The 56,598-nt window shown below is 70.6% G+C and carries 48 protein-coding genes, 3 tRNA genes and 2 pseudogenes; 34 read left to right on the top strand and 19 right to left on the bottom strand.

What is annotated here, in order from left to right; translation table 11 throughout:
• Positions 1-140 precede the first annotated feature (140 nt).
• From ACLQ3F_RS19335 to ACLQ3F_RS19320, 4 genes are all read left to right on the top strand, one after another.
• Positions 141-848, top strand: coding sequence for a hypothetical protein (locus ACLQ3F_RS19335; RefSeq protein ID WP_425850543.1), 708 nt, complete (start codon positions 141-143; stop codon positions 846-848).
• 144 nt (positions 849-992) lie between these two features.
• Positions 993-1,763 carry an IclR family transcriptional regulator gene (locus ACLQ3F_RS19330; protein ID WP_357200990.1) on the top strand — a complete coding sequence of 257 codons (771 nt, stop codon included), beginning with the start codon at positions 993-995 and terminating at the stop codon, positions 1,761-1,763.
• Between the two features lie 438 nt (positions 1,764-2,201).
• Positions 2,202-3,632: an extracellular solute-binding protein gene (locus tag ACLQ3F_RS19325; protein WP_425850539.1), complete on the top strand. Its 1,431-nt coding sequence runs from the start codon at positions 2,202-2,204 to the stop codon at positions 3,630-3,632.
• 125 nt (positions 3,633-3,757) lie between these two features.
• Positions 3,758-5,665, top strand: a complete 1,908-nt coding sequence (locus ACLQ3F_RS19320; protein WP_357200983.1) for an ABC transporter permease subunit — start codon at positions 3,758-3,760, stop codon at positions 5,663-5,665.
• A 210-nt stretch (positions 5,666-5,875) separates the two neighbouring features.
• Here ACLQ3F_RS19320 and ACLQ3F_RS19315 read toward each other — a convergent pair whose 3' ends face one another.
• A complete protein-coding gene (locus tag ACLQ3F_RS19315; RefSeq protein WP_355004761.1) occupies positions 5,876-6,487 on the bottom strand; it encodes a dihydrofolate reductase family protein in 612 nt (203 codons plus the stop codon).
• Positions 6,488-6,666: 179 nt separating this feature from the next.
• Between ACLQ3F_RS19315 and ACLQ3F_RS19310 the strand changes: the two genes are divergently transcribed.
• Positions 6,667-7,227 (top strand): LysR substrate-binding domain-containing protein, encoded by a 561-nt coding sequence (locus ACLQ3F_RS19310; protein WP_425850537.1) that lies wholly within the window; start codon positions 6,667-6,669, stop codon positions 7,225-7,227.
• Positions 7,228-7,290: 63 nt separating this feature from the next.
• Here ACLQ3F_RS19310 and ACLQ3F_RS19305 read toward each other — a convergent pair whose 3' ends face one another.
• Complete coding sequence (locus ACLQ3F_RS19305) at positions 7,291-7,935, bottom strand: TetR/AcrR family transcriptional regulator (RefSeq protein WP_357203811.1); 645 nt, start codon at positions 7,933-7,935, stop codon at positions 7,291-7,293.
• Positions 7,936-7,991: 56 nt separating this feature from the next.
• Between ACLQ3F_RS19305 and ACLQ3F_RS19300 the strand changes: the two genes are divergently transcribed.
• From ACLQ3F_RS19300 to ACLQ3F_RS19290, 3 genes are read left to right on the top strand one after another with little or no spacing between them, the layout of a single operon-like run.
• On the top strand, positions 7,992-8,285 hold the full coding sequence (locus ACLQ3F_RS19300; RefSeq protein ID WP_112624669.1) for a hypothetical protein: 294 nt from the start codon (positions 7,992-7,994) through the stop codon (positions 8,283-8,285).
• A complete protein-coding gene (locus ACLQ3F_RS19295; protein ID WP_425850535.1) occupies positions 8,285-9,187 on the top strand; it encodes a class I SAM-dependent methyltransferase in 903 nt (300 codons plus the stop codon). Before ACLQ3F_RS19300 ends, ACLQ3F_RS19295 begins: the two co-directional genes overlap by 1 nt.
• Positions 9,184-9,567 carry a hypothetical protein gene (locus tag ACLQ3F_RS19290; protein WP_425850532.1) on the top strand — a complete coding sequence of 128 codons (384 nt, stop codon included), beginning with the start codon at positions 9,184-9,186 and terminating at the stop codon, positions 9,565-9,567. The genes ACLQ3F_RS19295 and ACLQ3F_RS19290 overlap by 4 nt, the downstream gene beginning before the upstream one ends.
• Before the next feature lie 42 nt (positions 9,568-9,609).
• On the opposite strand, the gene ACLQ3F_RS19285 is transcribed toward ACLQ3F_RS19290, so the two are convergent.
• On the bottom strand, positions 9,610-10,506 hold the full coding sequence (locus ACLQ3F_RS19285; RefSeq protein WP_425850529.1) for a GNAT family N-acetyltransferase: 897 nt from the start codon (positions 10,504-10,506) through the stop codon (positions 9,610-9,612).
• A 27-nt stretch (positions 10,507-10,533) separates the two neighbouring features.
• Complete coding sequence (locus ACLQ3F_RS19280; protein ID WP_357203819.1) at positions 10,534-11,694, bottom strand: low temperature requirement protein A; 1,161 nt, start codon at positions 11,692-11,694, stop codon at positions 10,534-10,536.
• Between the two features lie 180 nt (positions 11,695-11,874).
• Here ACLQ3F_RS19280 and ACLQ3F_RS19275 point away from each other — a divergent pair, with 180 nt between their 5' ends.
• On the top strand, positions 11,875-12,339 hold the full coding sequence (locus ACLQ3F_RS19275; protein WP_357203820.1) for a hypothetical protein: 465 nt from the start codon (positions 11,875-11,877) through the stop codon (positions 12,337-12,339).
• Positions 12,340-12,397: 58 nt separating this feature from the next.
• Here the strand turns inward: ACLQ3F_RS19275 and ACLQ3F_RS19270 are convergent, their stop codons facing one another.
• Positions 12,398-14,707 (bottom strand): glycoside hydrolase family 65 protein, encoded by a 2,310-nt coding sequence (locus ACLQ3F_RS19270; RefSeq protein ID WP_425850740.1) that lies wholly within the window; start codon positions 14,705-14,707, stop codon positions 12,398-12,400.
• A 263-nt stretch (positions 14,708-14,970) separates the two neighbouring features.
• On the opposite strand from ACLQ3F_RS19270, the gene ACLQ3F_RS19265 reads away from it, so the two are divergent.
• A complete protein-coding gene (locus ACLQ3F_RS19265) occupies positions 14,971-15,600 on the top strand; it encodes a phosphatase PAP2 family protein (RefSeq protein WP_355004752.1) in 630 nt (209 codons plus the stop codon).
• A gap of 16 nt (positions 15,601-15,616) precedes the next feature.
• Here ACLQ3F_RS19265 and ACLQ3F_RS19260 read toward each other — a convergent pair whose 3' ends face one another.
• Complete coding sequence (locus ACLQ3F_RS19260; protein ID WP_425850738.1) at positions 15,617-16,294, bottom strand: prepilin peptidase; 678 nt, start codon at positions 16,292-16,294, stop codon at positions 15,617-15,619.
• 796 nt (positions 16,295-17,090) lie between these two features.
• Here ACLQ3F_RS19260 and ACLQ3F_RS19255 point away from each other — a divergent pair.
• From ACLQ3F_RS19255 to ACLQ3F_RS19200, 12 genes and pseudogenes are all read left to right on the top strand, one after another.
• Positions 17,091-17,657 carry a hypothetical protein gene (locus tag ACLQ3F_RS19255; RefSeq protein WP_357203822.1) on the top strand — a complete coding sequence of 189 codons (567 nt, stop codon included), beginning with the start codon at positions 17,091-17,093 and terminating at the stop codon, positions 17,655-17,657.
• A complete protein-coding gene (locus ACLQ3F_RS19250) occupies positions 17,651-18,586 on the top strand; it encodes a hypothetical protein (RefSeq protein ID WP_425850526.1) in 936 nt (311 codons plus the stop codon). Before ACLQ3F_RS19255 ends, ACLQ3F_RS19250 begins: the two co-directional genes overlap by 7 nt.
• The gene (locus tag ACLQ3F_RS19245; protein ID WP_357203826.1) at positions 18,583-19,242 is read left to right on the top strand and encodes an SAF domain-containing protein; all 660 of its coding nucleotides are present in this window, start codon (positions 18,583-18,585) and stop codon (positions 19,240-19,242) included. The genes ACLQ3F_RS19250 and ACLQ3F_RS19245 overlap by 4 nt, the downstream gene beginning before the upstream one ends.
• A 2-nt stretch (positions 19,243-19,244) precedes the next feature.
• Positions 19,245-20,045, top strand: a complete 801-nt coding sequence (locus ACLQ3F_RS19240) for a ParA family protein (RefSeq protein ID WP_355004748.1) — start codon at positions 19,245-19,247, stop codon at positions 20,043-20,045.
• Entirely contained in the window at positions 20,035-21,576 is a 1,542-nt protein-coding gene (locus tag ACLQ3F_RS19235; RefSeq protein ID WP_425850523.1) for a CpaF family protein, read from the top strand. The genes ACLQ3F_RS19240 and ACLQ3F_RS19235 overlap by 11 nt, the downstream gene beginning before the upstream one ends.
• Positions 21,537-22,483: pseudogene (locus ACLQ3F_RS19230) on the top strand (type II secretion system F family protein). The gene ACLQ3F_RS19235 and the pseudogene ACLQ3F_RS19230 overlap by 40 nt, the downstream one beginning before the upstream one ends.
• Before the next feature lie 55 nt (positions 22,484-22,538).
• On the top strand, positions 22,539-23,411 hold the full coding sequence (locus ACLQ3F_RS19225) for a type II secretion system F family protein (RefSeq protein ID WP_425850520.1): 873 nt from the start codon (positions 22,539-22,541) through the stop codon (positions 23,409-23,411).
• A gap of 24 nt (positions 23,412-23,435) precedes the next feature.
• Positions 23,436-23,639, top strand: a complete 204-nt coding sequence (locus tag ACLQ3F_RS19220; RefSeq protein WP_124859831.1) for a hypothetical protein — start codon at positions 23,436-23,438, stop codon at positions 23,637-23,639.
• 5 nt (positions 23,640-23,644) lie between these two features.
• Positions 23,645-24,088, top strand: a complete 444-nt coding sequence (locus tag ACLQ3F_RS19215; protein ID WP_357203835.1) for a TadE family protein — start codon at positions 23,645-23,647, stop codon at positions 24,086-24,088.
• Complete coding sequence (locus ACLQ3F_RS19210) at positions 24,085-24,552, top strand: TadE/TadG family type IV pilus assembly protein (protein ID WP_357232987.1); 468 nt, start codon at positions 24,085-24,087, stop codon at positions 24,550-24,552. The genes ACLQ3F_RS19215 and ACLQ3F_RS19210 overlap by 4 nt, the downstream gene beginning before the upstream one ends.
• Positions 24,549-24,998 carry a pilus assembly protein TadG-related protein gene (locus ACLQ3F_RS19205; protein WP_425850516.1) on the top strand — a complete coding sequence of 150 codons (450 nt, stop codon included), beginning with the start codon at positions 24,549-24,551 and terminating at the stop codon, positions 24,996-24,998. Before ACLQ3F_RS19210 ends, ACLQ3F_RS19205 begins: the two co-directional genes overlap by 4 nt.
• 14 nt (positions 24,999-25,012) lie before the next feature.
• Positions 25,013-26,059: pseudogene (locus ACLQ3F_RS19200) on the top strand (LysM peptidoglycan-binding domain-containing protein); the annotation flags it as partial.
• 1,131 nt (positions 26,060-27,190) lie between these two features.
• Here ACLQ3F_RS19200 and ACLQ3F_RS19195 read toward each other — a convergent pair.
• On the bottom strand, positions 27,191-28,045 hold the full coding sequence (locus tag ACLQ3F_RS19195; RefSeq protein WP_328651462.1) for a Rieske 2Fe-2S domain-containing protein: 855 nt from the start codon (positions 28,043-28,045) through the stop codon (positions 27,191-27,193).
• A 185-nt stretch (positions 28,046-28,230) separates the two neighbouring features.
• Here ACLQ3F_RS19195 and ACLQ3F_RS19190 point away from each other — a divergent pair, with 185 nt between their 5' ends.
• Positions 28,231-29,031 carry a crotonase/enoyl-CoA hydratase family protein gene (locus ACLQ3F_RS19190; RefSeq protein WP_425850513.1) on the top strand — a complete coding sequence of 267 codons (801 nt, stop codon included), beginning with the start codon at positions 28,231-28,233 and terminating at the stop codon, positions 29,029-29,031.
• Position 29,032: 1 nt separating this feature from the next.
• On the opposite strand, the gene ACLQ3F_RS19185 is transcribed toward ACLQ3F_RS19190, so the two are convergent.
• The 8 genes from ACLQ3F_RS19185 to ACLQ3F_RS19150 all read right to left on the bottom strand — a co-directional run bounded on the left by ACLQ3F_RS19185 (position 29,033) and on the right by ACLQ3F_RS19150 (position 44,033).
• The gene (locus ACLQ3F_RS19185; RefSeq protein ID WP_425850510.1) at positions 29,033-32,719 is read right to left on the bottom strand and encodes a discoidin domain-containing protein; all 3,687 of its coding nucleotides are present in this window, start codon (positions 32,717-32,719) and stop codon (positions 29,033-29,035) included.
• Positions 32,720-32,902: 183 nt separating this feature from the next.
• Positions 32,903-35,800, bottom strand: a complete 2,898-nt coding sequence (locus ACLQ3F_RS19180) for a discoidin domain-containing protein (RefSeq protein ID WP_425850508.1) — start codon at positions 35,798-35,800, stop codon at positions 32,903-32,905.
• Positions 35,801-36,046: 246 nt separating this feature from the next.
• Positions 36,047-37,666, bottom strand: a complete 1,620-nt coding sequence (locus tag ACLQ3F_RS19175; RefSeq protein WP_425850507.1) for a glycoside hydrolase family 13 protein — start codon at positions 37,664-37,666, stop codon at positions 36,047-36,049.
• Between the two features lie 138 nt (positions 37,667-37,804).
• Entirely contained in the window at positions 37,805-38,692 is an 888-nt protein-coding gene (locus tag ACLQ3F_RS19170) for a carbohydrate ABC transporter permease (protein ID WP_355004735.1), read from the bottom strand.
• Between the two features lie 11 nt (positions 38,693-38,703).
• Positions 38,704-39,660 carry a carbohydrate ABC transporter permease gene (locus ACLQ3F_RS19165; protein WP_355004734.1) on the bottom strand — a complete coding sequence of 319 codons (957 nt, stop codon included), beginning with the start codon at positions 39,658-39,660 and terminating at the stop codon, positions 38,704-38,706.
• Positions 39,661-39,747: 87 nt separating this feature from the next.
• Positions 39,748-41,127, bottom strand: coding sequence for an ABC transporter substrate-binding protein (locus ACLQ3F_RS19160; protein ID WP_425850504.1), 1,380 nt, complete (start codon positions 41,125-41,127; stop codon positions 39,748-39,750).
• Positions 41,128-41,460: 333 nt separating this feature from the next.
• Complete coding sequence (locus ACLQ3F_RS19155; RefSeq protein WP_357203091.1) at positions 41,461-42,465, bottom strand: LacI family DNA-binding transcriptional regulator; 1,005 nt, start codon at positions 42,463-42,465, stop codon at positions 41,461-41,463.
• Between the two features lie 80 nt (positions 42,466-42,545).
• Positions 42,546-44,033 (bottom strand): dihydrolipoyl dehydrogenase family protein, encoded by a 1,488-nt coding sequence (locus ACLQ3F_RS19150; protein ID WP_425850502.1) that lies wholly within the window; start codon positions 44,031-44,033, stop codon positions 42,546-42,548.
• 81 nt (positions 44,034-44,114) lie between these two features.
• On the opposite strand from ACLQ3F_RS19150, the gene ACLQ3F_RS19145 reads away from it, so the two are divergent.
• Positions 44,115-45,191, top strand: a complete 1,077-nt coding sequence (locus ACLQ3F_RS19145; RefSeq protein WP_425850500.1) for a serine hydrolase domain-containing protein — start codon at positions 44,115-44,117, stop codon at positions 45,189-45,191.
• Here ACLQ3F_RS19145 and ACLQ3F_RS19140 read toward each other — a convergent pair whose 3' ends face one another.
• On the bottom strand, positions 45,192-46,517 hold the full coding sequence (locus tag ACLQ3F_RS19140; RefSeq protein WP_425850497.1) for a cryptochrome/photolyase family protein: 1,326 nt from the start codon (positions 46,515-46,517) through the stop codon (positions 45,192-45,194).
• Positions 46,514-47,437: a phytoene/squalene synthase family protein gene (locus ACLQ3F_RS19135; protein ID WP_357257564.1), complete on the bottom strand. Its 924-nt coding sequence runs from the start codon at positions 47,435-47,437 to the stop codon at positions 46,514-46,516. Before ACLQ3F_RS19135 ends, ACLQ3F_RS19140 begins: the two co-directional genes overlap by 4 nt.
• A 65-nt stretch (positions 47,438-47,502) precedes the next feature.
• Between ACLQ3F_RS19135 and ACLQ3F_RS19130 the strand changes: the two genes are divergently transcribed.
• The 8 genes from ACLQ3F_RS19130 to ACLQ3F_RS19095 all read left to right on the top strand — a co-directional run bounded on the left by ACLQ3F_RS19130 (position 47,503) and on the right by ACLQ3F_RS19095 (position 53,090).
• Entirely contained in the window at positions 47,503-48,645 is a 1,143-nt protein-coding gene (locus ACLQ3F_RS19130; protein ID WP_357257562.1) for a polyprenyl synthetase family protein, read from the top strand.
• Between the two features lie 28 nt (positions 48,646-48,673).
• Positions 48,674-50,155 (top strand): phytoene desaturase family protein, encoded by a 1,482-nt coding sequence (gene crtI, locus ACLQ3F_RS19125; protein ID WP_357203073.1) that lies wholly within the window; start codon positions 48,674-48,676, stop codon positions 50,153-50,155.
• Positions 50,152-50,772 (top strand): isopentenyl-diphosphate Delta-isomerase, encoded by a 621-nt coding sequence (idi, locus tag ACLQ3F_RS19120; RefSeq protein ID WP_355004726.1) that lies wholly within the window; start codon positions 50,152-50,154, stop codon positions 50,770-50,772. The genes crtI and idi overlap by 4 nt, the downstream gene beginning before the upstream one ends.
• The gene (locus tag ACLQ3F_RS19115; protein ID WP_357203107.1) at positions 50,762-51,706 is read left to right on the top strand and encodes a MerR family transcriptional regulator; all 945 of its coding nucleotides are present in this window, start codon (positions 50,762-50,764) and stop codon (positions 51,704-51,706) included. The genes idi and ACLQ3F_RS19115 overlap by 11 nt, the downstream gene beginning before the upstream one ends.
• Positions 51,707-51,781: 75 nt before the next feature.
• On the top strand, positions 51,782-52,564 hold the full coding sequence (locus ACLQ3F_RS19110) for a polysaccharide deacetylase family protein (RefSeq protein ID WP_357203068.1): 783 nt from the start codon (positions 51,782-51,784) through the stop codon (positions 52,562-52,564).
• 154 nt (positions 52,565-52,718) lie between these two features.
• Positions 52,719-52,791 (top strand) — tRNA-Glu (locus ACLQ3F_RS19105).
• Positions 52,792-52,843: 52 nt separating this feature from the next.
• A tRNA-Asp gene (locus tag ACLQ3F_RS19100) sits at positions 52,844-52,917 on the top strand.
• Between the two features lie 99 nt (positions 52,918-53,016).
• A tRNA-Phe gene (locus tag ACLQ3F_RS19095) sits at positions 53,017-53,090 on the top strand.
• A gap of 209 nt (positions 53,091-53,299) precedes the next feature.
• Here the strand turns inward: ACLQ3F_RS19095 and ACLQ3F_RS19090 are convergent.
• Positions 53,300-54,517 (bottom strand): hypothetical protein, encoded by a 1,218-nt coding sequence (locus tag ACLQ3F_RS19090; RefSeq protein WP_425850492.1) that lies wholly within the window; start codon positions 54,515-54,517, stop codon positions 53,300-53,302.
• Positions 54,518-54,673: 156 nt separating this feature from the next.
• Between ACLQ3F_RS19090 and ACLQ3F_RS19085 the strand changes: the two genes are divergently transcribed.
• Positions 54,674-55,201: an SRPBCC family protein gene (locus ACLQ3F_RS19085; protein WP_355004723.1), complete on the top strand. Its 528-nt coding sequence runs from the start codon at positions 54,674-54,676 to the stop codon at positions 55,199-55,201.
• Between the two features lie 12 nt (positions 55,202-55,213).
• On the opposite strand, the gene ACLQ3F_RS19080 is transcribed toward ACLQ3F_RS19085, so the two are convergent.
• Positions 55,214-55,918: a DUF2786 domain-containing protein gene (locus tag ACLQ3F_RS19080; RefSeq protein WP_425850489.1), complete on the bottom strand. Its 705-nt coding sequence runs from the start codon at positions 55,916-55,918 to the stop codon at positions 55,214-55,216.
• Positions 55,919-56,047: 129 nt separating this feature from the next.
• Between ACLQ3F_RS19080 and ACLQ3F_RS19075 the strand changes: the two genes are divergently transcribed.
• Entirely contained in the window at positions 56,048-56,488 is a 441-nt protein-coding gene (locus ACLQ3F_RS19075) for a hypothetical protein (protein ID WP_425850487.1), read from the top strand.
• Positions 56,489-56,598 lie beyond the last annotated feature (110 nt).

The following is a 56,598-nucleotide window of genomic DNA, read 5'->3' as shown; positions in this document are numbered from 1 at the left end:
GTGTAACGTCAGTTTGATCGAGCGCCCCAGTGGGTCACATTCGCTGCCTGATGGCTGACGTCGCGCTGGTAGCCTGACGCCTTTCGGCGAGAGGCGGAATCTGTCCGGTGCACAGGATTCTGCTGCGTGGATTGGTCGCGGTGGCGACCGTCTCCGTGGTGGCCGCCTGCGGTTCTCCGGCGGCTCCCGCACCGGATCAATCCGCGCAGGCAAGGAAGCGGGCGACAGTCACGCAATCGCCTTCCCCAACAGTTCCGGCGACCGGCGGGCCCGGGTACTCCGCCGCGCTGTCCGCACGCCTGGTGACCCCGGAGTCGCTACCGCCCGGCTTCACCGTGGAGATCGCGACCACGATGGCACTCGATGCTGGCGACCGACGTCCAGACGTCGGCGCAGCGTGTTCGCGCAGCATGATCCCGCTGCTGTCGGCGAGGCGGCTGACCGGGACTCCGTCAGCGATAGCCGCAGCCACCCTCAGCTTCGACGCGGGTCCCGATGACCTGTGGGTGGGAACGGAAGTCCTCAGGACCTACACCGACGACGGTGCACGGCGAGCATTGGCGGACCTGCGGACGTTCATCGGCAGTTGCCCGACCGTTGTGCTGCCCGACCAGGGCGGCAGTTATCGCTTCGCGGTCGCTGCCGGGCCGCAGTTGGGCGATGACAGCCTTCACGTCATCAACGCCACGACGTCGGGTCCTGAAACCCTGGAGTGGGACGTCATCCTCGTCCGGACCGGCACCACCTTGGTGGTGGTTCAGGCGGAGGGCAACAAGCCCGGGGGCGCCGAACACCTCACCCGGGTGACCGAGGCCGCGCTTCACAGATTCCAGACGACCGGGTCCTGAACGCCCCGGAATCCGGGCGCGTTGCAGCGGATCAACGACGAGGTTGGCACCTGGCGCGGCGGGCTGACGTAGATATCCTCTTCAGGTGCTGGCTCGTGTGGAGATCGTTGATACGGGTCCGGCACTGCGAAGGGACTATCGAACATGCCCCGTGTGGTACCGGCGGTCATCCGCGCACTCGACGTCCTGGAACTGTTTCTGGACTGCCCTCAACTGTCGGCCCGCCAGGTGATGGAGCGACTCGATCTGCCCCGCACGACCGTCCACGAGTTGCTCGTGACGCTTGAGGCTCGCGCGTACCTGATCTCGATACCGGGTCAGCCCGTGCAGTATCGGCTCGGCATGCCGCTGTTCCAGTTGGGCGCAGCGTTCGCGGGCCGGCTTGATCTGGTACGCGAGGCGCAGGGCGTCGCGCGGGACGTGGCCGCCGCGTGCGATGAGGCGGTTCATGTGGCGGTGCTCGACGGCGCCGATGTCATCTACCTCGTCAAGTTCGACAGCACCCACCCGGTTCGGATGGTTTCCGGGGTCGGGCTGCGGCTGCCCGCGCACTGCACGGCAGTGGGCAAGGTGCTGCTGTCGGCCCTCGATGAGGCCGACCTGGATGCCGTCCTGCTGAAGGACCCCCTGCCGGGCATGACGCCGGACAGCATCACCGCTCCGGATCTTCTTCGTGAGCATCTGGACCGGGTCCGGGTGGAGGGCGTCGCTGTCGACATCGGTGAGTCGGACACTGCGATGCGCTGCGTCGCCGCGGGGATCCGGGACCACACCGGAGCCATCATCGCTGGGATGAGCCTGTCCGCGCCGATCATCCGTTGGACGCCTCAGGTGCAGGTGGAATGGACCGGGCTGGTTCGCGAGGGGGCGGCCGCGTTGTCGGCTCGCATGGGCTACCGCGCGCAGCCTCGATAGGCCGCCTCCCGCTTTCGGTTCGAAACAACATCGAAACATTGACATCGCTCTTCGCACTGTTCTAGCGTCGCGACCACTCGATCCGGTATATCGAACCTAGTTCGAAATCTCGAACGGCGGTGGTCCCGTGGCTCGACCGAACTGGAACGTCAGCGCTACTGCCTTGGCCCGGTCGCCGATCGCCTCGACCCCGTCGCGCCATCCGACGAGCGGCACCCGACATGTCTCGGGTGGCTCCGACGAAGCGCGCGGCAGTGGCCGTCCCACTGTGACGGGCGGGCCCGCTCGCCACCATGGCGGCCCACCGACGCACTGATCTCGACGGGCGACCCCCGGTGGTCGCCGGCAGAAACCAACTGGAACACAACCGTCGCGGTGTCCGCCAGCTGTGCCTTCGGCGTGCAGCCGTGCGCGGGGAGATGAAGGAGGCGAGTGTCCATGGAGGACAAGTCGGGGTGGTCACGGCGCGGCTTTCTGGGGATGGGGGTTGGGGTGCTCGGCGCGGCCGGTCTGGCCGCGTGCGGTGGCGACTCCGATCCGCCCAGCAGGGTGCAGCCGGAGGTTCCGCAGGAGCTCATCGACGCCGCGGCGGCGATGAAGGGCTCCTCGATGGGCATGCTGTCGCAGAAGCTGTACTCGACGGCGGCGAACGAAGCCCTCGACAGCTCGATCAAGAAGTTCGCCGACACCACCGGCACGAAGATCGAGAACAGTCTGGTCCAGGCCGACGCCGGTGACGTGGTGGCCAAGATCGACGCGGAGGTCAAGGGCGGGGTGGCCCGCGACCTGGCGTTCATGACCGACTCACGGTTCGTCGCGCAGTTCCAGGCGCTGGGCGACCTGGAGGACGTGACGGACGTCGTCAACGCGCTGACCGCCAAGTACGGCGAGCCCTGCGCCGAGGCCAAGAACTTCTGCGTCTTCGACGGCAAGTGGTTCGCCATCCCGTACCACTTCATCGGGATCGGGTCGTTCCTGCGCAAGGACTGGATGCAGGACAAGGGCATCACCCCCAAGGACATCTACAGCTGGGAGGAGCTGCGGGACCTGTGCCTGGAGATCTCCGATCCGGCCAAGCGCCGGTTCGGCTGGGGCATGACGGTGAACCGGTCCGGCGACGGCAACGGCATGATCGAGGCGCTGATCAACGCCTACGGCGGGTCGATCGCCGCCAACGACGGCCGGAAGGTCACCTTCAACTCCCCGGAGACCGTGCAGGCGGTGACCTTCCTCGGCGACATCTACACCAACCCGAAGTACAAGCCGATGTTGCCGCCGGGGATCGCGAGCTGGACCGACACCAGCAACAACGAGAACTGGCTCGCCGGCATCCTCGGCTACACCCGCAACCAGTTCAGCGTGTACGCGGACTCCAGGACCAAGAAGAACCCGGTGCACGCGAACACCCACGTGTTCTCCGACTGCATCGGGCCGGCGACCGACAATCCGCTGCTGCTCGGCCAGTCGCAGGGCTTCGTCGTCTTCAAGGGTGCCAAGAACCCGGCACTCGCCAAGCTCCTGGCGCAGTACCTGGTCAGCGCGCCCGCGCTGCTCGGTGTGGCGAAGGAGGCGCCCGGCCTGGTGATGCCCGCCTGGGAGAAGGTCTGGGACGCCGACCCGTTCTTCACCAGTGGCGACCCGGCGTTCCCCATGCTGCGCAGAATCACTGAATTGAAGCTGCCGCTGAACACGAAGAACGGCCTGACCTTCCCGCAGAAGGCCAGCGCGGGCCAGCAGGCGGTGGGGTCGGCGTACGTCCTCACCGACATGATGCAGCAGGTCGTGCAGGGCACCGCGCCGGCGCAGGCCGTGTCGGCCGCCCACGCGAAGATGGTGCAGATCTTCAACCAGCAGGGGCTGCCGCAGTGAGGTCTGTCCGTCCTGCCCGGGTCCCGGCGGCGAGAAAATCCTCGCCGTCGGGGCCCGGCTCCCTCACCGCTGTCCAGCGGCGACTGGGTCGCGACTGGCGACTGGCGGCCCTGTTCCTGGCACCGATGGCGGTGCTGGTCGGTGGGCTCGTCCTCGTGCCGATCGCCCGGTCGATAATCACCAGCACCACGGAACGGCACGGGCAGGACACCGTCTTCGTCGGCCTGGACAACTACCTTGCGCTCGTCGGCGACGACCAGTTCCACACCGGCGTGGTGAACTCGTTCGTATTCACCGCGTACGCCGAGATTTTCAAGGTTGTGCTGGGGTTGGCCGCCGCCCTGCTGCTGCACCATCGCCGACGTGGGCGGGCCGTGCTGGCCGGGCTGCTCCTGGTGCCGTGGGTGGTGCCGACGGTGGTGACGGCGTTCAGCTGGCGTGCGCTGCTCGACCCGATCTTCGGCAGCGTCAACACGCTGCTCACCGCCACCGGGATCGGGCCGCTCCTGGCCAGCGCGCACCTTGTCGACAGCTGGCCCGCGGGCTGGCTGTCCGACCCGTCGCTGGCCATGCCGTCGGTGATCCTCGTCAACGTCTGGAAGGGGGTGCCGTTCTTCACCGTGTGTTTCCTCGCGGGGTTGAAGGCCATCCCGGCGGACCTCTACGAGGCGGCGACCATCGATGGTGCCTCGGCGTGGCAGCGGTTCAGAAGCGTGACGCTGCCCGGACTGCGCCACGTGATCACCGTGACGGTGACGCTGTCGTCGATCTGGACCTTCAACAACTTCGACCTCGTCTGGTTGCTGACGCAGGGCGGCCCGGGCGACGTGACAGCCCCGTACGTGCTCATCGCCTACTCGAAGGCCATCCTGCAGCTGCAGTACGGCGCGGGCGCGGCGGTCACGCTCGTCATGCTGCCGATCATCGGCGGGCTGGTGTTCGTCCTGGTCCGGTTGTTGCGCCAGGACACCAACATCAAACTGCCCCGGCGACGCCGCACAGCGCTGCGGATCGGGGCACAGCGCTGGGCCGGGACGGCGCGGCGGGCGCTGCCGTGGGTCGTCACCGCACTGGTCACCGGTCTGCTGCTCTGGGCATCACCGCAGATCTTCTGGAAGGCGGCGGTGGTCCTCGGTGTGATCCTGCTGATCGCGGCGGGGGTCGGCCGGGTGGTCTCGACCCTCCAGTCCCGAGGTGGTCGCCGTTCGTCGACAGCGGTCTCGGGTGTGGGTTCCTGGGCCGCGCTGGCTGGCTTGCTCTTCTTCGTGCTGGGCCCGCTGTACTGGATCTTCGTCACGGCCTTCAAGTCCGAGGGTCAGGTCGTCATGCGTACCGACGACCTGTGGCCGACGCCGTGGACGCTTGAGCAGTTCGGCGCCCTGTTCGACAACCAACCGTTCGGCCGCTGGTATCTCAACACACTGCTGGTGTCCGCGGCGTCGACCGCTGTGGCACTGGTCTGCGCCGCCCTGGCGGGCTACGCGCTGGCCCGGCTGCGGTTCCGCGGAGCGCAGGGCTTCACCGTCACGGTGCTGCTCACCTACGTGATGCCGGGCGCGCTGCTGTTCATCCCGCTGTACCAGATGCTCATCGGTGCCCGGCTCACCGACTCGTTGTGGTCCCTGGTGGTGACGTACCCGACCTTCACGCTGCCGTTCGCCACCTGGCTGCTGGTGGGGTACTTCTCGTCGATCCCCATCGAGTTGGAGGAGGCCGCCCTGGTCGACGGTTGCAGCCGCATCCAGGCGTTCGGCCGGGTGGTGCTGCCGCTGGCCAAGCCAGGGCTGCTGGCGGTCGCGCTCTTCACCCTGACCAACGCCTGGAACGAGTTCCTCTTCGCCTTCGTGTTCATCACGAAGGACGAGTACAAGACGCTCCCGGTGGGGATGCAATCCATGATCGCCGGAGACGTCGTGCCGCAGGGACAACTCGCCGCGGCGTCGCTGCTGGTCAGCATCCCCGTGGTGATCATGTACGCCCTGGGGCAGCGCTTCCTGACCGAAGGGCTCACCGCGGGCGCGGTGAAGGGGTGAGCCGACGGGCCGCTGGTGCCGATCGCGCACCAGCGGCCCGACAACGGACCGTCCCCACGACGGCTCCGGCGAGCGTCGGGTCAACCAGCGACTCGGACCGCTTCCACGTCTGCCGCGATCATCGAGAAGACGGCCATGTCATGTGCCTTCTCGCCATCCCAGGTCATGTTGATGGCCCGGGCGAGGGCGTTGGTCATGGGTGCGGTGCCCTCACGCGGTCTCGGTTCCGGTCTGTGCACGGGCGTAGGTGAGGAAGAGGGCGCCACTGTCCAGAACTGTGTGGTCGGTCAGGCGCCAGGTGCGTGGTGCGAAGACGGCGTCACGGCCGAAGAGCGGGATGCCGGCACCAATGGTCAACGGGGCAAGCTTGATGATCAGCTGGTCGATCTCGGAGTAGAGGGCACCGGCCAGCGCGCCGCCGCCGATCACCCAGACGTCCTTGCCGTCGTGCCGCTTCAGCTCCCGTACCGTGGCGATCGGGTCTTGACCGATGACCTCGACGGCCGGGTCGGGGCTGCTGCCCAGCGTCCGGGAGAACACCAGGTGGCGCAGGTGCGGGTACGCGTCGGTCACACCGGCCTTCAGGCCCACCTCGTAGGAGTTGCGCCCTTCCACCACGGTGTCGAACCGGCTGCCCTGATCGGTGATGCCGAACGCCTGCCGGGCCGGACCGGGGAGGGTCTCCGGGTACTCCGCGACGAGGTGGCGCAGGTAGTCGTCCGGAATGGGCCAGAACCCGCCGGGGCCGGTCGGGTCGGCGCCGTCGGGGCCGGCGATGAAGCCGTCCAGGGTGGCGGCGATGTAATACACGAGCTTGCGCACGACGATCTCCTCGTTCAGGCTGCCGGTCGCTGTTCGGCGACGACGTCCATCAGCCTGCCCGGCAAGACACCGGGCTACAAGATCACAACTGGTAACGTGCCATAACCCTTCCAGCCGGCGTCTCGGGCGGCGGTGCCCGTCGGATCGGTGCCGCGCTGTTCGAGCGGAACAACCGGCACGTGGCACTCACACCCATCGGCAAACGGCTCTTCGACGACATCGAGCCCATGTACCGGGGACTGTACGAGGGCATGGACCGGGCCAGGCTCGCCGCACGCGGCAAGACCGGGGTGCTGCGGGTCGGGTCGATCGCCGTCAACCTCCATGACTTCCGCGAGTTGTTCGAGCCCATCGTGCTGGCCGTAGGGGCGACGCACCGGCTGGCCGGCCGGACATCGGTCTCCTACGAGGATCTGGCGGACGAGACGGTCATGGGCGGGGCCCGGCCGGACTACTGGCGGGAGATCCTGGTGCCCGTACGCACACCCAGCGGACGGTTGATCCCGATCGGCCCGTCGGTCTCCAACTTCCAGGAGATGATCCCCATCCTCGTCACGGGCGAAGCCGTCTCGCCGGTGCAGGCCCAGGCCGCGCGCTACTACGCAAGGCCGGACATCGCCTACGTGCCCATCCACGACGCTCCTCCGGCCCGGTGGGCGCTGATCTGGCGTACCGGCAGCGAGACGGAACTCATCCGCTCCTTCGCCAGCAACGCGCGGGGTCTTCACCCCGTCGAATAGCCCGCCGCGTCGGCGGGCCAAGGGGCCACAGCTTCGGCAGCACGCCATGACCGGTGCTCTCCGCTATTCGGCGCCGGCGATGATCGCGCCGCTGACCGTGTCCACATACCACCGCTGGTACTGCTCGATCGCCCATCCGCGTTGCCGGACGAGCCAGTCGAAGTTGCGAACGTCCTGGGCCAACCAGAGGATGTCGGCCACCTGATCGACGCTCAGGTCGGGGCGTACGCCTCCCGTGCCGACTAGTTCGGCGGCGAACATGGCCATGCCGCGACGGCGGTCGTCGACGTTCTTGCGCCAGATCTCGGCGGCGTCCGGATCGGCCGTGGCCGCGCCGGCCAGCGCGAGCATCACCTGGGCCTGCCGGGCGTTGACCTCGGCAAGGTGACGTGCGTAGCGGGCGAGCTTGGCCTGGGGGTCGGTGAGGGCGCGGATCTCGGCGACGAAGGGCCGGTCCGGCAGGGCCACCGGTTCGTCGTCGCCGGCCAGGGTGACGTCGACCAGCTGGGAGAGCAGTTGCCGCTTGCTGCCGAACACCGCGTACAGGGTCTGGACCGCGACGCCGGCTTCCACGGCGACAGCGGTCAGCGGTGTGGCCGCGTAGCCCGGGTCGACGAACAGCCGGCCAGCCGCTTCGAGGATCGCTCGCCGGGTCTGTCGGGCCTGCTCCTGTCGGCGGGAAGAGTCATAACGTCTCTTGACAACCACCTCTCCAGTGTAGTGCTCTATTGGATAGAGTCTCACTCTATCGAGAGGTGGCGGCCATGCCGTTCGGTGTGTTGCAGGAAATGCCCGGCGTCAGCGAGGCGGAGTACCGGCAGGTGGAACGACACCTCGGACCGGACCGACCGCCGGGTCTTCTCGCGCATGTCGCCGGGCCGACGGAGGACGGCTGGCGGATCATCAACATCTGGCAGGACGAGGCGGCATTCCGCCGGTTCCAGTCCGAACGGCTGGTCCGGGCTGCTGGCTTGGCGGCACAGGAGGACGGCTTCGACCCGACGAAGGCGGCTCACTTCCGCTCGATGAGCGTCGACGGCGCCGAGATGCCGTTCTGATGGCCGACACCGCCAGCCTGCGGGCTCGCGGCGCCGCTTTCTGGGCGGGCGCGGCAGCTGGCTGGATTCGCCACGCCGATCGGCAGGACGAGACCGGTCGGCCGTTGGGCGCGGCTGCCATGGATCGACTGGCCGCACGACCCGCCGAGCGAATCCTCGATGTGGGCTGCGGCTGCGGCGGCACCACGGCCGAGATCGCCGTCGCAGTCGGCGAGACCGGCGCGGCGATCGGTGTCGACATCGACGAGGCGATGGTGACCGCCGCTCGACGCCGATTTCCCACCGACGGGTACCCAGGCATCCAATTTCACGTGGCCGACATCGACACTCTCGATGTCGTGCCTGGTGCCCCGTTCGACGCGGCGTTCTCACGAATGACCCTGATGCTGTTGGCGGACCCGGTTGCCGGCTGCCGCACGATCCGGCGATCACTGCGCCCGGGAGGGCGCCTCGCCGCGACCGTCTTCCGCGACAGTGGTGCCAACCCGTGGCTGTCCGCGGCGATGCTCGGCGCCGCACCGCATCTCGGGCCGCTACCACCACTCCCGGTCGGTGACGAGCCCGGTCCGTTCGCGTTGGCCGACCCGGCGCGGCTCACCCGGATCCTCACCGCCGCCGGCTTCACCGCCATCACGATCACACCGTGCGATGTCGCCCTGGAACCTCCAGACGACGCCGACGCGGTGGCCGAATGGCTCATCGAGGTCGGCCCGGCCGGTGCCGCCTACCAGGCGGCTCCGCCGGCTGGTCGGGCCTCGGCCCGGGCGGGGGTCGCCCGGCTGCTCGACCGGTTCCGTGAGCCCGGCGTCGGCTACCGGCTGCCCACCGGCCTCTGGCTCGTCGCCGCGAACGCCGCCGGAACCCCTACCCACCGCGAAACCCGTGAGGACAAGATCCAATGAGTACGTTCCGACCGCTCGCACCAGCAATCTGCCTCGTGCTCGCCCTGACGGCGTGCACCGAGGCCGACGCGCCCGAGCCCACTGCGGTGCAAGACACGACAGGACCGACCAGCGCGGCCGGATCCGCTCCGGCCGACGGCTCTCCGGTGTCGGCGAAGGACGTGTGCGCCTACCTGGACGGCCAGGTGCCGACGCTCAAGGGAATCGGGTCCGAGACGGGCGCGATGGCGAACCTAACAGTGAACCTCTATTCCTGGTACGAGAAACAGGGCCCGGTGCCCAACGGCCGTGACATCGACAATCAGACCCGCAAGGAATGCCCAGCGACCCGGACCGAGGTGCTGAAACTCGCCGGCATGGAGAGCTTCGAGCGGCTGTAGCCGCCGCGAACGCGACGCCCGATCACCGGACGACCGCGGCCGTCAGTGCCCCAGCTGCTTCTCGAACCAGTGGTGGGCGTACGGCTCGGTGTTGTACGCCTCGACCTCCCGGTAACCGGTCGCCCGGTACAGGGCGATGGCCTCGGTGAGGTTGCGGTTGGTGTCCAGCCGGACCGCTGTCGCCCCGCGCTCGGCGGCGTACCGTTCCAGCTCGCCCAGCAGTCGCCGCCCGACGCCGAGCCCGCGTACCGTGTCGGCCACCCAGACGCGTTTGATCTCGGCGGGCGCGTCGGGGTGGAGTTTGACCGCGCCGCAGCCGATCGGTGCGCTGTTGAGCGTGGCGAGCAGAAGCACCCCGTTGGGCGGGACGAGCGCTTCGTCGGGGAGCGGTTTGCTCAGTGCGGGGTCGAACCCGTCGTCGAATCGTCGTGCGATGTCGCGGGCGTAGGCCCGCAGGCACGCACGGGCTCGCGGGTCGCTCGGTGGGCACGGCTCGATGACGACCATCGAGCCCATGAGCAGCCGTTCGACCTCGGCCATGGCGGTGACGAGTCGTTCGCGGCGGTGTTCGCTGAGCGGTTCGAGGATCGAGGCGGCGAGTTCGTCCGACCGCTGGTCGAGGTCGGCCCACTGGGTTCGGCCGGCGTCGGTGAGCGTGGCGACCCGTACCCGTCCGTCGCCGCCGGCCTGGTCCGCCGGTCCAACGGTGATGAGGCCGCCGTGCTCCAAAGTGCGCAGGAGTCGACTGAGATATCCGGAGTCCAGGCCGAGCCGGGCCCGTAGCGTGGCGACCTCGGCGCCGGCGGGGCCGATCTCCCAGAGCAGCCGAGCCTGCCCGAGAGGGCGCCCCTGGGCCATGTACTCGTCGTCGAGCGCGCCCACTCGTTGGGTGACCGTCCGGTTGAAGCGCCGCACGGCGGCGATGAGAGCCGAGTCCATATACCTGACTTTAGTCAGGATTCTTGGCTACGCGTCGGCTCGGTGTCGGTACGAGCCGATCCCGGCGTGGTCCAGGACGACCACCGCGAGCGCTACCCCGGTGGCGACCGCGCTGACTGCCAGCAGCGGCATCCGCAGAACAACCGCCGCGCCGGCCAGCACGAACAGGGCGGCGACCCGGGGCCAGGAGAGTCGCCGGTGGATCGCCGCCGAGAAGAGGATCCGCCCGAGGAGGAACAGCATCGGGCCGCTCAGGATGAACAGGACCGTTGTGATGTCACCAGTTCGCAGAGGGTGCGCGATGCTCAGCTCGGCGCCGACGGAGGTGACCACCAGCCCGGCGATCATCACCAGGTGCAGATATCCGGTGATGACGCCGAGACTGGCCGGATCGGCACGCTCGATGGCGGGGCCGAGGCGCTGACCGGCGGGCGTGACATAGAGCAGACCGATCAGCACGGCGGTGGCGAAGACCAACAGGAACGCGACAGTCTGCGGGAAGTGAAGATCGGTGTCGGCGTACGAGAGGCCGGCGACCAGGACGAGTTCGCCGAGCGCGATGATCATGATCTGCTGGTACCGCTCGGCGAAGTGCTCGCCAGCCAGGTGCAACTCCTGCCGCCCGGTCCGGCCCATCCCCGGCGTGGGCCAGCGAAGCCGCGGGCCGGTGAGGTCGATGGCGAGGGCGAGCAGCCAGAGCGGCACCCGCCACTGCGGCAGAAACCCACCGACCAACCACGGTACGGCGGAGACGCTGAACCAGCAGAGGATGCGCAGCGTTCGAATCTGTCGCGGATGACCGCGCAACCCGACGGCGGTGACAACGCCCCGGGCGATGTGCACCGAGACGTACGCCCCGGCGAAGAGCAGGCCCCGCCCGTCCAGCGCCTGCGGGATCGCCACCCCGGCCAGCAGGCTGCCCAGCGCGGCACTCACCAGCAACCACCGCACCGCCGGACTCTCCGGGTCGTACCAGTCGGCGAACCAGGTGGTGGGCACCCAGATCCACCAGACGCCCGTCAACAGCAGGGCGGTACGCAGCGCGCCGGCCAGGCTGAGGTCGTGCAGCAGGTGGGCGGCCAACTGACTGAGGGCGAGCACGAACGCCAGGTCGAAGAACAGCTCCAGGAACGAGGCGCTCAGCGGCGAATTACCGCCCCGCAGCAACCGCTCGGGTCTACTCGCCATCGGCGCTCCTCCCGCCGACGCACGCCCTGCGTCCGTCGTACCACCCGAGGCCGGCCACCGGAGGCGAAAGCGGTCAGCGGCGGAGCGACGACCCACCGCCCCCTCGTGTCGTTGATCCGGCTGCGCCCATGGTCACCGCTGGCCACGGTGGGGGCGCCGACTCAACGAGGAGGGACGCCGATGACCGCTCAGCGCGAGACCGTGCAGGTCGACAACGACCTGTTCCGCGCCGTGTACGACTCGCCCGCATCACTGCCCGGCCGACACCGCTGGACCACCCCCGAGTCGGACGTCCGGCGGCTGGAGAAACTGCTCGGCATGCCGGCGCGCAGCATCGGCGCCCCGCTCTGGGTCAGCGGCGACGAACCTGACTGCCCGAAGTGCCGCCGACGGGTCACCTGGTATGACATCGTCTCGTCGGCGCTCTCCGGCCTGCACGACAAAGCCATGATCGCCACGGTCATCCTGGGCGAGCGCAAGTACGTCAACACCGAGATCCCGGACGCCATCGCCGGGGTGCGCTGCTCCGACTGTCACACAGCGATCGACGGTCTGCGCAGCTTCAAGTGCCACAACTGGGCGTACGCCTTCGAGGCGCTGGAGGCCGTCCGCGAGCGGATGACCGGCGGTCCCGCCCCGACCTGAGCTGGAGCCCGCGCCGACTCGGGACGAAGCCGCGCCAGCCCGAACCGGTCGGGGCGACTCAGTCGGCTGAGCGGCGGGTGGGGCGGCGGCCGGGCGGGGAGGGCGGTTCCGGGCCGGGGTCGGGCACCGGCGGCATCGGTCGGGTGACCGGTTCGGCGCCGGTGACCCGCAGCGACTCGCCGTGGTGCAACAGCTCGACCTCGGCATCCGCGGCGGCGTCGGGCAGCTCGTAGCGGGCCTCGGCCGGAGTCAACGTGACCCGCAGCCGGTGGCCGCGCCAGCGCAGGCTGAACGCCAGCCTGTCGATCCGGCGCGGCAGCCGGGGGTCGAAGGAGAGCATCCCCCGGTCGTCGCGCAGCCCACCGAAGCCCTGCACCAGCGCCAGCCACGCGCCGGCCAGCGAGGCCAGGTGCAGACCGTCGGCGGTCTTGTCGCCCAGGTCGGCCAGGTCCTGAAGGACCGACTCGGCGAACAGGTCGTACGCCAGATCCAGGTGCCCGACCTCGGCGGCCAGTACGGCCTGCGGGGCCGCCGACAGCGACGAGTCGCGGACCGTGCGGGCCTCGTAGTAGGCCAGGTTGCGGGCCTTCTCGTCGGCGGTGAACTCAGCGGGGCAGAGCTGCATGGCCAGCACCAAATCGGCCTGCTTCACCACCTGCTTGCGGTACAGCTCCAGGTACGGAAAGTGCAGCAGCAGCGGGTAGTCGTCGTCACCGGTGTTCGCGAAGTCCCACTCGGGCTGTTCGGTGAAGCCGGCGGCCTGCTGGTGCACCCCGCGCTCGCTGTCGTACGGGATGGCCATCGCGTCGGCGGCGGCCCGCCAGCCGGCCACCTCGTCGAGGTCCACGCCGAGCCGGTCGGCCAGCTCGGGATGCCCCTCGGCGGCGTCCGCCGCGCCGCGCAGGTTGCGCTTCGCCATCAGGTTGGTGAAGACGTTGTCGTCGACCAGCGCGGCGTACTCGTCCGGGCCGGTCACCCCGTGCAGGTGGAAGCCGCCCTCGTCCGACCAGTGGCCGAAGCCGTGCCAGAGCCGGGCGGTCTCCACCAGCAGTTCCAGCCCCGCCTCGGCCAGGAACCGCTGGTCGTCGGTGGCCGCCAGGTAGCGCAGCACCGCGTCGGCGATGTCGGCGTTGACGTGCAGCGCGGCGGTGCCCGCCGGCCAGTAGCCGGAGCTTTCCCGACCGCCGATGGTGCGCCACGGGAAGGTCACGCCGCTCAACCGCAGTTCGGCGGCCCGCTCCCGCGCCTCGGGCAGGTGGGCGTGCCGCCACCTCAACGCCGAGCGGGCCACCGCCGGGGCCAGGTAGGTGAGCACCGGCAGGACGTAACTCTCGGTGTCCCAGAGGACGTGCCCGTCGTAGCCGTTGCCGGTCAACCCCTTGGCCGAGATGGTCCGGTCGGAGTCCGGGCGACCGGCCTGGATCAGGTGGAACATCGCGAACCGAACGGCCTGCTGAAGCTCCGGATCGCCGTCGAGCCGCACGTCGGCGACCTGCCAGGCCGCGTCGAGGGCGGCGCGCTGGTCGGTGAGCAGGGCGTCGAAGCCGTCAGTGCGCGCCGCGTCCGCCTCGGCGGCGACCAGGGCGGCCAACTCGTCGGCGGGCGTCGCGTCGACCGTCGCCCACTCGTAGGCGGCGAACTTCGTCAGCCGCAACCGCTCCCCCGGGTGCAGGCGACCCGCCACGGTCAGCCGTACCCGGTCCGGGGTGCAGTCGCCGCTGGTAGTCACAGTGCTCGGACCTTCCAGCAGGTGACTGACCGCGACCGCCACACGCTGGCCGCTGCGCTCGGTGCGGTGCACCAGCACCCCGTCGTGGCCGGTCGCACGGTACGTCTCGGCGGTCAGCGGGTCGCTGGGCACCGAGGCGGCCCGAGGGTCGTCCGAACGCTCCGGCACCTTCTCATTGGCCAGCAGGTCCGAGCAGACCCGCAGCTCGACGGCGGTGTCCAACGGCTCGACCTCGTACCGGACGGCAGCCACCGGGCGACGCGGCAGGGACACCAACCGGGTGCTAAGGATGCGTACGCCCCGCCCGGCCGGTGAGATCCACTCGGTCTCCCGTCGCAGCACGCCGGTACGCAGATCGAGCACCCGTTCATGGCTGCGCAGCGACCCGGTCCGGAGATCCAACGGCTCGTCGTCGACCCAGAGCCGGATCAGTGCGGCGTTCGGTGCGCTGATGACGGTGTCGCTGGCCGGCGGGAACGCGTACCCCTCCTCGGGATAGCTCAGCTCACGCCGCTCGTGGAAGCCACTGACGTAACTGCCCGGCATCCCGCACGGGGCACCCTCGTCGAGCACCCCACGCCAGCCGATCCACCCGTTGCCCAACGCGAAGATCGACTCGGTCTCGCCGAGCCGGTCCATGTCGGCCTCCGTGCGCCGGATCCGCCAGGTCTCGTCGTCCGCGGTAGCGGCGGTGGACTGCGGTTGTTCGGTGGCCGAACCGGTCTGCACGAAGCCTCCTGTGAATGTCGACGTCCTCCTGTAACAGGCAACCAGAGCCGGCTGTGCGAATCCTGGACGAAGGTCGTGCAGCCCACCCGACCTTCGACAGGAGCAGTGCCCTCTGCCGCGTTCCTAGGGTGTTCCCAGGGTGAACGGGGTATGAACGTGAAGTGAGGTGATGCATGGTCGACAACGGCAGCATTGACGTTCCGGAGATCAGCGCCGAGTGGTACAGCGACGTCGTCGACGCCGCCGCCGGTAGCCCAGAGCCGGTGCAGTGGTTCGTCGGGCACGCCACCGAGGGGGTGATCCTGCTACTCGGCGCGCTGCTGGTGATGGCCGCGCTGAGCCGCCGTTCCGGCGGCCCGCACGACCGGGCACTCGCCCTGATCGCGCCCGTGCCGGCCGTCCTGGCGTACGTGGGCAGTGAGTTCCTCAAGACCGTGGTGGACGAGGATCGCCCCTGCCGGTCGATCGGTCGGGAGATCATCGCGGGCGTCTGCCCACCGCCGGGCGACTGGTCGTTTCCCAGCAACCACGCCACCATCGCCGGCGCGCTGGCGGTCACGACGTTGCTGCTCTCCCGCCGACTCGGCCTGATCGCGCTGCCCCTGGCCGCGCTCGGCGCCTTCTCACGGGTCTTCGTGGGCGTGCACTACCCGCACGACGTGATCGCGGGTGTGCTGCTCGGCGCCCTGGTCGCCGTGGTGCTCACCCCGTTGCTGGCCCGCCCGACCAGCGAGGTGCTCCGCCGCCGGGCCAACCGTTCCGGCAGCCCGGCCCCCAAGCTGGCCAGCCGATCCCGCCCCTGACCAGCGACGAGGCGGGTCAGGTCGCCAGCAGGAGTGCGGCAGTTGTGCCGAGCAGCAGGAACGGGCCGAACGGCAGGTGGGTGCTCCAGTTGGCGCGGCGGGTGGCCAGCAGGACCAGACTCACCACTGCGGAGAGCCCGAAGGTGAGCACCAGCCCGAACAGCAGCACCGGCCAGCCGTACCAGCCGAGCAGCGCACCGACGCTGAGCGCCAGCTTGGCGTCGCCCAGCCCGAAGCCGCGGCGGCCGAGCAGCACAGCGGTGCTGGCGAAGAAGAGCGCCAGCCCGGCGCCGCCGATGACGGCTCGCAGCCAGTGCCCCGGGTCGGCGTCGAGCGCGGCCACGCCGAGCAGCAGCCAGGTGCCGGCCGCCGCGGGCAGTGTGAGCCGGTCCGGCAACCGGTGCACGGCCAGATCGACGAGGATCGCCGGGATGGTCCAACCCAGCCACCAGATCAGCGCCGGCAGCGCCCCGCCCGGCGGACCGGCGATCGCCAGCAGCACCGCCACCGCGAGCAGTGCCAGCTCGACGGTGGCCGGCGGTGGGCCGACCCGGGCCCGGCACCGACCGCACCGGGCCGCCGGGCCCAGCGCCTGCCAAGGGTGGGTCAGGCCGACCGGCGCGCCGCAGGCGTCGCAGCCACTCCGGCTGGGCAGACCCGGGGGTACGGCGTAGCGCAGCGCCGCCAAGCGCATCAGCGGACTGATCGCGAGGATCGCGAACACTGTCGAGACCCGGGTGCGTGCCACCGCCGAGGCGGGGTCGACCGGTCGTTCGCGCGGCGGAGCGGGCGCCGCCTGGCCTGCGGGGGCCGTCGTGGCACCGGACGGCCGGGGTGCCGGACTCCGATCGGGTCGGTCTTCCCGACCGGGGGTGGCCGCCGAGGGGCCGGTCAGCGCCATGTCTCCTCCATTGCGGCTGACTGCTCCCCTGCGACGGCGAACACGGATCGTGATTGCACGCTCGCTGAGGTGTAGCGGATGGCGCAGAAAGCGACCTGCCGACCCGAGCCAGCGCGGGCGCTTTCGACCAGTTCCGAGTCAGGCGTGCCGTTGGACGAGGCAGCCCGCCGACGGGGTGCCAACGTCGGTCGAATGCCGGGATGAGACCGCGATGTCCCACTACCGCGACCGGTGACGCGACTGCGGTGAACCCGTCCGGCCCGGCGACGCCCCATCAATAACGACAGTTCGCTCGCCCATTGCCCGGGGAGCAGTGTGGACACCTGCCACCACCACCTGTCATCACGCTGAGTGTTCGCTTGAATTGCCTCTGTTGCATCGGCGAGCGTCAGCCTATGCTCGCCCCTTGGGTGTGACGCAAGCCTCACCTTCACCATCGGACGACACAGGACCCCCAATTTGTAGAAGATCCGTAACGGTGAATGCAGAAGCGCAATGAACGCTCCGGATGTGCTGATCCGGGCGCGCTTCCGTATGCCCGACGGCGGTGAACCCTCACCACTCCGGGCGACCACGAGGAGGCTCGACGGTGCGCGGAAGGCAGCTCAGAAGAGCGGCAATCTGCCTGCTGGTGGGCGTGGCGGCGATTCCGGTCACCGCCTGCGCCAGCGGACGGGAAGCGGTCGAACGGCCGACGGAAGTCCGCGACAACGGACCCCGGACCGATTCCGACGTCGAACGACGTACTGCCGAAAAGGCGGCACTTGACGCGTACTCCGGTTATCTCGCGGCCTCGCGCACGGCCGGCCTGCGCAGTGATCCGCGATCGCCGGAACTGTCCCGTTTTCTCGGTGATCCACTTTTGACTCGGGTCCGGGTGTCCATTCGCGAGGCCAAGGAGCACGGCGCTATGCGTACCGGGACGTTCAAGTCCGACCCGACCGTGACCGCCGTCAGCCTGGACGCGAAGCCGGCCACGGTGGAGATCCAGGACTGCCTGGACACGACCGGCTACCGGCTGGTCTACGCCAAGGACAAACGCGCTGTGCCGGGCAGCGGTGGCGGCAGACACCTCTCCACCGCCACCGCGACCCGATATCCGAACGGTCGCTGGCTGATCAACTACGGCGCGACGCACCGGGACCAGCCGTGCTGAGCCGGGCCGTGACAACCCGACGCGCGCTCGCCGGGATCGGCCTCACGCTCCTGCTGGTGGTGGGTGCAGCCCCGCCGGCCAGCGCCGCCCTACGGGCCGACCCGGGAGCCGGCTGCCCGCCCGACCAACCCGACTGCAGCGTCTGGGACGACGAGCCCGGCAACCCCGGTGACCCCGGCGGCGGCGGGGACAACGGTGGGGGCGGGGACGACGGGGGCGGCGGCGGGAGCGGCGTCTGCCAGTGGAACGGGCGGACCATCCCCTGCTACGACGAGGACCTGGGCTGGTTCAACAGCGGCGACGGGTGCTACTACAAGCTGACCGAGGGGCCGGTCGAACCCCCCGAGGGTGAGCAGTGGTACCTGCAAACCTGCAACGGCGGCGACCTGGGTGCCCAGGAGGTGGTGTCGCTGGCCGACCCGCCGGCCGGCTTCGGCGCACCGCCGGACCCGGAGGAGCTGGCCCGTCGCGCCCTGGCGTCGATCAGTCTGCTGCCGGCCCGGCTGAAGGTGGCACCCCGAAAGAGCATCGGCCCCGGCCTGGTCGGCCTGCCCGTCTGGATGTGGGCAACCCCGGGGAAGAACTACTTCGGTCCGCTCTACGCCGACGAGTCCGACCGGGGTCTGACCGTCTACATCGAAGCGAAGGTCGACCGGATCGACTGGGACATGGGCAACGGCGAGACGGTCCCCTGTTACAGCGCCGGCACCGAGTACAAGGCCACAGGCACCCGGGCGGGTTCCACCTCCCCGGACTGCGGCTATGACAAGGGCTACCCGAAGGCAGACACCTACGACGTCACCGCCACCACGCACTGGACGGTGAGCTGGTGGACCAACAGCGACGCCACAAGGCGGGTGATCCCGCAGACCCGGAGAAGCGGCATCGTGCAGATCCAGATCAACGAACTCCAGGTGGTCACCAGATGAGCCTCGCGACGCGCAACGGAACCCCGTCGGTGGACGCACCCGTCAACCCGCCCACAGTGGTCCGCCAGCGCCGGGTCCGTCCCGGGCTGCTCGGTCTCGCCGTCCTCCTGATCGCGCTGGGCGGGCTGGGCGCGGCCTTCGCGGTCACCTCCGTACGAGCCACCGGCAGCTATCTGGCGGTCGCGCGACCGGTCGAGGTCGGCCGGGAGATCAGCGCGGCCGACCTGGTCACCGTGCAGGTCGCCGGCGGCCAGGGGTTGCGCCCGGTGCCCGCCGCACGGCTCGACGAGGTGGTCGGCAAACGGGCCGCTGTCGCGCTGCTTCCGGGCACGCTGCTCACCCTGGGACAGGTCACCGACGACCCGCTGCTCGGCCCCGGCCAGCAGCAGATCGCGCTCGGCCTGAAGACCGCCCAGGTGCCGGCCCGCGAACTGCACCCCGGCGACAAGGTCCTGCTGGTCAGCACCCCGGACAACGATGCCGACGAAGACACGGCCGCCACCGGCACCCGGTTCGCGGCCACCGTCATCGACATGGTCAGCCCGGCCAACGACGACAGGGTCCTGTACCTGGCGCTACTGACCCGTGATGTGCCAGCGGTGGTGGCGCTCGCCGCACAGGAACGGCTCGCCGTCGTACTGACCGAGGCGGCCTGAGCATGGCGATCATCGCGCTGGTGTCCGCGAAGGGTTCGCCCGGCGTCACCACCTCGGCGCTGGCCTGCGCGCTGGCCTGGCACCGGCGGCTGGTGGTAGCCGAATGCGACCCGGCCGGCGGCTCGATCCTCGCCGGATACCTCGGCGGCCAGCTGGACGGCCCACGCGGCATCGGAGAGCTGGCCGTCGGCGAGTTGCGCGACGGCAACCTGGAGACCGCGTTCTGGTCCCAGTTGGTCGACCTGGACGCCCCCCGCCGGGAACGACTGCTACTGCCCGGCCTCGTCGACCCGGCCCAGAGCGGCAGCGTCACCCCGCTCTGGCAGCGCTTCGCCGACTACTTCGACGCCCTCGACCGTGGCACCCCCGGCTATGACGTCCTTGTCGACTGCGGTCGGCTGCACGTGACCGGGCCTCCCTGGCCGGTGCTGCGGGCCGCCTCGGTGGTGCTGTTGGTGACCCGGGCGAACCTGCCGGACCTCTCCGGCACCCGCGCGGTGGTCACCGCGATCGAACGGGACTTCGCCGAGCACCGGGTGCCCCCGGGCACCCTGCGGCTGCTGCTGGTCGGCGACGGGCACGGGCGGGCCGAGATCAGCCGCGCCCTGAAACTGCCCGTCATCGCACGGCTGCCGCACGATGCGCGTACCGCCGGGGTGCTCGCCCTGGGCGGGACCGTGCGGGCCGGCCGGCCGCTGATGCGCGCGGCGGCGGCGCTGGAAGTCCCGATCGGGTCGCTTCTGGAGCGGCGACGGGCCCGGTTGGCGTGGCCCGTGCAGCAGGGGGTGCCGGATGCGGTTTGAGCCGGTCTCCACCGATCCGCGCCAGCAGCCACCGGCAGTGACCTCCACCGCGCCGCCCCTGGCCCTGCCGAACGGCCGGCACCACCAGTCCGGGCCGCAGCCGCCGTCGCCGCCCGCGACCAACCCGCCGCCCGAGTCGCCACCTCGGGCCCGGATGGACTTCCAGGTGGTCCGGGAGCTGCGCCGCGAACTCACCGAACGGCTCACCGTATGGCAGCGCGGCCGGGAGTTCACTGTCGACGAGGAGGACACCGAGCGGGCCCGGCTCGCCGTCACGGTGGTCGCCGCGTACGCGGACTCGGTGCGCCGGTCCGGCACGCCGATGGCCGCCGGCGACGAACGCATGCTGCTCGACCAGGTGACCGCCGAGCTGGTCGGGCTCGGCCGGCTACAGACGCTGCTCGTCGACGACACCATCGAAGAGGTGCACATCCTCGGCTGCGACCAGGTACGCATCACCCGGCACGGCGGTGGGGTGGACTGGGCCGAGCCGATCGCCGACAGCGACGCCGAGCTGGTGGAGATCCTCCAGGCGGCGGCCCGTCGGGCGGGCGCGACCGAGCGGTCCCTCTCCACAGTGAAACCCACCCTCGACCTGCAACTGCCCGACGGCAGCCGGCTGGCCGCGGTGTTCCTGGTCAGCCACCGCCCGTACGCGGTGATCCGCAAGCACAACACCCTGGACGTGAGCCTCGACGACCTCGCGGGCGCCCGAGCTGACCTGGACGAGATGATCGACCCGCTGCTGCGCGACTTCCTCCGCGCCGCGATGCGCGCCGGCCTGAACATCATGGTCGCCGGGTTGGCCGGTGCCGGGAAGACCACTGTCATCCGCGCGCTGATGAACGAGATCCCGCAGGATGAGCCGTACGTGCTGCTGGAGGAGAGTCGGGAGCTGCTCCCGGCCCGCCGCCGGGAGCGGCACCGGGCGGTGATGAGCTTCGAGGCCCGGGAGGGGCACGGCGAGCGCGGCTTCGACGGCCGGCCGGCCGGTGAGGTGACCATCGCCGACCTGATCCCGTTGTCCCTGCGGATGGGCGTCCTACGGATCATCGTGGGTGAGGTGCGATCCCGGGAGATCGTCCCGATGCTCCAGGCGATGACCACCAGCCGGGGGTCGATGTGCACCATCCACGCCCGTACCGCCGCCGGTGTGGGTGAACGGATCGTCGAGCTGGCCCTGGCGCACGGCCGCGAGATGACAGTCGACCAGGCCCGGCGGATGGCCGGCAACGCGCTTGACCTGATCGTCTACGTCACCGTCGAGGACGAGACCGCGATCGGCGGGCGGAAGCACCGGTTCGTCTCGCATGTGGAGGAGGTGATCGGGGCCGGCGAAGCCGGTCGGATCACCACCACCACCGTCTTCGGGCCCGGCCCGGACGGTCGCGCGGTCCCCCGGCACCTGCCGGAGCGGGTCCGCGACCAGTTGCTGCGGGTGGGTTACGACGCGCGGCTGCTGACCCGGTGGGTCGAGGCCGGTGCTGGTGCCTGGCGGCGGCCTCGGCAGACCCGACTGGCCCGGCGGTGACCTGATGTTCGACAGCCTTGAGTTGATCGCGGTGGTCTCCGGCGCCGCCTGTGTGGCCGGGCTACTGCTGGCCGTGGTCGCCCTGGTCGGCACCCGTCGACCCCCCGGGCGACGGCCGGGCAGCGGGCCAGGGCTGAGCCGACTGTGGCGCGGGCCGGGCAGCACGCCGGCCGAGCAGCGGGCCTATCAGGCGCTGCTGGTCGCCGCGCTGGTCGCCGGCGCGTTGGCGTTCCTGCTGACCGGGTTGCCGGTGGTGGGCCTGCTGGTGGCGGTGGCGGTGCCCGGCACTCCGTGGCTGTTCGGGGTCGGCAAGGCCGAACAGCGGGCCATCGCCCGGATCGAGGCGGTCGGCGAGTGGACCCGCCGGCTCAAGGACGTCTCCGGCACCGGGCAGGGCCTCCAGCAGGCGATCATCGGCACGATCGGCAGCGTCCCACCCGGCGTCGAGGACGAGGTACGGCTGCTCGCGGCCCGCCTCCAGGCCGGCTGGATGGCCCGCTCCGCCCTGCTGGCGTTCGCCGACGAGATCGCCGACCCGGTCTGCGACCAGGTGGTCGCGGCGTTGATCCTGCACCTGTCGGACCGGGGTGAGCGGCTGGGTGACGTGCTCGGCTCGATCGCCGGCGCGGCGTCCGCGGAGGTGGCCACCCGGCGGGAGATCGAGGCCAAGCGCACCCAGCCCCGGTTCGCGGTCCGCTTCCTCACCGGGATGACGCTGGCGACCCTGGCGTACGGGCTGATCAACACCGAGTACATCAGGCCGTACGGCACCCCGGTGGGTCAGCTGGTGATGGCCGCCCTCGGCGCCGCCTTCATCGGCCTGCTGGCCTGGGTGCGATCGATGAGCCAGCCGCAACGGCCGGCCCGGTTCCTGCCGGCGCCCAACCCGAGCGAGGTGATCGCGTGAGCGCGAGGAGTGCAGCGCAGCGGAGCCCCGCAGTCGCGAGCGAGAGGCGGCTCGCGTGATCGTGAACTGGCAGTTCGCCCTCGCGGTCTGCGGTGGCGCCGGGATCGGCCTGGGTGTGTTCCTGGTGATCCGGGAGCTGGTGCCGGCGACACCGGCGCTCGGGCCTGCGCTGCGCCGGCTGCATCAGCCGCCGGGCACCGGCCGGGTGTCCACGCCCGCGTCCCGGCGACTCGACTGGCTGAGCGGGATGTCCCGCTGGATGCGGCCGCCGCAGATGCAGCTCGCCCTGATCGGTCAGACGCCCGAGCAGTACGCGTTGTCGGTGCTGCTCTCCGCGCTGATCGGGTTGGCCACACCGACAGTGCTCGGGGTGGTGCTGTGGTCGCTCGGCATTCCGTTCCCGCTGGTGGTGCCGGTGTTGGGCAGCCTCGGCCTGGCGTTGCTGGCCGCCCTGCTGGCGCACCGCGCCGTACTGACCAAGGCTGCCGCCGCCCGCGACGAGTTCCGCCAGGCGGTCTGTACCTACCTCGACCTGGTGGCGTTGCAGCTCTCCGCGGCGCACGGGCCGGTGCAGTCGCTGGAGCGAGCGGCTGCGGTCTGCGACGGCTGGGTGTTCGACCGGCTCCAGGAGTCGCTGCGGATCGCCCAGATGCAGATGCACGCGCCCTGGGACGAACTGCGCGACCTCGCCGACAAGATCGGCATTCCCGAGTTGGGCGACGTCGGCGCGATCATGCGTTCCTCCGGCAGTGAGGGCGCGCAGGTGCACGAGACGCTGCGCAGCCGGGCCGACTCGCTCCGCGACCAGATCCGCACCGACAACCTCGCCCGCGCCGAGGGGATCACCAGCAAGCTCGACATCCCGGGCGCGCTGCTCGTCTTCGTGCTGCTCGGGTTCGTCCTCTATCCGTTCATCGCCCGTGTCTGACCCCGCCCCCTGAAGGAGAACGCCATGTCCATCCTCAGCTACCTGCACGTCGTGGTGACGACGCGCCTGGCCGAACTGCGCCGCGATGGTGAGCGCGGCGACAGCCCGGTGCCCACCGCGGTGATCATCGCCGGTCTGGTCGGGGTCGCCATCGCCGTCACCGCCCTGGCGCTGACCAAGGCCAACAACTGGATGACCAACATCCCGAACTACACCGAAACGAAGTAGCTGGCGTGCGTCGAGCCGCGTACCCGAGGTGGAGCCGGGCGGTCACCGCCGCCCGGCGCCGCCTCGCGGCCGGCGACCGCGAGCGGGGCGCCAACCCGGTGGAACTCGCCGTGATGATGCCGCTGATCCTGGTGCTGCTCTTCGCCTCGATCCAGGTCGCGGCCGTCTTCCTCGCCCGCTCCACCGCGTTGAACGCCGCGCAGAGTGGCGTCAACGCGCAGCGGACGTACCAGGCGGGCAACGGTGCCGGGGTGGAAAGCGCCTCCCGCTTCCTGAAGGGCGCCGGCGGCTGGCTGGTGGGCTGGGAGAAGGCCGGGCCGACCTGCGAGACCACCACGACCGACGTGACCTGCACGGTCAGCGGCAGGTCCCTGTCCGTGGTGCCGGGCGTGGACTTCGCAATTCAGCAGACCGCCCATGGAACGGTGGAGAGGGTGACACCGCCATGACCCGTACCGCCGAGCGGGGCTCGGTCTCCATCGAGGTGGCGGTCCTCGCGCCCGCGTTCATCGCGCTGATGGTGCTGGCCGGCGTGGTCGGGCGCAGCGCCGTGGCAGCGGAGACGCTCCAGACCGCAGCGCACGACGCCGCCCGGGCCGCCTCGATCTCCCGGGACTCCGACACCGCCCGGAAGAATGCGCTGGAAGCCGCCCAGGACCAGCTGGACTGGCATGGCCTGGCCTGCGCCAACGACCTGGACCCGACGTTCACCGGCAAGTCGCCCGGCAATGCCTCCAGCTTCGACGATGCCTTCAGCAGCTCGGTCGGGTCGAACGCCACCGTAACGGTGAAGATCAGCTGCCTGGTGTCCTTCAAGGACATCACCCTCGGCATCCTGCCCGGGATGAAGAGTGATCGGCTGATCACCGCGGAGTTCACCTCCCCACTTGACCGTTACCGGAGTCGGCAATGACGGCGACCACGTCGACTGCCCGGCCCTCGCGAGCAGGTGAGCACGGCCGGGTGAGCATCTTCCTCGCCGTGACGATGATCGGCGTACTGGCCATCATCGGCCTCTCCTTCGACGCCGCCGGGCAGCTCCGCACCCTGCAACACGCCCAGAACCTGGCCGCCGAGGCGGCCCGGGCCGGCGGTCAGGCCATCGACCGGGCCACCGCCATCGAGGGCGGGCCGAAGCGGATCGACGAGCCGGAGGCGCGCAAGGCGGTGGCCAACTACCTGAACGCCGTGAAGACCGCAGGCCACACCGTGAACTTCCCCGATGTCGACGGGGAGACCCTGATCCGGGTGACCGTCTCCATCACCTACCAGCGCGCCATGATCGGGCCGTTCACCCAGAAGAAGACGGTCACCGTCACCGGCGAGGCGACCGCGCGTGCCATCACCGCAACACCGTAGGAAGGAAGGCAGCCATGCCCGTATCGGGTGGGTCCGTCGTACGGCGGACCGGACGGATCCTCACCGGCATCGGCGCGCTGGCCGTGCTCCTGGTGCTGCTGGTCGGCGCGCCGATCGCGCTGCTTGCCTTCGCCGGTAACCCGCTGCCCGATCACCTCCCCACGATCAGCGAGGTGGGCACCGCGCTGACCAGTCGGGACGACGGTCAGCTCTTCCTGCGGGCGTTGGCCCTGGCCGGGTGGTTCGGCTGGGCCACGTTCGCCTTCTCCGTCCTCGTCGAACTGGGCGCACAGACCCTGCGCCGGCCGGCGCCGAAACTGCCCGGGATGGGCCGCCAGCAGAAGGCCGCCGCCGCGCTGGTCGGCTCGGTCGCGCTGATCCTGATCGCCAGCCCGGCCGCCGCCAGCGCCGCAGCGGTCTACAACACTCCGGTGTACGCGAGTCCGAGCGCAACGTCCGTCGTCACCACCCTGGCCGCGCCGAGCCGAGCCGCGACGACACCAGACACGGCAGCGCCGGTAGCCCGGGGTGGCCTGCTCGGCCTGGCCGGGACGGGGCTGGCCGCACCAGGCACCTCGGCGGCGAACGACGAGCCCGCGCCGGTGTACCGGGTGGCCCGGGGCGACTACCTCGGGGAGGTGGCCGAACGGTACCTGGACGAGTTCGACGACTACCGACAGCTCGCCAAGCTGAACAAGCTCGACGACCCGGATCGGATCCGCCCCGGCCAACTGCTCCGACTGCCCACGGAGGCCACCGACCAGGGGTCCCGGCAGCACGCCACCGGTCGGCTCGTCGACAGGCCCGCGGCACCGAAGCCGCCCGCGCCCCGGCCGGCGCCCGAGCGGGCCGCACCGCCGCGGGTGGCCCCGGCACCACCCAGCGGTACGGAGTCAGCGGGCCAACCACCAGCGATGACGGTCGGTGCAGCCCGGGTCGGTCCCGCCGATCGGGTGAACCGCCCGCTGGCGGTCTCTGCCGTGCTGGCCGTGGCGAGCATCGTCGGCGCTCAGATCGGCGCAGTCCTGGGGCTGCGCCGCCGTCCAGCCACCGCAGGGGCGGCTCCCCGACTGGCCGCGTCCTCCCGCACGTCACGCCGCGGTGCGGGCCGAAGCGGTGCAGGCACGGGCCGAAGCAGTGGCTCGGGCCAGGGCGGCAGTGGCTCGGGTCGAAACGGTGGCTCGGGCCAGGGTGGCAGTGGCGCGGGCCGGCGTGGCGGTGGTGGGGCGGCCGGGAGCGGTGCCGCCTGGGCTGCCAGCCGGGCGGCCGCGGCCATCGAAGGCCCGGCGACACCACACGGCGGCGTGGCACCGAGCGGGAGCGACTTCGCACCTCGCGGCGGCGGGACGACGCCTGTCGGCAGTGGGGTCGCACCTCTGGGCAGTCGGGTGACGCCCGCCAATGGGATGACGCCCGGCAGTGGGATGACACCCGCCAGTAGCGGGGTCGCACCTACTGGCAGTGGGGCGATGCCCGCCGGCAGCGAGGTGGCACCCGCCGGCAGCGGAATGGCTTGGCCCGGCAGCACGGCGTTCCCGGGCAGCGGGATGGCACTCTCCGGCGGCACGGCACCCCACGGCGGCGGAATGACGGCCGCCGGCTCGGAGGGCTGGGGTGGAGACGAGGGCTGGGCCGGTGCTGGCGGCGAGGGCGGGCTGTTCGACGGCGGGCACGGCCTGGACTCGGTACCGGACGGTCCGCCGGTCGGCCGACACCGACGCACCTGAGCGGCCGGCACGCCACGCCTGCGACGCGGCCCGCACGCCACGCCACGCCTGCGACGCGGCTGGCCACCCCGGTCGGCGGCGTCCGCCGGACCCCACGCCGCGCCTGCGACGGCTTGCCACCCCCGGTCGTGGGGTCCGCCGGACCCCACGCCGCGCCTGCCACGCGGCTGGCCACCCCACGCTGGACCTGGTTCCTTCACGTCGCGCCGATCGCGCCGAGGCGGTCTGGTCACGCCGCCTGGCGGGGCGGCCGGGGCGACGTCCCGGAGAGCGTGATGTCTGTGAGTCATCATGATGACCCACAGACATCAGCATCAAAGGAGTTACTGCATTGGGGTGCGGAGCATCTGCGTGAGGTGAGGCATCCCGACGCCGGAGGCGCCCGGACCAGGCCACAGCGCGATCGGGCCAGCGCGGGCGGGCCAGCGCGAACGGGCCAGGGCAGGCGGGCCAGCGCGGATCGGGTCAGGGCAGGCGGGTCTGGAGCACGCCGTTCTGGATTCGGGTGGGCAGGATCTGCTGGTCGTTGCCGGAGGGCCCCTGTACGACCTCGCCGCCGTTGAGCCGGAAGGCGCTGCCGTGCCACGGGCAGACCACGCAGGCGTGGCCGTCGATTTCCTGCACTTCACCCTCGCCGAGCGGCCCGCTCTGGTGCGGGCAGCGCTCCAACATCACTGTCACCTCGTCACCGTGCCGGTAGAGGATCACTGAGATGTCGTCGTCCACCTCCCGGGTGATCAGGGTGCGTTGCGGCAGCGTCGCCATGTCGGCCAGCGAGTGCCAGCCATCGGTCATCCGGTGCAGCTCGGAGACGCTCTGGTTGACCTGCGCCCCCTGCTTGTACGCCAGGTGACCCCCGATGTACGCGCCGAGGCTCACCGTGGAGAGCCCAAGGAAGCCGAGGGCGCGACCCATTCCGTGGCGGCCGGACAGCCGGGCGGCCAGCGAGCCGGCGTAGAGCGTCATGCCGACGGTGTTGGCGGCGGCGTGCACCAGGCCGACCCGGCGCTGGTCCCGGGCGAGTGCCGCCCAGTCGTTCAGACCGGCGACGGCCGCCGGCAGCGCGCTGACGGTGCCCAGACCGACCAGCACCGTGGCGGGCCGGCGCTGCCCGGGCATGAGGTCCAGCACCGCGGCGCTGATCCACGCGCCGACCGGCACCTGCACCATCGCCGGGTGCAGCGGATGCCCGAGGGTCACCCCGTGCAGCAGGTCGCGCAGCCGACGTGGACGTAGCGTCCCCAGGACGACCTTCTGCAACCGGTCACCCGCGCGGTCCAGCCGGGAATCCTGCTCAACTTTCGTCAAAAGTGCTCGCACGAGTACCGACTTCCCGGCGTTCGCCGTCGCAAACCGGCCAGCGGCGACAAACCTGCCGCATCACCCAGGCCGCCGATCTTGCAGTTTGTGCTCACATAATCCTGGTCCCAAGGGGCGAATCGGCAACCCAAAGTGCAAGATCGACGGGGATTGTGGGGGTGGGGCCGGGCCGGCATGCTGGCGGGATGGGTGTACGGGTGGAGCGGGTCGGGGCGGTCGCCACTGTGGTGCTGGACCGGGCGGACGCGCGGAACGCCGTGGACGGTCCTACGGCTCGGGCGCTGGCGGACGCGTTTCGGGCCTTCGAGGCTGATCCGGACGCGTTGGTGGCAGTGCTCTGGGGCGCCGGTGGGACGTTCTGCGCCGGCGCCGACCTCAAGGCGATCGGCACACCGAGCGGCAACCGGGTCGAGCCCGAGGGGGACGGCCCGATGGGTCCGACCCGGATGACGCTCAGCAAACCGGTGATCGCGGCGATCTCCGGGTATGCGGTGGCGGGCGGGCTCGAACTGGCGCTCTGGTGTGACCTGCGGGTCGCCGAGTCCGACGCGACGCTCGGGGTCTTCTGCCGCCGCTGGGGAGTGCCGCTGATCGACGGTGGCACCGTCCGGCTGCCCCGGTTGATCGGCGAGAGTCGGGCCATGGACCTGATCCTCACCGGCCGGCCGGTGCCGGCCGACGAGGCGTACTCGATGGGGTTGGTCAATCGGTTGGTGCCACCCGGCCAGGCGCGGGCCGCGGCCGAGGAGTTGGCGGCGGCGATCGCCCGGCATCCGCAGACCTGCCTGCGCAACGACCGCGCGGCGCTGCTGGCCGGTACGGGACGACCCGAGCCGGAGGCGCTGGCGACCGAGTTGGCGTACGGGATGGATTCGCTGGCCACTGACGCGGCGGCCGGCGCGGCCCGGTTCGCCGCGGGCGAGGGCCGACACGGCGCGACGCCGCCGGGAGGGTGGGTCCCCCCGACGGCGTCGGCTACCGGGTGAATCAGTTGCGGTTGATGGTGAACGTCGAGGTGGGGTTCTGGATGTCCACAGCGTTGTTGCTCAGCCGCAGGTTGTTGAAGGTGACCGAGCCGACGGCCGGCCCCTGCCCCGCCTCCGGCATGGGGTTCGCCCAGATGGCGAAGCCGGACTTCGCGTCGTAGGCGTCCCCGCTCTTCCGGGCACCGCTGATCGAGACGTTCGTGAAGACCGTGTCGGTGATCGGGTTCTGCGGCTGCCCACCGACGTAGTTGGTCTGGAACATGATGCCGCTGTAGGTCGGATCGATGATGTCGACGTCGCTGACCCGGATGCCCTGGAACACCTTCGAGGCGGAGAAGACCCAGATCGCCGGGAAGGTCTGCCCACCCCAGAAGTGCCCACCGGCCCGCACGATCGAGATGTTCTCGAACCGGGTCGGCGGGTTGGCACCGAAGCCGTTCATCGGGTAGCCGAAGTCGAGCGAGCTGATGGTGATGCCCGAGTAGACCAGGGTGTCCGCGATGTAGATGTTGCGGAACGTGTTGCCGTAACCGCCGTACACGGCGACACCGGCGGCCCGCCAGGTCAGGGTCGAGGTCAGGTTCTCGTAGATGTTGTCCTTCATGTCGGCGCCGCCCGCGTCGATGGCCGAGAACAGCGCGAAGCTGTCGTCGCCGGTGGCCCGGGCGTCGTTGTTGCTGACCAGGTTGTTGGTGCTCCCGTTGGTCATGTTGATGCCGTCGGCGAACATGTTCCGGATCCGGGAGTTCTTGATCGTCATGTAGTCGGTGTTCGCGCCCCAGTAGAGGCACACCATGTGCTCGTTCCAAATGTTGTCGATCACGATGTTCGACACGTTGGCGAAGTCGAACACCTTGCCAGGACCGTCGATCCGGGAGGTGTAGTTGCCGAAGTAGGCGAAGTTCTTGAAGGAAGAGTTCGCCGCCGAGTTCTCGGCCCGGAAGCCGATGTCGGTGTTGTCCTGGCCCGACGGAGCGTTGAATCGGGTGTACCAGGGGCCGGCACCGGTCACCTGGACGGCCTTGCCGTACACCTGGAACTTGGACGAGGTGGAGTAGTTACCAGCCGGCAGGTACACCCCGACCAGGTTGCCGGTGGTGTCCATCCGCACCCGGTCCAGGGCGTTCTGCACGTCCTGGTGGGTGAAGCCGGTCGGCGTGGTGTAGCGCGCCGGGTCCGGGTTGGCGATCGGCGCCACCTGCTCCGTGTTGATGAAGTCGATGGCGTACGTGGTGGTGTTGGCCGGGTCCTTCTGAAGACGGATCTTGCTGCCGGCCGGGACGGTGGAGTTGAGCATGACGTTGGCTTCGTCGTAGATGTGCCGCGGTCCGCCCGCGCTCGGCGAGTTGCCGGGGCTGGCCTCGCTGCCGTAGAGCCAGGCGTACCGGGACGTCAGGTCGATGGCCTTGTGGAAGGTGCCGTTGACGTAGACGTTCAGGGTCGAGTTGATTCCACCGCCGCCCGGCGCATCCGGGATGGAGAAGCGGGTGACCAGCGTGTTGGTGCTGGCCCGGGTGGTGAACTCGACGTAGCTGCCGGTCGAGTTGAGGGTCACCGCCCGCCGGCCGGACGCCTCGCCGGCCAGGTCGCCGATCTCCCGGTTCGGCCCGACGACCGCCGCGCCGCCGCCGACGACGCCGTCCTCGGCCTCGTACATGTCGTACGGCATGTTGGCACCGCGACCGACGAAGAGCGGCCGGTCACTCGTGTTGTTGACCTGCTTCACCGGCAGCTCGTTGCCGTCCACGGCGAGCACCACCCGGACGGTGTACTTGCCGTTCGCGGCGGTCCAGGTGCCCAGGCTGATCGGGCCGACCGTGGCACCGGCGTTGATCACGCCGGAGTAGGAGCCGGTCAGGGTACGGACCACGGTGCCGGACTCGTTGAGCACGGTCAGGGTGATGCCGTGCGCACCGGAGGCGGAAGCCTGGTTGCCGGCGTTGCGGACGGACACGGAGAAGGTCACCGTGTTGCCCGCCGACGGGTTGCCGGGCGACCAGGCGACCGCCGCGGCGACGAGGTCGGAGCTGGCGACCGCGGCGACGACCAGCGGGCTGGGGTTGGTGTAGCTGTTGTTGGTGTCGTCCTGCTCGACGACGGTGTTCGACTCGTCGACCTTGGCGCTGAGCGGGTAGCTGCCCGAGTCCCGGGTGCCGATGCTGGCGCTGACAGTGGTCGAGGCACCGGCAGCGAGACCGCCGACCGAGGCCGTGCCCACCCGGGTGGAGCCCAGGTAGAAGTTGACGTTGGTCGCGCCGGAGGCCGCCGAGCCCGCGTTACGTACCGTCGCGGAGAGCGTGATGGTGCTGGTCTCCACTGGTGCGGACGGGCTGAACGACATGCCGGTCACGGTCAGGTCCGGGTTCGGGGCCGGGGTGCCGAAGACCTGGAACTCGGCCACCTGACCGGCCGGGGCACCGGTGTTCGAGGCGATCGAGAGCCGTACGTCGGCCGCCGCGCCGGAGACCGGGATGGTCACCGTGTTGCCGCTGCCCGGGTTGAAGCTGTAGTTCGCCGCGCCGACCAGGGTGGTGAAGCTCGACGAGCCCTGGTCCCGGCCGAGCACAGTGATGTTCTGGGTACGCGCGCCCCACGCCGAGTCCGGGTTGAGCTTCACGACGACCTGGCTGAGGGTGGCGTTCGCGCCGAGCTGCACGGTCAGCGTGCTCGGGTTGCCGTTGCCCTCCCAGTAGGTGGCCACGTTGTTGTCGTTGGCGTTGGTGGCCACGAACGTGTGCACGAACCCGGAGGCGCTGATCGGCTTGCCGATCGCCAGGTTGGAGCCGGTCGGCGGGTTGCCGGTGCCGGTCCGGGTCACGGTGTTGCTGTTCGCTGACTGGTTGCCGGCGGCGTCCTTGGCCCGCACGTAGTACGACACCGTGGCGCTGTCCGCCTGGCTGTCGGTGTACGTGAGCGTCGAACCGCTGACGCTGCCGCGCAGCGCACCGTTGGCGTAGACGTCGTAGCCGGTCACCCCGACGTTGTCGGTCGACGCCGACCAGGCGAGCCGGATCTGCCCGCTGGCCGGCTGGGTGTAGGCCAGGTTGCCCGGCACGCTGGGTGCCTGGGTGTCGGTGCTGCCGGTCGCGCCGTACACCTCGACCTCGGACAGCTGGGCGGCCGGCCAACCGGTGTTGCCGGTGACCTCCACGCGTACGTAGCGGGTGCTGGCGGCGGTGAAGCTGACGGTCGCGGTGTTGCCGCTGCTCGGGTTGAAGGTGTAGCCGGCGGACGCCTTCAGGGTGGTGAAGGACGAACCGTTCGTCGAGCCCAGGATCGACAGCGTCTGCGTACGGGTCTGCCAGTCCGACGCGGGTGGCAGCTTGAGCACCACCCGGTCCACGCTGACAGTGGCGCCCAGGTCAGCCTGGATCCACTGCGGGAACGCGTTGTTCGCGCTCTCCCAGTAGGTCGACGCGTTGCCGTCGTTGGCGTTGCCCGCCACGTAGTTCTGGTTGTAGCTGCTGGCGGTCATGGTTGCGGAGAGCCCGGCGAGCATGGCCACGCGGGCGGCGGCTGCGGACGGGTCGGCCGCCGGTGCCGCGCTCGCCATGGGGGTGACGACCGGGGCGGTGGCGAGGAGCACGCCGGCGAGTACGCCGGCGAGCAGCCGTCGGTGGCCCGTGCGGGAGACGGGATTGTGCGCGCCGGTTGGCGGCGTGCCTCGTCTGGTGCCGTTACTGGACATGGGGTCGCTACACCTCTTTCGGGGGTGGGTGTGGGTGCGTTGCCCGGCGACGGGTGCAGGGGTACGCCCGTCGTTCGGCGACAGGTGGGGGACGGTGCTGGGTGGGACGGGTTGGACGGCCGGCGCGGCGTTGCGCCGGGACGCCCGGTGTGCCCCCGCCCGGTCCGGGCGGGGGCACCGGACCTAGCTGGAGTAGATCTCGAACTCGCTGAGCTGGCCGGCTGGCCAGCCGCTGTTGCCGGTGACGGTCAGCCGCAGGTACCGCTGGGTGGTCGCCGTGAAGGTCACGGTGACCGTGTTGCCGCTGGCCGGGTTGAAGCTGTAGCCGGCGGACGCCTTCAGCGTGCTGAACGTCGACCCGTTCGTGGAGCCGAGCACCGCCAGCGTCTGCGTACGCGTCTGCCAGGCCGATGAGGGTGGGAGCTTGAGCACGACCCGGGACACCGACCGGTCGGCGCCCAGGTCCACCGTCAGCGACTGCGGGAACGCGTTGTTGGCGCTCTCCCAGTAGGTGTTCGCGTTGCCGTCCACCGCGTTGGGTGCGGCGTACACGTCGGAGTGGCTGGTCTCGGTGATCGACCGTCCGGCCGCGAGGTTGCCGCTGGGCGGCGGCGTGGTCGGCGGCGGCGTGGTCGGGGGCGGTGTCGTCGGCGGCGGGGTGGTCGGCGGCGGGGTGGTCTGGGTGCCGCCGTACACCTCGACCTCGGAAAGTTGCGCGGCCGGCCAGCCGCTGTTGCCGGTGACGGTGACCCGGATGTAGCGGCGGTCACCGGAGGGCAGCCCGATCGACACTGTGTTGCCCGAGCCGGGGGCGAAGACCCGACCGGCGGACGACGCCAGGGTGCTGTAGGACGAACCGTCGGTGGAGCCGAGCACCGACAGGGTCTGGGTGCGTTGCTCCCAACCGCTAGGCAGCTTGAGAGCCACCCGGTCGACCGACCGGGACGCACCCAGGTCGATGGTCACCGACTGGGGGAAGGCGTTGTTGGCGCTCTCCCAGTACGTCGACGCGTTGCCGTCCACCACGTTGGCGGCCGTGTAGCTCTGGTTGGTGCTGGTGGCTGTCGTCGACCGGCCCAGCGCCAGGTTCCCGCTGGTCGGGGGCGGCGTGGTGGGCGGTGGGGTGGTCGGCGGCGTCGTGGTCGGGGGCGGGGTCGTGGTGGGCGGCGGCGAGGTGGGTCCGCCACCCCACTGGGGGTCCGGCCACGGGCCGCAGTACGGGGTCGGGGTGTACCAGCCGGAGTTGCCGGAGCCCTGGGTGATCTGGAAGCCACCGCCCACGCAGTTGTGCATCGGGTTGCTCTGCGCGATGTTGGTGGCCCGCACGTTGGTGAAGGACACCTGGCTGGGTGCCTGCACCTGGAGCGCGTACGTGCCGGCGCCGTCGATCCGTACGTTGGAGAGGTTGATGCCGCTGGTCTGACCCTCGATCCAGTGCAGCGCCGCGTACGAGCTGTCCAGGATGTCGGTGTCGGTGATGTTGATGGTGGCCTGCTGGAACGACTCGTTGAGGGCGGAGAACCAGATCGCCCCGACGCCGAAGTTCCAGTTGTAGTCCGAGTTGCCGTTGCGGATCAACGTGTTCCGGGCGATCGTCCAGGTGCCTCGGACCGCTGTGTCGCCCTGCACACCCGGATAGCGGTTCGCGACGTGGATGCCACCGCCGTTGGTCAGCGAGTCGGCGGTCACGTTGTCGGTGATCTTGATGTCGCGACCGCCGTAGCTGACCAGGTGGTTCGCCAGCAGGGTCACACCGATGGTGTTGTGGGTGAACGAGTTGTTGACGTTCGGGACGCTCTGCGCCCACATCGCCAACGCGTCGTCGCCGGTGTTGCGGACGAACGTGTTCGTCACCGTCGAGTTCGTCACCCCGGTGTGGAAGTTCACCCCGTCCGCGGTCTGGTCCAGGATCCGGCTGTTGCGGATGGTGAAGTTGTCCATCGGGCCGTCCATCCACGCCCCGACCTTCGTGTTCTCCAGCCAGAGGTTGTCCACCACCGAGTTGGTCATCGCCCCGCCCAGGGCGTTGACCTGGTCGTCGTCGACCCGTTCCCGGATGTCGCCGATGATGGCGAAGTCCCGCAGCGTGACGTTGCGGCTGGGCCCGTTCGCCTCGTGCGAGCGGACCGGGCCGGTGTAGCCGCCACCGGGAACGTACTTGCCGTAGATGCCGACGGACCTGTTCCGCTCGGTGGGGTGCCGGCCGCCGAGCACCGAATACCAGGGGCCCGCGCCGCGCAGAGTCACCCCGTCGACCACCACGTGATCCCAGAGGGTGAAGGTGCCGGTCGGGATCCAGACCGCCCGGCCCTGCGCCTTGCCGGCGTCGACAGCCGCCTGGAACTTCGCCGTCGAGTCGGTCGCGCCGCTCGGATCGGCCCCGAAGTCGGTGACCACGTCGATGACACCGGAGGGCTTGGCGATCGGCGCGACAAGCTCGAAGTCGGCCAGGTCGATGGTGAACGTGGGCGACTGCGCCGTCGAGGAGACCTGGAGCCGGATCTTCGTGCCGGCCGGCTGGGTGCTGCCGAACAGCGCCCGGGTCTCGTCGTAGAAGTGGTGCGGGTTGGTGTCACCCGGGTTGTTGTTGAACGGGTATCCGCCGTAGTACCAGCCGTACTTCGACGTCACCGGGACCGACTTCAGCAGGTTGCCGTTGGCCCGCAGGTCGATGGCGGCATCCCGGCCGGTGCCGGCCGAGTTGTCCGGCAGGCTGTAGCGGAAGGTGACAGCGTTGGCCGGGGCGGTGAGGGTGAACTCGACGTACTCACCGACGGCGTCCAGGGTGACCGCCTCCCGGCCGGACGCCTCGGACGGCAGCGTGCCGTAGCGCCGGTCCGGGCCGATCTTCGTGCCGTTGTGGGCGACCTTCTCCGCCTCGTGCTCGATGAACGGCACAGTGGCGCCCCGGTTGGGGATGTCGAAGGGGGACAACCCCGCCGCCGAGGCCGGGGTCGCGGTGCCGGTGACCGCGAGGATGGTCACCGAGGTGGCGGCGAGCACTGTGGCGGAGATGGCGGCCAACAGTGCCCTGGTCGGGTGTCGAAGGTGGTGCGGGGTGCCGGTGGTGTGGTTGGCCATGAGCTGCGCTCTCCCTTTCGTCAGGCAGGCCAGATCCCCCCGTGTCGGTGCGGTGTCGCGCGTCCCCCCTCGGTTCTCCCTTCCTGGGTGGCGTGGGGGGGGGGGGGGGGGGGGGGCGCGCCCGCCCCCGCCGGCGCGGGGAGGTGGGGGCGGGGGGGCGCCCCCCCCCCGGCGTCTCGCCCCGGGGGGGGGGGGGGGGGGGGGGGGGGGGGGGGGCCCCCCCCCCCCACGGCGAGCAGAGTCAGGTCAGGCCGGGCCGTCCGCCCCGCGCGGCCCGTCGGTGGATTCGGCGGTACGCAGCCAGACCGCTGTGTCGGACGGCAGCAACCCGTCGTCGAGCGGCCCGCTGGCCAGCAGCAACTCCCCCTGAGCTGGCATCGGCACCGGCGCGGCGGACAGGTTGACCAGGCAGGTGAAGCCCCCGCCACGGCTGAACGCCAACATCCCGTCCGGGGCGGGCAGCCAGGTCAGCTCGCCGTCACCGAGTGCCGGGTCGGCCTTGCGGGCCTGGATCGCCGCCCGGTACAGCTCCAGCATCGAGGCCGAGTCGCCGGTCTGCGCGCTGGCCGTCCGCTCCTTCCAGTCGGCCGGCTGCGGCAGCCAGGGCGCCGCGGCACCCTCGGGGCTGAACTCGAACGGCGGCTCGTCCCCGGCCCACGGCAGCGGTACGCGGCAGCCGTCCCGACCGGGGTCGATCCGGCCGGACCGCTCCCACATGGGGTCCTGCCGCATCGCGTACGGGATGTCCTCGACCTCGTAGAGGCCCAGTTCCTCGCCCTGGTAGACGTAGGCGGCGCCGGGCAGCGACAGCGAGAGCAGCGCGGCGGCGCGGGCCCGGCGGGTGCCCAGCTCCAGGTCGGTGGGGGTGCCCTCGCGCTTGGCGGCGAAGCTGAACCGCGTGTCCGCGCGACCGTAGCGGGTGACGTGCCGGGTGACGTCGTGGTTCGAGAGCACCCAGGTGGCCGGCGCGTTGACGGGCGCGTGCGCGCTCAACGTCCCGTCGATGCTCTCCCGCAGCGCTGCCGCATCCCAGGCGCAGCCGAGAAAGTCGAAGTTGAACGCGGCGTGCAGCTCGTCCGGGCGCAGGTAGTTGGCGAACCGCTGCCGGTCCGGCAGCCACACCTCACCGATCAGCGCCCGGTCGGCGTACTCGTCGGCGACCCGACGCCAGCCCCGGTAGATGTCGTGCACGCCGTCGAGGTCGTGGAACGGGTGCGGCTCGTCCTCGCGGACCTCGGGCAGCGTCCCGTCCTTGACCAGGAGCCCGGCCGAGTCGATCCGGATGCCGTCCACGCCCCGGTCGAACCAGAACCGCAGGATGTCCTCGAACTCCTCCCGCACCCGGGGGTGGTCCCAGTTGAAGTCCGGCTGCTGGGGGGCGAACAGGTGCAGGTACCAGTCGCCGGGGGTGCCGTCCGGGTTGGTGGTGCGGGTCCAGGTCTCGCCGCCGAACTCGCCGATCCAGTCGGTGGGTCGCTCGTCGCCGTTGGGACCCCGGCCGGGCCGGAACCAGAACAGGTCCCGTTCGGGCGCGCCGGGTCCGCCGGCGAGCGCGGCCTGGAACCAGGGGTGCGCGTCGGAGCAGTGGTTGGGCACCACGTCGACGATGGTCCGGATGCCCAGCGCGTGCGCCTCCGCGATCAGCGCCTCCACCTCGGCCAGGGTGCCGAAGACCGGGTCGATGTCGCGGTAGTCGGAGACGTCGTAGCCGGCGTCCGCCATCGGCGACGGGTACCAGGGGCTGAACCAGATCGCGTCGACGCCGAGCGCGGACAGGTGGTTCAGCCGGGACCGGATGCCGGCGATGTCTCCGATGCCGTCGCCGTTACCGTCGGCGAAGCTCCGGGGATACACCTGGTAGATCACGGCTCCACGCCACCACGGACTTCTGTCAGCTGTGGACACGAGCACCTGCTTTCTGCGTCAGTACGTCGGCGGGTTCGCCGGACCTGGTCATGTGTCGGGCGAACGGTCGTTGTTCGCCGCGGAAGGATGCGGTGGTGGTTATCCCTTGATGCTGCCCGTGGTCAGACCGGACATGATGTTCCGTTGGAAGATCAGGAAGATGATGACCGTCGGGATCGCGGCGATGACCGACGCGGCGATCACCACGTTCATCGGTGTGCCGCCGGCGAAGGTGTAGATGCCGACGCTCACCGTCCGGGTCTCGGGCGAGGGCATGACCAGCTTCGGCCAGAGGAAGTCCTTCCACACCGCCGTCACGGCGAAGATCGAGACGACGCCGAGGATGGGACGCGACAGCGGCAGGATGATCGACCAGAGCGTACGCAGCGACGACGCCCCGTCCATGAGGGCGGCGGCCATCAGCTCCTCGGGGATCGAGTCGAAGAACCGCTTCAGCAGGAAGATGTTGAACGCGTTGGCGACCATCGGCAGCCAGATGGCGAACGGCGAGTCCAGCAGGTTGATGTGCAGGATCGGCAGGTCGAGCACCGTCACGTACTGCGGCACGATGAGGACCATCGCCGGGATCATCAGCGTCGCCAGCATCAGGCCGAGGATCGCGTTGCCGAAGATCGGCCGGAGCTTGGACAACGAGTACGCCGCCGCGCTGTCGAAGACCAGTTGGAACAGCACCGCGCCGATCGCGTAGTAGAAGGTGTTGAACAGCAGCTTGGCGAGGGCCAGGTTGTTCCAGGCGTCGATGTAGTTCTGCGGCTGCGGGTCCTTCGGGAACAGCGAGGGTGGGGTCTGCGCGATCTCCTGGCCGGACTTGAGCGCGCCGGTGACCATCCAGTAGAGCGGGCCGAGGAACACGAGGGTGAACCCCGCCACGACGATGACCAGCAGCGTCCAGTAGATGACCTTGCCGCGCCCCCGGCTCAGCTGGGAGTGGGAGATGAGGGTCCGGGTTCCGGAATCCTGTGCCATTCCTCGCCGTCCTAGTCCTGTTTCGCAGTCAGCCGCACGTACACGGCGGAGAAGCCGGCCAGCACCACGAGCATGATCACGCCCAGCGCGGCGGCGCCGTTGAGGTCGTTCTGGAAGAACCCGTGCTGGTAGATGAGGTACGCCACCGAGGTCGCGGAGTCCTCCGCGCCCGCACCGTTGGCGAGGATCAGGGGCTCGATGAAGAGCTGCATGGTGGCGACGATCTGGAGCATCGCCAGGAGCGCGAGGATGAGCCGGGTCTGCGGGATCGTGACGTGCACGATCCGCCGCCAGATCCCGGCGCCGTCCAGCTCGGCGGCCTCGTAGAGCTCGCCGGGGATGTTCTGCAACGACGCCAGGTAGATGAGCACCGCGCCGCCCATGTTCATCCAGGTCGACGCGACCACCATGGCCGGCATCGTCATCTCGGGCGACTGCATCCACTGCGAGGTGGGCAGGTGCAGCGCCTTGAGGATCGCGTTGAAGAGCCCGGCCTCGCTGGGGTCGTACGCGTAGAACTTGAAGAGGAACAGCGCCGAGGCCGGCGGCAGCATCACCGGCAGGTAGACCAGGATCCGCAGGTACCCCTTGGCGTGGCGGAACTCGTTGAGCAGGATCGCCACGAAGAACGGCACCACGTAGCCGAGGGCGAGCGCGAGCACAGTGAAGTAGAAGGTGTTCTGCCAGGCCGTCCAGAAGCTCGGGTCGGCGATGATGCGGGAGTAGTTGTCCCAGCCCACCCAGGTGGTCTCGCCGCGCCGGGTCCGCTGGAAGCTCATGACGATGCCACGGATCATCGGGTACCAGGAGAAGACGACGAAGCAGAGCACCGCCCCGATCAGGAACGCGTGACCGGTCAGGTTGTCCCGTACCTTGCGGCCGAGGCTGGTGCGCTGCGGCCTCGCCGAGTACGGCGACGGCGGGCGGCCCGGTTTCCTGCGGGTCTCCGGGACGGTGGTGATCGCCAAGGCAACTCCTGGGTGAGTCGGTGACGTCGACGGCGCGGGGTGGGGAGTGTGGGGGCCGGGTCGGCGTACCGGCCCCCACACGATCGGTCAGCTCTCGGCGGCGAGGAGCTGGTTGACCTTCTCCTCGGCGGTCTTGAGCAGTGCGTCGATGTTCGAGTTCGGGTTGGTCAGCACACCCGACATCGCGGCATCGAGCACCGCGTAGACGGCCTGCGCGTTGCGCGGCTCACCCTTGATCGGAACCGGGGTCGCCTCGAAGAGCGCGAAGTTCGTCGTGTCGACGTTCGCGTTCGCCTTACGCAGCTCCAACTCCTGCTTCTGCGCGTCACTGCCGTTGGCGAAGAGCAGCGGCTGGGGCAGACCCACCGGGTAGTTCTGCGGCTTGGCCCGGACGTAGTCGAACTGGCCCTTGCCCGGGGTGAGCTTCTGGTACGCGACCCACTTCAGACCGGCCTTGACCTGCTCGGGAGAGAGGTCCTTCTTGAAGAAGTAGCCCTCGCCACCACCGAGCGTCCCCTTCGCCGCGCCGTCCTGGCCGGGCAGCGGAGCCATCGCCCAGTCCTGGAACTTGCCCTGGAACTGGCTGACGATCGCCTGGGTGGCGTCCGGCGCGCCGATGAACATGCCGACCTTGCCCGCGCCGGCGTTCGTCAGCAGGTCACCCCACTGAAGCAGCTGACGGGCGCCCATGCTGTTGTCGCCGTACCGCATGTCCTTGAGGTTCTGCAGGACCTGCTTGCCCATGGGGTTGTTGAAGTCGGCCTTCTTGCCGTCCTCGCTCAGCACCTTGCCGCCCTGCGAGTAGAGCAGGGAGGTGAAGTGCCAGCCGCCGGTGTTGCCGGCGCTGTACTCGGAGTAACCGGCGATGCCGTTGCCGAGCGCGGAGATCTTCTTGGCGGCGGCACGGACCTCGGCCCAGGTCTTCGGCGGGCTGTTCACGTCCAGCCCGGCCTGCTGGAACAGGGCCTTGTTGTAGACCAGACCCATCGAGTAGTTCTTCACCGGAACGGCGTAGAGCTTGCCGCCGTCGGTGAAGACCTCCTTGAGCGCGGGGTCGACGCTGTCCCAGGTCGGGACGGTGTCCTTGTTGGCGTACTGGCTGATGTCCATCGCCTGACCGGAGTCGAGCACCTGCTGGAGATCGGTCATGTACCCGTAGAACACGTCGGTCACGGTGCCGCCGGCCAGGCGGGCGGTGAAGTCCGGCGGGTTGTTGCACTGCTCGCCGACGCTGACGCTCTTGATGGTGATGTCCGGGTTCTGCTTCTGGAACTCGACGACGTCGTCGTTCCAGTTCTTCAGCAGCTCCTTCTGAGCGCCGACCGGCTGACAGTCGACAGTGATGGTGACCTTGCCGCTGGCGTTCGAGCCCTTGTCGTCGCTCTTCGTGGAGCATGCCGTGAGGCTGAGCCCCAGGCCGGCCACGAGCGCAACCGCCGCAGCCTTTCGGTAGTGCGGTACGGACATCTGTCCATCCCTTCGGGAACGGGTGACTCCAATGACCTTCGCTGATCTGCAGTGATACGACCTGACGCCCAGTAGCTGCGTCGGAGCCAGGTGTGAGTGGAGTCACTGTAACGAGGCCGACTCATTTCGGCAAGGTATCGACGCTGTTCCGAAAGGACACGACGTGGTTACGACAGATGTTGGCAAGACGCTGAAAGACGCCCGACTTGTTGCCTATTGATGGCCTATGACCGGTCATTCGGACCGGTCGATGCCGACGGCGGCGAGCAACGACGAAAACGGCCGCCGACCGCGAGAGGCGGTCGACGGCCGAAGCGTCGTTCGGTGTGGTGCCTAGCGGCCGGGGGCGGGCGCTGTGGAACCCCGCACCACCAACTCCGGCTCGAACAGCAGCTCGTCCTGGAGGACGCCGGCACCCTCGATCTGGGTGACCAGCAGATCCACGGCGGCCTGCCCCATCGTCTCGATCGGCTGCCGCACAGTGGTCAACGGCGGATCGGTGCACGTCATGAAGGCGGAGTCGTCGAAACCCACCACCGACACGTCAGCCGGAACCGAACGTCCCAGCCGGCGGGCCGCCCGGATCGTGCCCAGCGCGAGCACGTCACTGGCGCAGATGATGCCGGTCACGCCCCGCTCGACCAACTTCGTCGCGGCGACCCGCGCTCCCTCCAACGAGAAGCTGGAGCGCTCGACGCACTCGGCGTCGCCCTCGCCCCAGCCGGCAGCCTGGGTCATCGCGTCGAGCTTGCGCCGGGACGGCACATGCCCCTCCGGGCCCAGCACCATGCCGATGCGTTCGTGCCCGAGCGAGCGCAGGTGACCGTACGCCTGCTCCACCGCCACCGCGTCGTCGGTGGAGACCCGAGGGAACCCCAACTCGTCAACGCCGGCGTTGACCAGCACCACCGGAAGGCCCCGGTCGGTGAGCCGACGGTAGTGGTCGTGTCGGGCGTCGGTGAGCGCGTACGAACCGCCAGCGAAGATCACCCCGGAGACCTGGTGGTCGAGGAGCATCTCCACATAGTCCATCTCGGAGACGCCGCCGATGGTGCGGGCACAGAGCGCCGGGGTGTAGCCGCGCTGGGCGAGAGTGCCGGTGACCACCTCGGCCAGCGCCGGGAAGATCGGGTTCTGCAACTCGGGCAGCACCAGCCCGACCAGCCGGGCGCGCTCGCCGCGCAGCTTGGTCGGCCGCTCGTAACCGAGCACGTCCAGCGCCGTGAGCACTGCGGTGCGGGTCGCCTCGGAGACCCCGTCACGGCCGTTGAGCACCCGGCTGACGGTGGCCTCGCTGACGCCCGCCTTCTTGGCAACTTCAGTCAACCGCTTGGTCACGGCCGCAATGGTACGTCACCTTCATGAAAGAAATGAACAGCAAAATGCGCTGCGCTTGCTGCCCACCGGCGGATCTGAGGTCAGGACAGGTCCTGTAGAGCGGTTTCGATGGCCCTGTGGAAGGTCGGGTACGCGTAGATCATGTGCCGGAGCTGACTCAGCGGCACCGCCGCGTGCACCGCCACCACCAGCGCGGACAGCACCTCGCCGCCGGCCGGGCCGGCCGAGGTCGCGCCGATCAGCACGCCCTGGTCGGCGTCCGCCACGACCTTGATGAAACCGTCGTCGCCGACCCGGTGGATCCAGCCCCGCGTCGAACTGCTCAGTTTGGTGAAACCGACCTGCACGTTGATGCCGCGGTCACGGGCCTGCTGCTCGGTGAGCCCGACCGCGCCGATCTCGGGATCGGTGAAGGTCACCCGGGGCAGCGCGCGGTAGTCGGCTCGCGGGATGGTGCCTGCTGACCCGCTCGATCCGCTGGCGGCCAGCGAACTGGACGCGCCCATCGCTCCGCCGACCACGCTGGAGGTGCCGCTGGCGTCCGCGCCCGCCTTCGCCTGCCGAGCGCGGGCCAGGATGTCGGCGATCACAATCCCCGCCTGGTACATGGCGATGTGCGTGAAGGCACCCTCGCCGGTGATGTCGCCGACCGCCCAGACGTGGTCGGTGACGTGCAGACGGTCGTCCACCGGGAGGTAACGCTGGCTGGCGTCCAGGCCGATCGTGTCCAGGCCCAGCTCGGCGAGGTGGGCCTTGCGGCCGGTCACCACCAGCAGCCGGTCGGCGGTGAACTCCGCGCCGCCGCCACCATGCAGGGTGAATCTGGTCCCGTCGTGCTCGACCCGTTCGGCGCGTACCCCGGTGTGGATCTCCACGCCGTCCCCGCGCAGCGCCGCGGCGGCGACCTCGGACGCCTCGGGTTCCTCGATGGCCAGCACACGGTCGAGCGCCTCGACCACTGTGACCCGGACCCCGAAGCGGGCGAAGACCTGCGCCAACTCCAGGCCGATCGCGCCGCCGCCCAGCACGAGCAGCGTCTTTGGCAGCTCCTCGACCTCGATCGCCTGGTGGTTGGTCCAGTACGGCGTGTCGGCCAGGCCGTCGATCGGCGGCACCGACGGGCGGGTGCCGGTGCCCAGCACCACCCCGTGTCGGGCCTCGAACACCTGGTCACCGACGCGGACCCGGCGTGGACCGTCGAGCCGACCGCTGCCCCGCACGAGTCGGCCACCCTTGCCGATGAACCGCTCCGCCGCGACAGTGTCGTCCCATGTGTCGGTGGCTTCCTCGCGGATCCGCTTCGCCACCGGTGCCCAGTCCGGCTGGACCTGGGCCGTCCCGGCGAGCCCGTCGACCCGGCGAGCCTCGGCGAGCGCGTTTGCGGCTCTGATCATCATCTTGCTCGGGATGCAGCCCCAGTACGGGCATTCCCCGCCGACGAGATCCCGCTCGACGCCGATCACGCTCAGGCCGGCCTCGGCAAGTCGCTCGGCCACCTCCTCGCCGCCGACCCCGAGCCCGACCACGACCACATCCACCAGCTCCGGTTCCGCCACACCGAACAGCATCCCCCAGCGACACCACCCCAACCACCGGGGTCGCCGGAAAAGTCGGCACGCGCACCGGGCCCGGACGCCTACCGTGGCCGGATGCACGCACGCTTCGCTCCGGTCCGGGACTGCTTCCACGACCTGCTCGCCTCCGGCCGGGAAACCGGTGCCGCCCTGAGCATCTGGTACGACGGGCAACCGGTCGTGGACCTGACCGGCGGCTCCCGCAGCGGCCACGGGCCGGGCGGCGAGCCGTGGCTGCCGGACTCGCTGGTGAACGTCTACTCGGTGGGCAAGCCGGTGGCCGCGCTCTGCCTGTTGCTGCTCGTCGACCGGGGAGCCGTCGACCTCGACGCGCCAGTGGACCGGTACTGGTCGGAGTTTCACACTCCCGCCACAGTGCGTCAGGTGTTGTCGCACACCGCCGGGCTGCCGGCCTTCCCGGTGCCCCGACCGACCACCGCGATCGCCGACTGGGCGCTGCTCACCGGCGACCTGGCCGCCGCCGACCCGGAGTGGTCGCCGGGCACTGTCGCCGGGGAACACGCCTGGACGTACGGGCACCTGGTGGGCGAGGTGGTCCGCCGCGTCGACGGGCGGTCGGTGGGCCGTTTCCTGGCCGAGGAGATCGCCGACCGGTGGCAGCTCGACCTCGGCTTCGGGCTGACCGAGGCGGACCAGTCGCGCTGCGCGGACCTGCGGTACGGCGACCCGGAGTGGCCGACCCGGGCGCTCGGTGAGCCGGGCTCGCTGCGGGCGCGGGCGCTGGGCAACCCGGCCGGCGGGCTGGACCTGGCCGTCCTGAACCGCCCACTGTGGCGCGGTGCCGAGATGCCGGCCGTCAACCTGCACGCCACCGCTCCCAGCCTGGCCCGGCTCTACGCCGGCCTGCTGGCCGGTGGTGTCCTGGACGGGGTTCGGCTGTTCAGCCCGGGTCTGATCGCGGAGGCGACCCGGGTCCAGTACGACGGACCGGACCTGGTGTTGGACCGCGACGCCCGCTGGACGTTGGGTATGCAACGGGAGCCGGACGGCAGCTGGGGCATGGGCGGCATCGGCGGCAGCAGCGCGTGGGCCGACCCCGATCGGGGCTACACCTTCGCGTACGCCACGGCGCACCTCGCCGAGCACGACCGGGTCGACGAACTGGTCGAGGTGTTGCACTCGGTGCTCTGATCAGCGCAGCCAGACGGGGTCGGTGCCGGGCACCGAGAGGGGCGGCGGGTAGTCGAGCGTCTGGCGCAGGGCCTCGGGCAGTCGCCACGGTTGGTGGACGGCCTTGCCCTGCACCGCGGCCAGCTCCGGCACCCACCGGCGCACGTAGTCGCCGTCCGGGTCGTACCGTTCGGCCTGCCGGACCGGGTTGAACCCCCGGTAGGGCTTCGTGTCGTTGCCGGTGCCGGCGACCCACTGCCAGTTGCCGGAGTTGTTCGCCACGTCCCCGTCGAGCAGCCAGCGGAAGAAGACCGCCACCCCGGACCGCCAGTCCTGCCCGAGGTGCTTGGTCAGGTAGCCGGCGGTGATCAGGCGGGCCCGGTTGTGCATCCAGCCCTGGGCCAGCATCTGCCGCATCCCGGCGTCGACGATCGGCATCCCGGTGCGTCCCTCGGTCCAGGCCGCCAACGCGTCGTCGTCGTAGCGCCACTGCTCGGTGGCACCCCGCCGGTACGCCGCGGTCGAGATCTCCGGGAAGGCGGCGGTGACCTGGTAGTAGAAGTCCCGCCAGCAGAGCTGCCGGACGAACGGGCCGGACCGGTCGCCGGCGCGGTTGGCCACCGCCAGCGGCGACACGCAGCCGAAGCGCAGGTACGGGCTGAGCCGGGAGGTGTCGTCGCCGGCCATGTCGTCGTGCTGATCGCCGTACCGGTTCAGGTCGGGCAGCCAGTCGGTGAGCCGCTGGCGGGCGACCCGCTCGCCTCCGATGGCCGCGTCGGGCGAGTCGCCGCTCGGCAGCGCCGGCAACCGACCCACGCGTACCCGGTCGGGCAGCGCGATCCGCCGAGGCGCGGCCAGCTCCTCGCGCCACCGGTTGGCCGCCCAGGCTCGGTGGTACGGGCTGAACACCCGGTAGTGGTCGCCGCCGCCACCGGGGCGCAACGCGCCCGGCTCGACAACCGTCAACCCGGGAAACAGGCGCAGGTGCAGCCCATGCCGCTCACACTCGGCGCGTAGTCGCCGCTCCCGGCGGCCGGCGTAGTGGCTGACGTCGGCCGAGAGCGCGACGGCGGTGGCCCCGACCTCGTCGGCCAGCCGGATCGTCTCGGCCACCGGGTCGCCGTGCCGGACCACAAGGTCGCCGCCACGCTCACGGAGTTGGTCGCGCAGGTCGGCGAGGGCCTGGTGCAGGAAGCGGGTGCGGTTGGCGGAGAGGTCGGCCAGCGCCGGGTCGAGCACGTACAGCGGAACCACCTGGTCGAACGCCGCACAGGTGGTGGCCAGCGCCGGGTGGTCGTTCACCCGCAGGTCGCGGGTGAAGAGCACGATCGCCGTACTCGCGGTCACCGGCTCTCCGGCTCGATCGTCGGCCCGGGGATGACGACCGGCGTACCCGTCGAGGTGAGCAGGGCCCGCGCGGCCACCGCCATCCGTCGCCGCTGCGGCACCAGGGCCCGCTGGACGAAGACGTCATAGTCCTGCGCGGCCACCTCGTCGAGGATGCCGCCATAGAGGGCGTACGCGGTGCGCATGCAGGCCTGCGAGGCGGGCGCCAGCATGGTGATGCCCGGCGCGGCGGCGGCGTAGTGCGCCTGGGCGCGGGTCACCTCGTACTCGATCAGCTCGCGGATCCGGGGGGTGACGCGGCCCCGGGCGCGGGCCTCGGCCAACTCCTCGCGGGTGACCCCGAACTTCGCCATGTCCTCGTCCGGCAGGTAGGTGCGGCCCCGGTCGAGGTCCTCGGCGACGTCCCGGATGAAGTTGGTGAGCTGGAAGGCGAAGCCGAGTTGCCGGGCCGGCTCCCGGGCTGCCACCGGGTCGGAGCTGCCCAGGATCGGCAGCATCATGGTGCCGATGACCGCCGCCGAGCCCTCCATGTAGTCGAGCAGGTGGTCGTAGGTCGGGTACGCGGTGACGGTCAGGTCCATCGCCATGCTCTTCAGAAACGACGCAAAGTCGTCCCGGTCGAGATCGAAGACGGCGATCGTGTGCAGCACCGCCGGCAACAGTGGGTCGTCGACCGGCGCACCGTGCAGACCGGCCACGAACTGGCTGGCCCAGCGGTCCAGCAGAGCGGCCCGCTCGGCCGGCGGCAGGGCCTCGGTGCTGTCGACGATCTCGTCCGCGTAGCGCGTGAACCCGTAGAGGGCGTGCACATGTCGTCGTTTCCACGCGGGAAGCAGGCGGGTGGCGAGATAGTAGGTGCGGCCGTGGCGTTTGTGCAGCTCACGGCACCGGTCATAGGCAGCGGTGAGATCAGTTTCCACCGGGCCCTCCTCCATTATCGACGCACCAATCGACGCAACTCGTAGCCTAGGGTACGCTTAGCCGCATGGCCAACGACGCAGTAGCGGGCAACGTGACCCGCGTGGCGCCGGCAGGGCCGGCCGACGGAGACGATCCGGTCCGCGCCGTTCTGGCTGCTTACACCCACGATCTGGTGACGGCGGTCGATGAAACCCTTGACACTTTCCTCACCGCCGAGGTCGACGCCCTCAACGAGATCGACGCGTCGATGGGCAGCTTCGCCGCCACCGCGCGAGAAGCCGTCCTGACCGGCGGCAAGCGGATCCGGTCCACGTTCGCCTACTGGGGCTGGCGTGGGGCCGTCGGCGGCACCGCGGCGCTGCCACCGGTGCTGCCCGCGCTGGCCGCGCTCGAGCTGCTGCACACCTTCGCGCTGGTGCACGACGACGTCATGGACGCGTCCACCACCCGCCGTGGCCGGCCCACCGCCCACGTCGCGCTCGCCGAACAGCACGTCGCCGCCGGCCACCGGGGAGATCCCGGCCGGTTCGGTGAGGCCGTCGCCGTGCTCATCGGCGACCTCTGCATGGTCTGGGCCGACCAGTTGCTGGCCCACGCCTCGGTGCCGTCGAGCCGGCTCTTCGAGGTGCGCCGCTGCTACGACCAGATGCGGGTCGAGACGGTCGCCGGGCAGTATCTCGACGTGCTCGGTGAGAACGACCCGGCCAGCTGGTCGGTCGACCGGGCACTACGGGTGGCCCGCTACAAGACCGCCAGCTACACAGTCCAGCGACCACTGCTCTTCGGCGCCTGCCTGGCCGGGGTGCCCGCCGACGACCCGCTGGTCTCCGCGTACTCCCGCTACGGCCTGGCTGTCGGCGAAGCGTTCCAGCTCCGCGACGACCTGCTGGGCGTCTACGGCGACCCGGCGGCCACCGGCAAACCGGCCGGGGACGACCTGCGCACCGGCAAGCCGACCACGCTGCTCACGCTGGCCCGTGAACTGGCCACCCCGGCCCAGCTCGCGGCGTTGGAGCGGGCCGCCGACGGATCGGTCGACACATTCGCCGAGCTGGTCGCCGAGACCGGCGCGGTGACCCGGGTGGAGCAGATGATCGCCGAGCGGGTCAGCGACGCGCTGGCCGCGCTCGACACCGCACCCGTGGACCAGACGGCGCGGACCGCATTGACCGGGCTGGCCACCGCCGCTGCCAACCGGCGGGCCTGATGAGCGACTTGAGCAAGGAGGTGGTCACGTGCGGACGGTGACAGGACGGACGGACCGGGTGGTGGTCGTCGGGGCCGGGCTGGGCGGGCTCGCCTGCGCGCTGCACCTGGCCGGCAGCGGTCGACAGGTGACGGTGCTGGAACGCGAGCCGGTGCCCGGCGGGCGGGCCGGACGCCTCGGCGTGGACGGCTACGAGTTCGACACGGGCCCGACCGTGCTCACCATGCCCGACCTGATCGCCGAGGCGCTCGGCGCGGTCGGCGAGGAGCTGCACGACTGGCTGGACCTGACCCCGCTCGACCCCGCCTACCGGGCGTACTACCCGGATGGCTCGACCCTCGACGTGCTCACCGACACCACCCGGATGGCGGCCGAGATCTCCCGGGTGTGCGGGCCTCGGGAAGCCGACGGCTACCTGCGGTTCGTCGAGTACGCGCGAGAGCTGTGGCGGCTGGAGCGCACCGACTTCATCGAGCGCAACCTGGACGCGCCGACCGACCTGATCACCGGCAACCTGCTCAAGTTGCTCAGCGGCGGGGCTTTCCGACGCCTCCAGACGAAGATCAACCAGTTCTTCCGGGACCCGCGTACCCAGCGGATCTTCTCCTTCCAGGCGATGTACGCCGGCCTCGCGCCACACGACGCGCTGGCCATCTACGCGGTGATCGCGTACCTCGACTCGGTGGCCGGGGTCTACTTCCCACGCGGCGGCATCCACGCGGTCTCCAGGGCGATGGCCGGCGCGGCCGAGAAGCACGGCGTGCAGATCCGGTACGACACCACAGTGACCCGGGTGGAGACCGTCAACGGCCGTGCCACCGGCGTGCTCACCGCCGACGGCGACCTGGTGCCGGCGGACGTGGTGGTGCTCAACCCCGACCTGCCGGTCGCCTACCGGGACCTGCTCCCCGCCGCGCCGCAGCGCCGGCTCACCTACTCGCCGTCCTGCGTCGTTCTGCACGTCGGCTCCCGACAGGCCTATGCGAAGATCGCCCATCACAACATCCACTTCGGGCGCGCGTGGAAGGGCACCTTCGATGAGGTCATCCGACGGGGTGAGCTGATGACCGATCCGTCGCTGCTGGTGACCAACCCCAGCCGGACCGACCCCGCGGTGGCCCCGCCGGACCGACACACCTACTACGTGCTCGCCCCGGTGCCCAACCTGCACCGGGCGCCGTTCGAGTGGCGCGGCGACCTGACCCAGCGCTACACCGACCAGCTCATCGGCACCCTGGAGGAGCGCGGCTACGTCGGCTTCGGCGCCGGGGTCGAGGTGCTCCGGGCGATCACCCCCGCCGAGTGGGAGGAGCAGGGGATGGCCGCCGGCACCCCGTTCGCCGCCGCGCACACCCTCTTTCAGACCGGCCCGTTCCGCCCGTCCAACCTGCACCGCGACCTGTCGAACGTGGTCTTCGTCGGCTCCGGGACCCAACCCGGCGTCGGCGTACCGATGGTGCTCATCTCCGGCAAGCTCGCCGCCGGCCGGATCACCGGGGAAGGCCGATGAGCAGCCGCGAGAAGCACCTTGTCGAGCTGGTCGACGAGACCGGCACGGCCCACGGCGAGACGACCGTCGCGGCCGCGCACCAACCACCGGGGCAGTTGCACCGGGCCTTCTCGGTGTTGCTGGTGGACCCGGACGGCCAGGTGCTGCTCCAGCGCCGAGCCGCCGTCAAGACCCGGTTCCCGCTGCGCTGGGCCAACTCCTGCTGCGGCCACCCGCAGCCTGGCGAGTCGCTCGCCGAGGCGGCCAACCGACGGCTGCGCGAGGAGTTGGGCGCGGGCCCGGTCGAGCTGACCGAGGTCGGAATCTACGTCTACTACGCCGAGGACCCGGCGACCGGTCGGGTCGAGTTCGAGTACGACCACGTGCTGCGCGGCGAGTTCCTGCCCGGCGCTCCGCTGCTGCCCGACCCGGACGAGGTGGCCGAGCTGCGGTGGGCCGACCCCGCCGCGTTGGAGGCCGAGTTGAAGCTCGACCCCCGGTCGTACGCGCCCTGGCTGGGCGGGGTGGTGCACCGGCTGCTCCGCCCCGCGGAGTCCCGGTCGGGCGCAACCGGCCCGGCCATGACGCTGCCCGGATCGTCGGCGGATGACACGGCGGAGCGGTCGGGTGGTCGATGAGGCGCTGAGCGCGGGCGCCGTCGCACGTCGGTTGGGGGTCGCGGTGACGACCCTCCGCACCTGGCACCAGCGCTACGGGCTCGGGCCCAGCGAACACATCCCCGGTCACCACCGCCGGTACACACCCACCGATCTGGCCCGTCTCGAAATCATGCGACGGCTCACCGCCGAGGGAGTGAGCCCCGCCGAGGCGGCCCGCTGGGCCCGCCAGGCACCGGACCCGATGCCCAACGGCACCGTCGCCCCCGCCCGGATCCACCCGACCGGCCGGGACGGCGGCGGCTCCATCCCGGTCGGCCGCGCCGGTCCGGCGGCGCGCGGCCTGGCCCGGGCCGCCATGCGACTGGACACGGCGGCGATCAGCGAGACGATCGCGCACGCCCTGGCCACCAACGGGGTCGTGGCCACCTGGGAGGGCCTGCTGCGCCCGGTGCTCGCCGGCATCGGCGAACGGCACGCCGCCACCGCCGGCCTGATCGAGGTGGAACACCTGATGTCCCGCTGCGTCTCGGAAGCGCTCGCGGCGGCCAGTCGGGCCAAGGTCCCCACCGGGCCGGCCCGGATCCTGCTCTCCTGCGCCGACGAGGAACAGCACACGCTGCCACTGGAAGCGTTGGCGGCAGCTCTCGCGGAAGCCGGTGTCAGCTACCGGATGCTCGGTGCCCGGGTGCCGGTGGCCGCTCTCGTCGAGGCGGTCAACCGGACCGGACCCGCCGCCGTGGTGCTCTGGTCGCACACCCGGGCCACCGCCGACCCGACCCAACTCAGCGCACTGCTCGCTGCCCCCCGGCGCCCGTTGCTGGTGCTCGCCGCCGGCCCCGGCTGGCGAGCCGACACACTGCCCGCCGGGGTGGTGCGGCCGGTCGACCTGGCCGAGGCGGTCTCGCTCTCCGCCGCCGTCCGCGACTCCCTGGACCAGTCGAGGCGTGACTGATCGCACTGTCGCCGGATCGCGGCGTGAACTACCGTCGGGCGGGTCCGCCTACCCCGACCCTCCGGGAGCGAGCACATGCAAGCCCGCGCCATCCTGGCGTCCGTCCTCGCCGTGGCGCTGCTCCTGTCCGGCTGCGCCCAGCCAACCCGCACCATCACACCCGCCGCCGCTCCGAAGCCGGTGGCATCGACACCGCCACCCACCCCGAAACCGCACCCCAGCGTCACCAAGCCGGCCAAGCCGCCACTGCGGCCGCTGCCGGCCAAGCTCCCCTCCGGCCTGGGGCGCAACACCGGCGTACGCCCGGTGGCCCTGACGTTCGACGACGGGCCCAGCCCGGCCTGGACACCCAAGGTGCTCGACCAGCTGAAGGCCGCCAAGGTGACAGCGACCTTCTGCGTCGTCGGTCGCGAGGCACAGCGTCACCCGGAGTTGGTCCGGCGGATCGTCCGGGAGGGACACCAGCTCTGCAACCACAGCTGGCGACACGACCTCGAGCTCGCCCGTCGACCCGTCGGCGAGATCCGGGCCGACCTGGACCGCACCAACAAGGCCATCCAGAAGGCCGTTCCCGGCGCGAAGGTGTCGTTCTACCGGCAGCCCGGCGGCCGGTGGACGTCGGAGGTGGTCAGGGTGGCCAAGGACCTCGGCATGCGTCCACTGCACTGGTCGGTCGACCCGCAGGACTGGGACAAGCCGACCGCAGCCACGATCGGCAAGCGTGTCCACGCCGCCACCCGGCCCGGAGCGATCGTTCTTCTGCATGACGGAGGCGGTGATCGGGCCGCGACACTCGCCGCATGCCCAAAGATGATCGCCGATCTGAAGCAGCGCTTCGGCATCACCCGACTCCACTAGAACCGCTCTGACCTGCTGTTATTGCCCGTCCCAAGCCCTTGCCGACACCGATTTTGTCGACCGACGGAGCATCACGTATGCTTTCGAAGCCTCCGGCGGGGCCGGATGGGAGCAAGTCCGCTTGAAGTTGCGAGTGTGCAATGATGGCGGGGCCGCCCTCATCGTCTAGCGGCCCAGGACGCCGCCCTTTCAAGGCGGTAGCACGGGTTCGAATCCCGTTGGGGGCACGACCGGCGAAAGCCGGGGCAAGGCCGGCGCAAGCCGGAGCAACACAAGCTAGGTCCTGTGGAGCAGTTGGAGTGCTCGCCGCCCTGTCAAGGCGGAGGTCGCGGGTTCAAGTCCCGTCAGGACCGCAGCGCTGACGCCGCGCCCCGCGCGGCGTTCTGCGTATCGGAGCAGGTCGCCTTGCCGCCGGTTCGTCCGGTTGCCGGGTAACATGAGCCGAGCGACACGGCCAGGTAGCTCAGTTGGTACGAGCGTCCGACTGAAAATCGGAAGGTCGGCGGTTCGACCCCGCCCCTGGCCACATAGCCTTTCGCCGGGCTACAGAGATCCCCACCAGCGAATACGCAGGTGGGGATCTTGCTTTGGCGGGCGTGATCAACACGACTTTCTGGAAGTCGCGGGGTCCCGGCTGGCGCGACACCGCGTATTCCAGGAAACCGAGTCGATCATGCCTGCGGTCACCTCCGCATCAGGGCAGCGACGGCGGACATGCCGCACGGCCGCACGGCGTCAGTGGTCGCGGCGACCCTGCGGGCGATGCTGGGCCACGCTGCCCTGGATCGCCTCCCACACGCTGCGTCCGGCCTCTCGCAGCGTCTCCCCCGCCTGCTCGGCGAACTGGGCTGCGCTCTGCGCCGCAGCCTGCGCCGCGCCCGGCAGACCACCGTCGCCGCCACCGGACGGGCTCGGACCCGACCCATCCGACTGCTTGCGGGCCTCTTCGGTGCGACGCGGACCCTCGTGCCGCTGACCTTCCGAGCCATCAGCAGCCGGCGGGCCGGTCTCCGACTCACGGCCCTCCGGACGCTGGCCCTCCGGACGCTGGCCCTCCGGTCGCTGGCCCTCCGCACGCTGGCCCTCCGGACGCTGACCCTGCGGACGCTGGCCCTCCGCACGCTGGCCCTCCGGACGCTGACCCTCCGGACGCTGACCCTCCGGGCGCTGGCCCTGCGGCTGCGCCTGGTCGGCCGGTCCTGGGCCACCGGCTCGCGGTCCAGGACCGCCGGCACCCGGTCCTGAGCCGACCGGGCCAGCCCCGGACCGACCCGCATCCGCCCGACCCGCATCCGGCCGATCCGCATTCGGCCGGTCAGGACCCGGTCGCCCAGAGCCCGGCTGATCCAGCTCCGGGTGATCGAGACCACGGTGATCGAGACCACGGCGATCGGGACCACGGCGATCGGGACCCGTCTGACCAGAGCCCGATGGCCAACCTGGACCAGTCCGGTCGGAGCCCAGCCGGTCGCGGTCGGCCACTGGGCTGGCCGCGCCGACCTGCCGGCTCGGCTCGTCGCGGACGTCGTCCGAGCGTCGACCCGATGCCTTGATCTCCGCTGAGCCTGCGGCCAGCTGCTGGGCACCGCGGTTCATGTCGTCGACGGCGGTGCCGGCCGTGCGCGCGAGCGTCTCGATGATGTGTGGGTTGTGGTCGAGCGTGTCGAGCGCGCGGCCCAGGATCCTGGTCAACTGCTCCAACCGCACCCGCAGCTGCGCCTCGGCGTTCACCCCGTCGATGTTCAACTCACCGCCGTTGAGGTGCACCCGTACGCCGGCGTCGACCTGGAGCAGGTTGGCCACCCGGGCCCGCAGCGACAGGTCGGCCTCCAGACCGTCGACCGCCAGTCGGATGGAGTCGACGGTGACCTTCGGAATGTCGAGCAGGACGTCCGGGTCTGCGGCGTCGTCGACGGTCCGGTCCGGCCCTCGTTGCTGCGCGTTCTCGCTCATGATCTCCCGCCCGCCCGCCCGAAAGTCCCGGTCGTCCGCGCGGTTACCCGCTTTCCGGCCGGGCATCCCGTCCGTGACGACTCGACGACCCTCTGTCTGGAACCGGGCACCGCGCGAAGCTGCACACCGAGGCATCAGCCGGTATGGTCCGGGCCTATGGGACAGGAATTGACTGATCCGGCCGACATCCGGCAGGACGTCGGCCAGTTCTCTCTCCGGTGCAGCGTTCTCGTCCCGGGTGCCGCCGAGCACGCATTCGCGGTCTTCAGCGACGAGCTGACCGACTGGTGGGTCACCGAATACACCTGGTCCGGCCCGGACGCACTGGCCGAGCTGGGCATGGAGCCTCGGGCCGGCGGCATGCTCTACGAGATCGGCCCGTACGGTTTCCGGGCCGACTGGGGCCGGGTGCTCACCTGGGATCCGCCTCGCCGACTGGTCTTCGTGTGGCAGATCGGCCCCGACCGGGCACCGGTGCCGGACCCGGCCCGCGCGAGCGAGGTCGAGGTGCTGTTCCATGCCGAGGGGCCGGAACAGACCCGGCTCGAACTGGAGCACCGGCACTTCGACCGGCACGGCGAGGCTGCCGAGGGTTACCGCAAGGCGCTCACGGCCGGCTGGCACGAGCTGCTCACCCGCTACGTCGCCACGGTGTCGCGCCATCGCCCCAGCACGGCGGCCTGACGGCCTACCGGGTCACCGGCCGAGCCGCCGACCAGCAGCGGCACCGCCGAGGTCCCGACCACCGAGGTTCGCGCGTTCCCCGGCCTCCGCCCCCGAACCGAAGCCGGTGCCGCCCAACCGACGTGGCGCTGCCGTACGCAGCCGTGGGTACTCCTCGGTGAGCCGGCGCTGCACCCGGTCGGACCGGTCGGCCAGCACCAGCGCCACCGACGGGGTCCCCGACTCGCTGGCCGCCGCCGACTCCGCCGCCCAGAGTCGCCCTCCGACCACCTCCGCGAAGCCGGCCAGCCAGGAGCGGCGGAAGGCGGCGGGGTGGTCGTCGGCGGGCACCTCGGTGGCGGCCAGGCCGTGCGCCGCCTGCACGAGCAGTGAGGTGAAGAGCAGGTCGACCCGTTCCAGGTCACTGGCGAAGCCGAAGAGGTGCAGGGCGAAGCCGTTGCCCTGCCGGCGGCGTACGCAGCGGCAGCGCAGCGGCTCGGCCACCGCGGCAAGCAGGCCGACCTTGTCGCGGGCGTACGGGGCGACGACGTCGAGCACCCGATCGCCGACCGGGTCGGTGGTCGGGTCCCGGGCGGCGAGCAGCGCCCGGTCGACGCCGTAGCGGGCGATCAGCTCGGTCGCCTTGGCGGTGAACGCGGCGGACTCGGCCGGCGTGCAGGCCGGGTCCTCGGCCTGGGCCAACAGCTTGCGCACCTTGCTGAGCATGGCCTCGGACATGCCTACAGAGCTACCACACGGGCCGGACATCACCGGGGCCGCGCGGCTATCGATCGATACGTATCATCGTCACGGCCAGATGATCAGTCCGACACGGACCGTTGACCAACTGTTTGGAGGAACGAACGGATGCCATCCCCGACCGCTCGTCTGCTCGCCGTCGCCACGGCCATCGCACTGCTCGCCGTCGGCACGCCCGCCCAGGCGGAGCCGACCACCCCGACCGCGCCGGTCAGCTCCGGGCCGAACGTGTTCGCCCCGCTCGCCACCTGTTACGGCGGGGCGGTCCGGTCGTACTTCGAGACCGGCCGCTACGGCGGCTCAGCCGGCCAGTACCGCACCACGACGCGCTGCCGCGACATCAACGTGCGCAACGCGAGCGTGTACGGCACCGACGCGTGCGTGATCTTCGTCGACAAGACGAGCGCCTGCAACTACTGGACCTACCTGCCGGCCAACTCGGGCTGGATCACGGTGGCGACCGACGTCCGGGACGGCGTCAACTTCCGGGTCCGCTTCGAGAACCTGCGCTACGAGTACGAACCGCTCATCGCGTACCACGCGTTCTGAGCGACCCGCACGGTCGCGGGGGGCCCCCCCCCCCGGTCCCCCCGGCCCGGGGGGCGGGAACGCCCCGCGGCGGCGCCCGGGGGGGCTCGTGGAACCGGCGAGGGGGTGCA

The sequence above is a fragment of the Micromonospora sp. DT15 genome (assembly GCF_049841475.1).
Taxonomy (GTDB): Bacteria; Actinomycetota; Actinomycetes; order Mycobacteriales; family Micromonosporaceae; genus Micromonospora.
This window is presented reverse-complemented; position numbering and strand designations above follow the sequence as displayed.

What these genes read in the sequence shown, in the direction of transcription:
- ACLQ3F_RS19330 (WP_357200990.1), top strand. Translation starts at nt 993, where the DNA reads ATGCCCCGTGTGGTACCGGCGGTCATCCGCGCACTCGACGTCCTGGAA.
- ACLQ3F_RS19325 (WP_425850539.1), top strand. Translation starts at nt 2,202, where the DNA reads ATGGAGGACAAGTCGGGGTGGTCACGGCGCGGCTTTCTGGGGATGGGG.
- ACLQ3F_RS19320 (WP_357200983.1), top strand. Translation starts at nt 3,758, where the DNA reads ATGGCGGTGCTGGTCGGTGGGCTCGTCCTCGTGCCGATCGCCCGGTCG.
- ACLQ3F_RS19300 (WP_112624669.1), top strand. Translation starts at nt 7,992, where the DNA reads ATGCCGTTCGGTGTGTTGCAGGAAATGCCCGGCGTCAGCGAGGCGGAG.
- ACLQ3F_RS19295 (WP_425850535.1), top strand. Translation starts at nt 8,285, where the DNA reads ATGGCCGACACCGCCAGCCTGCGGGCTCGCGGCGCCGCTTTCTGGGCG.
- ACLQ3F_RS19290 (WP_425850532.1), top strand. Translation starts at nt 9,184, where the DNA reads ATGAGTACGTTCCGACCGCTCGCACCAGCAATCTGCCTCGTGCTCGCC.
- ACLQ3F_RS19285 (WP_425850529.1), bottom strand. Translation starts at nt 10,506, where the DNA reads ATGGACTCGGCTCTCATCGCCGCCGTGCGGCGCTTCAACCGGACGGTC.
- ACLQ3F_RS19280 (WP_357203819.1), bottom strand. Translation starts at nt 11,694, where the DNA reads ATGGCGAGTAGACCCGAGCGGTTGCTGCGGGGCGGTAATTCGCCGCTG.
- ACLQ3F_RS19275 (WP_357203820.1), top strand. Translation starts at nt 11,875, where the DNA reads ATGACCGCTCAGCGCGAGACCGTGCAGGTCGACAACGACCTGTTCCGC.
- ACLQ3F_RS19270 (WP_425850740.1), bottom strand. Translation starts at nt 14,707, where the DNA reads ATGGACCGGCTCGGCGAGACCGAGTCGATCTTCGCGTTGGGCAACGGG.
- ACLQ3F_RS19265 (WP_355004752.1), top strand. Translation starts at nt 14,971, where the DNA reads ATGGTCGACAACGGCAGCATTGACGTTCCGGAGATCAGCGCCGAGTGG.
- ACLQ3F_RS19260 (WP_425850738.1), bottom strand. Translation starts at nt 16,294, where the DNA reads ATGCGCTTGGCGGCGCTGCGCTACGCCGTACCCCCGGGTCTGCCCAGC.
- ACLQ3F_RS19245 (WP_357203826.1), top strand. Translation starts at nt 18,583, where the DNA reads ATGAGCCTCGCGACGCGCAACGGAACCCCGTCGGTGGACGCACCCGTC.
- ACLQ3F_RS19240 (WP_355004748.1), top strand. Translation starts at nt 19,245, where the DNA reads ATGGCGATCATCGCGCTGGTGTCCGCGAAGGGTTCGCCCGGCGTCACC.
- ACLQ3F_RS19235 (WP_425850523.1), top strand. Translation starts at nt 20,035, where the DNA reads ATGCGGTTTGAGCCGGTCTCCACCGATCCGCGCCAGCAGCCACCGGCA.
- ACLQ3F_RS19220 (WP_124859831.1), top strand. Translation starts at nt 23,436, where the DNA reads ATGTCCATCCTCAGCTACCTGCACGTCGTGGTGACGACGCGCCTGGCC.
- ACLQ3F_RS19210 (WP_357232987.1), top strand. Translation starts at nt 24,085, where the DNA reads ATGACCCGTACCGCCGAGCGGGGCTCGGTCTCCATCGAGGTGGCGGTC.
- ACLQ3F_RS19205 (WP_425850516.1), top strand. Translation starts at nt 24,549, where the DNA reads ATGACGGCGACCACGTCGACTGCCCGGCCCTCGCGAGCAGGTGAGCAC.
- ACLQ3F_RS19190 (WP_425850513.1), top strand. Translation starts at nt 28,231, where the DNA reads ATGGGTGTACGGGTGGAGCGGGTCGGGGCGGTCGCCACTGTGGTGCTG.
- ACLQ3F_RS19185 (WP_425850510.1), bottom strand. Translation starts at nt 32,719, where the DNA reads ATGTCCAGTAACGGCACCAGACGAGGCACGCCGCCAACCGGCGCGCAC.
- ACLQ3F_RS19180 (WP_425850508.1), bottom strand. Translation starts at nt 35,800, where the DNA reads ATGGCCAACCACACCACCGGCACCCCGCACCACCTTCGACACCCGACC.
- ACLQ3F_RS19170 (WP_355004735.1), bottom strand. Translation starts at nt 38,692, where the DNA reads ATGGCACAGGATTCCGGAACCCGGACCCTCATCTCCCACTCCCAGCTG.
- ACLQ3F_RS19160 (WP_425850504.1), bottom strand. Translation starts at nt 41,127, where the DNA reads ATGTCCGTACCGCACTACCGAAAGGCTGCGGCGGTTGCGCTCGTGGCC.
- ACLQ3F_RS19150 (WP_425850502.1), bottom strand. Translation starts at nt 44,033, where the DNA reads ATGCTGTTCGGTGTGGCGGAACCGGAGCTGGTGGATGTGGTCGTGGTC.
- ACLQ3F_RS19145 (WP_425850500.1), top strand. Translation starts at nt 44,115, where the DNA reads ATGCACGCACGCTTCGCTCCGGTCCGGGACTGCTTCCACGACCTGCTC.
- ACLQ3F_RS19130 (WP_357257562.1), top strand. Translation starts at nt 47,503, where the DNA reads ATGGCCAACGACGCAGTAGCGGGCAACGTGACCCGCGTGGCGCCGGCA.
- idi (WP_355004726.1), top strand. Translation starts at nt 50,152, where the DNA reads ATGAGCAGCCGCGAGAAGCACCTTGTCGAGCTGGTCGACGAGACCGGC.
- ACLQ3F_RS19110 (WP_357203068.1), top strand. Translation starts at nt 51,782, where the DNA reads ATGCAAGCCCGCGCCATCCTGGCGTCCGTCCTCGCCGTGGCGCTGCTC.
- ACLQ3F_RS19090 (WP_425850492.1), bottom strand. Translation starts at nt 54,517, where the DNA reads ATGAGCGAGAACGCGCAGCAACGAGGGCCGGACCGGACCGTCGACGAC.
- ACLQ3F_RS19085 (WP_355004723.1), top strand. Translation starts at nt 54,674, where the DNA reads ATGGGACAGGAATTGACTGATCCGGCCGACATCCGGCAGGACGTCGGC.
- ACLQ3F_RS19080 (WP_425850489.1), bottom strand. Translation starts at nt 55,918, where the DNA reads ATGTCCGAGGCCATGCTCAGCAAGGTGCGCAAGCTGTTGGCCCAGGCC.
- ACLQ3F_RS19075 (WP_425850487.1), top strand. Translation starts at nt 56,048, where the DNA reads ATGCCATCCCCGACCGCTCGTCTGCTCGCCGTCGCCACGGCCATCGCA.